The organism is Paraprevotella xylaniphila YIT 11841 (genome assembly GCF_000205165.1).
In the GTDB taxonomy this organism is placed as follows: Bacteria; Bacteroidota; Bacteroidia; order Bacteroidales; family Bacteroidaceae; genus Paraprevotella; species Paraprevotella xylaniphila.
The window spans coordinates 1-57,671 of sequence record NZ_GL883891.1; the positions used below are offsets into that span (position 1 = coordinate 1).

The 57,671-nt window shown below is 48.3% G+C and carries 28 protein-coding genes and 1 pseudogene; 18 read left to right on the top strand and 11 right to left on the bottom strand.

The features are described from left to right. Positions 1-334: 334 nt before the first annotated feature. The 3 genes and pseudogenes from HMPREF9442_RS16990 to HMPREF9442_RS15115 all read right to left on the bottom strand — a co-directional run. Positions 335-427 (bottom strand): annotated as a pseudogene (locus tag HMPREF9442_RS16990) (PD-(D/E)XK nuclease domain-containing protein); the annotation flags it as partial. Positions 428-493: 66 nt separating this feature from the next. Further along, the gene (locus HMPREF9442_RS15110; protein ID WP_008630318.1) at positions 494-1,024 is read right to left on the bottom strand and encodes a UpxY family transcription antiterminator; all 531 of its coding nucleotides are present in this window, start codon (positions 1,022-1,024) and stop codon (positions 494-496) included. Between the two features lie 813 nt (positions 1,025-1,837). Next, positions 1,838-3,502 carry a glycoside hydrolase family 43 protein gene (locus HMPREF9442_RS15115; protein ID WP_008630327.1) on the bottom strand — a complete coding sequence of 555 codons (1,665 nt, stop codon included), beginning with the start codon at positions 3,500-3,502 and terminating at the stop codon, positions 1,838-1,840. Positions 3,503-3,837: 335 nt separating this feature from the next. Here HMPREF9442_RS15115 and HMPREF9442_RS15120 point away from each other — a divergent pair, with 335 nt between their 5' ends. The 8 genes from HMPREF9442_RS15120 (at position 3,838) to HMPREF9442_RS15155 (ending at position 21,880) form a co-directional block, all read left to right on the top strand. After that, positions 3,838-5,367 (top strand): glycoside hydrolase family 43 protein, encoded by a 1,530-nt coding sequence (locus HMPREF9442_RS15120; RefSeq protein WP_008630331.1) that lies wholly within the window; start codon positions 3,838-3,840, stop codon positions 5,365-5,367. Positions 5,368-5,465: 98 nt separating this feature from the next. Further along, positions 5,466-8,015: a fasciclin domain-containing protein gene (locus HMPREF9442_RS15125; RefSeq protein ID WP_008630332.1), complete on the top strand. Its 2,550-nt coding sequence runs from the start codon at positions 5,466-5,468 to the stop codon at positions 8,013-8,015. Between the two features lie 21 nt (positions 8,016-8,036). After that, on the top strand, positions 8,037-11,381 hold the full coding sequence (locus HMPREF9442_RS15130) for a SusC/RagA family TonB-linked outer membrane protein (protein ID WP_008630333.1): 3,345 nt from the start codon (positions 8,037-8,039) through the stop codon (positions 11,379-11,381). Between the two features lie 24 nt (positions 11,382-11,405). Continuing rightward, on the top strand, positions 11,406-13,115 hold the full coding sequence (locus HMPREF9442_RS15135) for a RagB/SusD family nutrient uptake outer membrane protein (RefSeq protein WP_040603278.1): 1,710 nt from the start codon (positions 11,406-11,408) through the stop codon (positions 13,113-13,115). A 30-nt stretch (positions 13,116-13,145) separates the two neighbouring features. Then, positions 13,146-15,164 (top strand): fasciclin domain-containing protein, encoded by a 2,019-nt coding sequence (locus tag HMPREF9442_RS15140; RefSeq protein ID WP_253271128.1) that lies wholly within the window; start codon positions 13,146-13,148, stop codon positions 15,162-15,164. A gap of 19 nt (positions 15,165-15,183) precedes the next feature. Next, positions 15,184-16,830 carry a fasciclin domain-containing protein gene (locus tag HMPREF9442_RS15145; protein ID WP_040603280.1) on the top strand — a complete coding sequence of 549 codons (1,647 nt, stop codon included), beginning with the start codon at positions 15,184-15,186 and terminating at the stop codon, positions 16,828-16,830. A gap of 9 nt (positions 16,831-16,839) precedes the next feature. Then, positions 16,840-20,094, top strand: coding sequence for a SusC/RagA family TonB-linked outer membrane protein (locus tag HMPREF9442_RS15150; protein WP_008630338.1), 3,255 nt, complete (start codon positions 16,840-16,842; stop codon positions 20,092-20,094). Between the two features lie 19 nt (positions 20,095-20,113). Beyond that, positions 20,114-21,880: a RagB/SusD family nutrient uptake outer membrane protein gene (locus HMPREF9442_RS15155; RefSeq protein WP_253271130.1), complete on the top strand. Its 1,767-nt coding sequence runs from the start codon at positions 20,114-20,116 to the stop codon at positions 21,878-21,880. A 474-nt stretch (positions 21,881-22,354) separates the two neighbouring features. Here the strand turns inward: HMPREF9442_RS15155 and HMPREF9442_RS15160 are convergent, their stop codons facing one another. After that, the gene (locus tag HMPREF9442_RS15160) at positions 22,355-25,873 is read right to left on the bottom strand and encodes a hypothetical protein (protein ID WP_253271131.1); all 3,519 of its coding nucleotides are present in this window, start codon (positions 25,871-25,873) and stop codon (positions 22,355-22,357) included. A 332-nt stretch (positions 25,874-26,205) separates the two neighbouring features. On the opposite strand from HMPREF9442_RS15160, the gene HMPREF9442_RS15165 reads away from it, so the two are divergent. Both HMPREF9442_RS15165 and HMPREF9442_RS15170 read left to right on the top strand, forming a co-directional pair. Next, positions 26,206-30,189: a hybrid sensor histidine kinase/response regulator transcription factor gene (locus HMPREF9442_RS15165; RefSeq protein WP_008630347.1), complete on the top strand. Its 3,984-nt coding sequence runs from the start codon at positions 26,206-26,208 to the stop codon at positions 30,187-30,189. A 178-nt stretch (positions 30,190-30,367) separates the two neighbouring features. Then, positions 30,368-33,988 carry a family 43 glycosylhydrolase gene (locus HMPREF9442_RS15170; protein ID WP_040603283.1) on the top strand — a complete coding sequence of 1,207 codons (3,621 nt, stop codon included), beginning with the start codon at positions 30,368-30,370 and terminating at the stop codon, positions 33,986-33,988. A gap of 312 nt (positions 33,989-34,300) precedes the next feature. On the opposite strand, the gene HMPREF9442_RS15175 is transcribed toward HMPREF9442_RS15170, so the two are convergent. Next, on the bottom strand, positions 34,301-34,849 hold the full coding sequence (locus HMPREF9442_RS15175) for a 30S ribosomal protein S16 (RefSeq protein WP_008630351.1): 549 nt from the start codon (positions 34,847-34,849) through the stop codon (positions 34,301-34,303). 129 nt (positions 34,850-34,978) lie between these two features. Beyond that, positions 34,979-36,958 (bottom strand): OPT family oligopeptide transporter, encoded by a 1,980-nt coding sequence (locus HMPREF9442_RS15180; RefSeq protein ID WP_008630352.1) that lies wholly within the window; start codon positions 36,956-36,958, stop codon positions 34,979-34,981. A 160-nt stretch (positions 36,959-37,118) separates the two neighbouring features. Here HMPREF9442_RS15180 and HMPREF9442_RS15185 point away from each other — a divergent pair, with 160 nt between their 5' ends. The 8 genes from HMPREF9442_RS15185 to HMPREF9442_RS15220 all read left to right on the top strand — a co-directional run bounded on the left by HMPREF9442_RS15185 (position 37,119) and on the right by HMPREF9442_RS15220 (position 51,864). Further along, the gene (locus HMPREF9442_RS15185) at positions 37,119-39,689 is read left to right on the top strand and encodes a DUF5686 and carboxypeptidase-like regulatory domain-containing protein (RefSeq protein WP_008630354.1); all 2,571 of its coding nucleotides are present in this window, start codon (positions 37,119-37,121) and stop codon (positions 39,687-39,689) included. A 12-nt stretch (positions 39,690-39,701) separates the two neighbouring features. Further along, a complete protein-coding gene (locus HMPREF9442_RS15190) occupies positions 39,702-40,973 on the top strand; it encodes a replication-associated recombination protein A (RefSeq protein WP_008630356.1) in 1,272 nt (423 codons plus the stop codon). 105 nt (positions 40,974-41,078) lie between these two features. Beyond that, a complete protein-coding gene (locus HMPREF9442_RS15195; protein WP_008630359.1) occupies positions 41,079-42,746 on the top strand; it encodes a formate--tetrahydrofolate ligase in 1,668 nt (555 codons plus the stop codon). Positions 42,747-42,786: 40 nt separating this feature from the next. Further along, entirely contained in the window at positions 42,787-47,037 is a 4,251-nt protein-coding gene (locus HMPREF9442_RS15200) for a DUF5112 domain-containing protein (RefSeq protein WP_253271133.1), read from the top strand. 1 nt (position 47,038) lies between these two features. After that, positions 47,039-47,767 (top strand): DUF5932 domain-containing protein, encoded by a 729-nt coding sequence (locus HMPREF9442_RS15205; RefSeq protein ID WP_008630363.1) that lies wholly within the window; start codon positions 47,039-47,041, stop codon positions 47,765-47,767. Between the two features lie 4 nt (positions 47,768-47,771). Next, positions 47,772-48,398: an AbgT family transporter gene (locus HMPREF9442_RS15210; protein ID WP_253271134.1), complete on the top strand. Its 627-nt coding sequence runs from the start codon at positions 47,772-47,774 to the stop codon at positions 48,396-48,398. A 96-nt stretch (positions 48,399-48,494) separates the two neighbouring features. Beyond that, positions 48,495-50,954, top strand: coding sequence for an ATP-dependent helicase (locus tag HMPREF9442_RS15215; RefSeq protein WP_008630367.1), 2,460 nt, complete (start codon positions 48,495-48,497; stop codon positions 50,952-50,954). 91 nt (positions 50,955-51,045) lie between these two features. Continuing rightward, entirely contained in the window at positions 51,046-51,864 is an 819-nt protein-coding gene (locus tag HMPREF9442_RS15220; protein WP_008630369.1) for a carboxymuconolactone decarboxylase family protein, read from the top strand. Positions 51,865-51,935: 71 nt separating this feature from the next. Here the strand turns inward: HMPREF9442_RS15220 and HMPREF9442_RS15225 are convergent, their stop codons facing one another. Genes HMPREF9442_RS15225 through HMPREF9442_RS15245 form a run of 5 tightly spaced genes read right to left on the bottom strand, consistent with a single transcriptional unit; the run spans position 51,936 to position 57,286 of the window. Further along, entirely contained in the window at positions 51,936-52,280 is a 345-nt protein-coding gene (locus HMPREF9442_RS15225) for a translation initiation factor (RefSeq protein ID WP_008630370.1), read from the bottom strand. Between the two features lie 3 nt (positions 52,281-52,283). Further along, on the bottom strand, positions 52,284-53,981 hold the full coding sequence (gene ettA / locus HMPREF9442_RS15230) for an energy-dependent translational throttle protein EttA (RefSeq protein ID WP_008630372.1): 1,698 nt from the start codon (positions 53,979-53,981) through the stop codon (positions 52,284-52,286). A gap of 23 nt (positions 53,982-54,004) precedes the next feature. Then, a complete protein-coding gene (menA, locus tag HMPREF9442_RS15235; RefSeq protein ID WP_087944134.1) occupies positions 54,005-54,886 on the bottom strand; it encodes a 1,4-dihydroxy-2-naphthoate octaprenyltransferase in 882 nt (293 codons plus the stop codon). Positions 54,887-54,908: 22 nt separating this feature from the next. Beyond that, a complete protein-coding gene (locus HMPREF9442_RS15240) occupies positions 54,909-56,942 on the bottom strand; it encodes a YgiQ family radical SAM protein (RefSeq protein ID WP_008630376.1) in 2,034 nt (677 codons plus the stop codon). A 17-nt stretch (positions 56,943-56,959) separates the two neighbouring features. After that, on the bottom strand, positions 56,960-57,286 hold the full coding sequence (locus HMPREF9442_RS15245; RefSeq protein WP_008630378.1) for a DUF8442 family protein: 327 nt from the start codon (positions 57,284-57,286) through the stop codon (positions 56,960-56,962). Positions 57,287-57,671: the final 385 nt, after the last annotated feature.

Consider the following 57,671-nt stretch of genomic DNA (forward strand, 5'->3'; position numbering starts at 1 on the left):
GGCTACGGCTATTTTCATATCCTTTTTCATTTGATGAGTATAGATTTATTACCTTACTTTGCGAACGAGCAAAGTAAGGCTACAATGTTTCACTTATTCTTTGGATTCCGGACAAACATGCCTCTTTCTTCCTCTACAAGGAGTTTTGTCGGGAAAAGGGTTCGCATCCTTCATACTTTTTGTATATCAGCATATTAAGGTGAATTCTGTCATAAAAAATCCTTCACAATCCTTTCACTTTTGAAGCTTACGAAAATGTTACTATAATCTATCATTCAATAGGTTAAGGTGAAATCTTTTGCTCCCCATTCGGAAAGCACGTGTCATCGGCGGTTTATCCAATCACCCAATCTTTCAGCGTATGCCGTTCCATGTCAAAGTTGATTCCGATTTTCACCACGGACAGGCCGCACAAGGCGAAACGTTCGGATGTGCAATAGCAAAGGTACAAAAATGAAGTGTGGCGTAAAAACATTATTGCGGAAATCTTCGCTTACAGAAGCTGTATGAATTCCGGTTCTACCTCCACGGCGGCTGCCAACAACATAGGCAGTTCCACTAACAGGCGTTTCACGGTAGTGCCACGTACTGTGACGAGGCTGCCTTCGTAGCCGTGGAGCGGACCGCCGATGATGCGTATTCTGCGGTTGCGCATGGCCGGGGTGATTTCTTCGGGACGGTAGTATTTGGAAGAGATGGAGGAGGACACGGCACGGATGAAACAGTCCATGTCGGCTTCGCGTACGGTCATGGGTTCCTTGAAGCCACCATGCACGTAACGGTATTGCAATCTGAGGCCGGGTGCCATGAACGGGTCGAGCACGTCGTGTGTGCTGTGGGCGAAAAGCAAGTCACGCATGTAGGGCACATCTTTCCATTCTTGTTTTCCACCCTGCGTCACAACTTTTCTGACTAACGGTGTGAAACATTTTATTCCTTTTCCCGTCAATTTATCAAAAGCCGATAGCTTGGAGTTGGGACGGCTTAGGTCGCGCAAGACATACCATTGAGGCGTTTCGTCCATCTTTCTCAAAGGGGTACTTTTATTACTCCAACTTGTCTTTGCATTTTCTTGTTAGACAAGTTGTTATGTGGATGTTTCCAAAATATATGGGATTTTGAATCGCAATCCATTACGTTTTTCAACCGTATGTTTGTCATTCCGTTTTCCCTCGGCACTTGCATGCTGTTCATGTGGTCTATCTCTTCACAAGAGATGAACCACGTCGCAAAGATATACAAAAAAAGTCAATAAAGTGCTAAGTAACAACGAAAAAAAATGCATTTGTTTTCCGTTCATTGTTTTGCAAAATCGTGTTTGCTCAACGAAAAACAAATAAAGGCTGATTCTGATAAACCAACTAATCAAATGGAATACAGCATCTTACGCATCAAAAGCTCTAATTAGTTCATCTCTTGTGAAGAGATAGGCCCATTCCCCCAATCTTTTTTTCATCCCCTTACACAGGGAGTTTCCAAAAACATGTTTCATCTTTCAGGATTCACCGTAACTATTTGGTATAAAGCGTATTGGCAGGCTGAACGATAAAAAGGCCATCTTTCAGCCTCTTGTCATGTAGAAGAACGGAAATCAATCTGCGCCAAACGAAAAATCATTCGGCTGAGAATGATTTTTCGTTTGGCGCAGAAAAAAAGTGTGTCATGACGAGATCGGTTTCCACCTCTCTGCAAGGCACGGCTGAAATATGGGCTGAAAGATAGCCGGATGAAAGTTCAGCTTATAAGTGATTTGTTATAAGTGTGTTATAATGTAACCTGAAAGATGAAACATGTTTTTGGAAATTCTCTCTGTAGAGGCTTTTACGGAAAAATATCTTTATCTTGAAGGATTGTCCGATGTGGCGTATAAGCCTATGCAGGCACCGATAAAACCGCCGGAACGGTTCGTACTCAGGTTGACGGCATCCACGCCTCGGGCCATCAGCATCCAATGGCTGCCGGTGGAGTAGTAGAAATCATAATAACGGCCTTTGCCACAGATTTTCAGTTTGACGGGAGCGGCGGTTTCTTTTTCGTCCAAGAACACTGTGCTTATGCGTACCGTTTCCTTTTCCGACCGGGTCAGCGTGAGGGCAGGTTTGCCGCCTACCAACGTCTTTCCGAACACGAAATTGTATTCCTCGTTTTGCAACAGGGTGAAACCGGCCAATTCCTTGGCAGAACGGGGTGTGAATGTCACCTCCGTTTCGGCAGTGAACGTGTGGTGCTGCTGCCGTGCGAATAGGGCTGAGGGGGATTCCTTTTGCGAAATATTCACTGGTTTGGCATGGAGGGCCAATCCCTTTCCGTCGAGGGTGTAAAAGTCCGACGGGTTGCGCAAGAACATCCAACGGATGTCCAACGTGTCCGAGGCGAAGCGGTCGCAATATCCGAAGTTTCCCGTCAGGTGGTTTTCCTTGGGTTGCAACCCTTCCTTTTCGTTGACCGTGGGGATGGCCTTGTCCTTTTCCAAGATGGTCGGCCATCCGTTCTCCCAACTTACCGGCAAGAGGTAAGTGTCCCGCCCCGTATTGTAGAAGTCTTCCTCATACGGGCGGCAAGCCAGGAACACGGCATACCAGTCACCGTCCGGCGTGGACACGAGGTCGGCGTGTCCGGCACTGGTCACGATGTCCGGCCGCTGTGGGTCCAATCCCGTGCGTTGTGTCAGGATGGGGTTGCCATCGGTGAACTCTTCCCAAGGGCCTTCCGGTTTCTTCGAACGGAAGATGACTTCGGAGTGCCATGCGCCCGTACCTCCTTCGGCGCACATCAGGTAATAATATTTGCCGATGCGGTACAAGTGTGGGCCCTCTATCCAGATAGGATTCTCCTGCACATGGCTGCCCGAACGTACGATTTCGATTGGGTCGCCCACCACGCTGTCGCCTTCCACGTCGAAATAGTGGAGCATGATGCTGCGTTCGCCTTCGTATACATGTCCGCCTACCGGTTCGTCGTTATTTACGATATATCCGCGTCCGTCCTTGTCGAAAAAGAAAGAGGGGTCGATGCCTCCCACTTTGGGCAGGTAAATGGGTTCGCTCCACCCTTTGGCCGGGTCTTTCGTCTTTACGAAGAAATTTCCGGCTCCCACGTTGGTCGTGATCATGTAGAAGGTCTTGTTCTTTTCGTTGTAAGTGATGGCCGGCGCGAAGATGCCTCCCGACACGTTTTGGCGGTCAAGCGGGAGCTGCGACTTGCGGTCGAGCACATGTCCCAGTTGTGTCCAGTTCACGAGGTCCTTGCTCGTGAAGATGGGCACGCCGGGGAAAAACGAGAAAGAAGAGTTGACCAAATAATAGGTGTCCCCCTTGCGGCAGATGGAAGGGTCGGGATAGAACCCGGCCAGAATCGGATTGAAGTACTGGTTGTGCGGATTGATTTCCTTGTTGAAACGGCTGTCGTCCCCATTGTATGAGAAATAGTTGAAATGTGCCGTTTGTGCTGTGGCAACCATATTGGCCATCATCAGGATAGAGAGAGATAATACATGTTTCATTGTTTATACTATATACTTTTTTATTTGTTGACTTCAAGTGTTTGCGTTTTTCCCCTCTTCAATACCTATGTGGGGTAATTTCGGCAAATGTTGCAAATATAGGAAAGACATCGTTTCGTGTTTTTATTTGATGTCGCAGATGTTTTATGTCATGTATCAATGCGGTGTGCTTTCGTTTTTTTACCGGTGTGCTTCCTTTATTTTAAATGGTTGGAAGTATCCGTTTGTGGTAGGATTGGACATGGAGCAAATCTTCTGTTACATAGAAAGAAAAGCGTTGCCGGAATAATGATTAAGTTTGCCATCGTTCATTTATATGTTTAAAACCAAAGAGAATGAAAAAGAATCTTTTTGCATGGGCTGTCGCCTACATGTTGGCTGCCGGAGAGGCCGGGGCGCAGAATCCTATCATACAGACACGTTACACGGCCGACCCGGCAGCTTGCGTTTATGGGGATACCCTCTATCTTTATACCAGTGTGGACAACGAGGAGGGGGAAGGCTACCAGAAAACCATTTGGCAACTGTACACAACCACGGACATGGTGAACTGGACCGACTGCGGCACGGTGGCGTCGTTGGCTGATTTCAGTTGGGCCGGTGACAACGGGGCGTGGGCGCCCCATGTGGTTCCGCGTGACGGGAAATGGTACATGTATGCCCCGATCCACATGCGGGGTATCGGTGTGTTGGTGGGGCAGTCTCCTTGCGGGCCTTGGCGGGATCCGTTGCAACGCGCCCTTATCAACCATGACATACGCGACATCGACCCGACCGTTTTTATTGATGACGACGGGCAGGCTTACTTGTATTGGGGAAATAACGGGCTGTGGTATGTGAAGCTGACCCGGAGCATGGTAGACTACAATGGCGAAATCATGGAAATTCCTTTGACGGAAGAGACGGTGGGCGGATATGAAGAGAAATACAAGGACGAGAACGGTGAGGAGCAAACCCGTCTGGTGGGCGTTGACAAGTATGAGGAAGGGCCTTGGGCGTATAAACGTGGAGAAAAATACTATCTGGTTTATGCCGCAGGCGGGATTCCCGAACATTTGTCTTATTCAATGAGCGATTCGCCTACTGGCCCATGGAAATATCAAGGACGCATCATGGACTCTCCCGACGGGAGTTTTACGACCCACCCATCCGTGGTGGATTTCAAGGGACGTAGCTACATTTTCTATCATAATGGCAAACTTAAGGGAGGAAGCGGTTTCCGGCGTTCGGTCTGCGTGGAGCAATTCGAGTATAATGCGGATGGTACGATTCCCCATATCCCGATGACCAAGAAAGGGGTATCTGAGCCGGTGGCCCATGTGTCGCCCTACGCCCGGCAGGAGGCCGAGATGATAGCTTTGTCGGTAGGGGTACGTACGGCACAGGATGAAAGCCGGGGTGTCTATTTGGATTCGCTCGACATGGGGGATTATGTGAAGGTGAAAGCCGTGGATTTCGGCGAGGAAGGGGCGCGGAGCGTACGGCTGTGCGTACGGCAGCGGGAGAATGACGGGTTCATACAGGTGTGTATCGATAGCCAGTCGAATGTGGTGGCCACGGTAGACGTGTCCGGTGTGCAGGATTGGGTGGAACTGGCCGCTGACCTGAACGAGGTGGTCACTGGGGTGCACGACATATATTTCCGTTTCCGTGCCACGGATACTGAGAAGCGGAATGAACTCATGCAATTCGACTATTGGTACTTTTTGCCACAGACGGTGTCGGGTGTGGAATCCCGTGAAGCCGTAACCGGTAGCCGGGACGGGGTGTCCGGACCGTACGACTTGTCCGGGCGGCGTATTGCGCAGCCGGGAAGAGGCATATATATAAAAGGTGGAAAAAAATACGTGGGACAGCCTTTTTGATTCATGCCGCAAACAACGTGCGACATAAAATAAAGTGCTAATGGCTATTTCAGCCTACCTTTACGCTTGGAAATAGAATTTAACCAATAAAAACAAAAATGAAAAATAGTCTTTGTCATCGATTTAAAGTAAAGACCTTTGCGGCGGCTGCCTTGTTGGCGGCGTTTGGAATGCAATCGTGTCAGGACGAAAACCTGGTCGGGCAACCCACGTGGCTGAATAATTCCATTTATGGCTGGTTGCAGGAACAAGGTAATTATGAATACACGCTTCGTCTCATCAACGATTTGAACATGGCAAGCGTTTTGAACCAAACAGGAAGCAAGACCTTGTTTGCTGCTGACGATGCGGCTTTTGAAGCTTTTTTCAAAGAGAACGGTTGGAACGTGAAGAACTATGGGCAGTTGTCCGTGGCCCAGAAAAAGATGTTGCTCAACAGTTCCATGGTGAACAATGCTTACCTGATAGAGCTGCTGTCGAACGTCCCGGGCAATCCTCCGCAAGAGGGGATGTGCATGCGCCGCGAGGTGGCGTTGAGCGTCTACGATTCCGTGGCACGGATCATGCCGGAGGACATGCCCCAAACCAAATATTGGAATAAGGTGCGCGGACGTAAAGACGGGGTTCTCCTGATGCGGGACAACAGCAGTGCGCCCATGATACACTTGTTGCCAAGGTTCATGAAGACCAACAACATCACGGATGGCGACTTGGCCAAGTTGACGAATGGCAAATCCTTGTCTGCGGCAGAGTCGTGGGTGAACGGCATAAAGGTGTTGGCTCCCACGGACATCACGTGCAAGAACGGCTACGTGCAAAAGGTGGAGGAAGTAATCACGCCGGCAGACAACATGGCGGAAATCATCCATAAGCATCCCGTCATGAGCGAGTGGGCCAAACTGTTGGATTTGTACAGTGCCCCTATTTATGACGCTGCTGCCACACGGGAATACAACCGGCTGTATAATACGTCGGATTCTGTCTATGTGTTGCGTTATTTCGCGAAGCAAGCCAATGGCGGGTCGAATTTGCAGGATCCCGATAACATACAGAACCAAGTGCCCGGTTATTTGGAATTCGACCCGGAGTGGAACCAGTATATGTACACTAACACCTATAACAAGACGCTGAACTATGATTGCGGTGCCATGTTGGTGCCGACCAATGCGGCTTTGGAAAAGTGGTGGGACGGAGAAGGCAAGGCGCTCCAGGATGTGTATGACTCTTTGGTCAACGTGGACATCAATGTGTTGAACAAATTAATCAATGTCAACATGATTACTTCATTCGTCGACCATGTGCCGTCCAAGTTCGAGAGTATCACCAACGATGCCAAAGTGAGCATGGGAGTAAAGGAAGAGGATGTGGACAGTTGTTTTATGGGGTGTAACGGGGTGGTTTACCTGACGAATAAGGTCTTTGCCCCGGCTGCCTATCGTTCCGTTTCTTTTCCGGCCTTGGTGCGTCGCAACACCACCATGGGCGTGGTGTACTGGGCCATCGAGCAATTAGGGTTGGATGCCTACCTGAATTCAATGGATACGCGTTACAGCCTGATACTTCCTACGAATGAAGCTTTTTTGAAGTATGTGGATCCCTGCACCTATGGCAAAGGGACATCTACGCTTTATGAGTTCTTTTGGGATACTGACAGGCAGAACGTGGGAGCTTACAAATACCAGTATGATATGGCCACGGGGACGATTTTGGATCCCGATAATAAAGAAACCGTTTATGCCAACAGTTCTTCCGGCAAGGACAATGACGCGGTCATGAACCGCCTGAGCGACATCATGGAAAATGTAATTGTCGTGGGTGACATTGAGGACGGGCATACTTATTACAAGACGAAAGGCGGAGGGACTATCAAGGTAGAAGGGCACGGAACTGATATCAAAATCAGCGGCGGCTTGCAGATTGAGCAAAATGCTCCTCTCAGTGTTTCTACGATTTATGACCAGACGGAAAACGGTAACGGAAAAGCCTACGTGATTGATGATGAGATCTTGATGACAAGCCGTAAGTCTGTTTACCAGACATTGACAGAACATGAGGAGTATTCCCGCTTCCTGGAACTGTTGAGCGGCGGCGACCCGGATTCGACGGATTATAACTTGCTGACATCCCAAATAGATGACAAGTATTCCTGTGTAGACCAGAACATACGCCTGTTCGAGACATACAATTACACGGTCTATGTGCCGACCAACAAGGCCATAGAGGAATTGCACGAGAAAGGTGTCCTTCCGTATTGGGAAGACTTTGATAATGCGACCGACCCCGATGCCCGTTACAGGATTAAAAACAGGATTGTGAATTTCTTGCGTTACCATATACAGGATAATTCCGTGTACATTGGTGACGGGAGCGAAAGCGGGGTCAAATATGAAACGGCCAAGCTGAATCCGGCCAACCGGCGTTTTTACAGTGTGACAGTGGACAAGGAGGGCAATGACGGCATGACGGTGACCGACAACCTTGGACGGACACGGCGCGTGGTGACCACCGAAGGGCTTTACAACAACATGTGCCGTGAATATGCTTTCGATACGGGGAAGAACACCATATACACCTCGTCATACGCCGTGGTGCATTTGATTGACGGGGCATTGATGTATGACGAAGAGCAAATGGAGAAATATGAATAACAGGTAATGTCGAATTGATAAATGAACATTATGAATAATAGAATATTGATGACCGTCCTATGGCTCGGGCTTATGGTCGGTTCGGTTCATGCCCAGATAACGTCCGTGAGCGGTACGGTACGGGATGAGATGGAAACATTGATAGGGGCGACGGTGTGTGAGGTGGATGCCACGGGGCGTAACATCAACGCTACGATTACGGATTTCAACGGCCATTTTGCCATGAAGGTGAAGAGCACGAAGAATAAGCTGAAAGTCAGTTTTATGGGATATAAGACGCAAACGCTCCCCATAAACCGTACGGTGTACAACATTACGTTGGAATCTGCACAACGTGTAATGAAAGAGGTGTCTGTCGTATCCAAGAAACGTTTGAACAGCGGGGGGCTTGCTATTCCGGAAAGGGAAGTCAGCTTTGCTACCCAAACCATATCCACAAAAGAATTCGAGGGGTTGGGCATTACGACTGTCGATGAAGCTTTGCAAGGACGTATCGCCGGGCTTGACATCATTTCCAATTCCGGTAATTTGGGAAGCGGGACCACGATGCGTTTGCGCGGAACGTCCTCCATCAGTACGCTGACCAACCAAAACCCCCTTATTGTCGTGAACGGTAACACGTGGAACGTGGACATGAGCACGTTCGACATCAACAGTGCCAACGATGAAACCTTTGCCCAGTTGTTGAACGTCAATCCCGAAGACATAGAGGAAATCAGTGTGTTGAAGGATGCTGCTGCCACGGCTATTTACGGCTCGCAAGGTGCCAACGGGGTCATCGAAATCAAGACCAAACGCGGTAAAAGGGGAGCACCTGCCGTAAGTTATTCCTTGCGTCTTACGGGGACTTACCAACCGGAAGGCTATAAGATGCTGACGGGCGATGAGTACACGATGTTGCTGAAAGAAAGTTATTTCAATCCGGAGCAAAGCTCTACGGCTTCCAACATCCCGGAATTGAACTACGACCCTACCTTTTCGGAGTATGAACAGTACAATAATAATACCGATTGGCAGGATGAAGTGACCCAATGGGGATTGAGGCAGAACCATTACGTTTCTGTAACCGGAGGAGGCGAGAAGGCTACTTTCCGGATATCGGGAGGGTATGACCATGAGACTGGTTCCGTCATCCAACAGAAATTGGACCGCCTGTCCACTCGTCTGGCTTTGGACTATTACGTGAGCGACCGTATCAAGATTTCGACGAACTTTGCCATGACTTACACGGACAACCAGAAGAATTACGATGACTTGTTGGCCATTGCTTATAAAAAGATGCCCAACATGTCCGTTTACGAGCAAGATCCCCGCACGGGACTTTCCACCGGAAGATATTATGAGATGCTCCAGTCTGCCTCTTCCGTATTCAACGGGAATCAGAAAGACCTGGTAAATCCTGTGGCCAGTGCGCACTTGGCAAAGTTCGGTGACAAGACTTACGACATTACCCCGGAACTGGAAATCCAATACAACCTGTTGGGAACCACAGAAGATGAATGGCAGCTAAGATGGAACGGACGGGTGAACATGAATGTTTTCAATGAGTATATCGACAAGTTCTATCCGCAAGAACTGAAAACCATCAGTTGGAACGGGGATGTCAACATGGGATATACCGGAAGCTCGAAGAATGTGGCCATTGATACCAAACAGACGTTGACGCTCATTCCGGCTTTCAAGAATAAAGACCATTCCATGATGGCCATGGCGCGCTTCAACCTCATATCCGGCAACAACAACCAACAGTACACGGAATCTCGCGGGCTTCCTTCCGGAGGAATAGAAAGTCCTGACGCGGGCGGCATGATTAAGGGTATGTCTACCAGTTATAAACAATGGCGTTCCATTTACTACACGTTTTCCATGCACTATTCGTACAAGAGCCGTTATTCGTTGGATTTCTCCGTGCGAGCCGACGGAAGTACGAAATTCGGTCCGGATCAACGTTGGGGTGTTTTCCCTGCCGTTTCCGCACGTTGGAACATCATTGACGAATCTTGGATGGAGTGGAGCCGTAAATGGCTGTCCATGCTTTCCATACGTCCCAGTTGGGGCAGGGTGGGCAACCAACCTACGGAGGATTATCTTTATGAAAGCAAGTTCGGCACCGGTTCGGCTTATATCGACATGAATGCCATGAACCAGTCGAACATGCGTCTTACGGATCTTCGTTGGGAGACCAAATCCACGTATGATGTGGGTATGGATTTGGGATTTTTGGACGACCGTTTGAAACTGACTTTGGAATGGTATCATTCGACCACGAACGACATGTTGATGAGGGATGTCTCCATACCTTCGAGTACGGGATTCTCCAAATTGGCTTATAGGAATGTTGGTAAAATGCGGAATTTGGGTTGGGAATTCAATATAACGACGAACAGGATTATCAAGGCCGGTAAGTTTTCTGCCGATTTCAATGTGGCATTCGGAAACAACAAGAATGAGATTCTTGAAATGGACGCTACCGTGCTGAATATGTTGAACACCAAGTTTACACAAGAAAACCGTAACGTGTTGCAGCGCGTGCAATTGAACAATCCTTTCGGGGCAATTTACGGTTTCCGTTATAAAGGTGTATATCAATATCATTATGAGACTTTTGCGGACATGGGGGTGGCCGAACAAGAACAGTTCCTGGCAGACGGAAAGACGGCTCCGGTCGTTTTGAATGCCAACGGGGAAATCATCCGCGACAGCAAAGGGGAACCCAAACGGGTGAAATACTGTTTCTCGAATGCTGAAAACGAATCGAAGGATTATGATTTCAAGGGCGGTGATGCCATTTACGAAGACATCAACCATGACGGGAACATCAATGAATTGGATATCGTCTACCTCGGCTCTTCATTACCCAAGCTCACGGGAGGATTCGGCTTTACGTTGAATTACGACCGTTGGAGGCTGAATGCCCAGTTCAATTACCGTGTAGGCAATAAGATTCTGAACCTGGCCCGTCTGGATGCCGAATCCATGATTACGAACAACAACCAAAGCCAGGCCGTGAATTACCGTTGGCGCAAGGAGGGCGATGTGACTCCGATTCCGCGAGCCATGTACGGGACATTGAGCAACGGTGCCGTATCCAATTACAACACGTTGGTCAGCGACAGGTTTGTGGAAGACGGTTCGTTCCTGCGGCTCAATTATTTGCAACTGTCTTATTCGTTCAGTAGCAAGGTGGCAAGGGCGTTGCGGCTTAAAGGCTTGCGCTGTTACGTGAGCGCGAACAACCTGTTCGTATTGACGAAATACAAGGGTGTGGATCCTGAAATCAATTATGGAAGTTACGGTGTGGCACAAGACAGTGGGCAGACACCGCGTGCGAAGTCGTTTACCTTGGGCGTTACCGTCGATTTCTAAATAATAATCAAAAGCGAAGAAAAAATGAAATCATATTCAATCTTAATGTCGGCAGCGTTAGCCGCATGTTCATTTACCGGTTGTGGGGATTTTTTGGACATCAAGCCTTTGAATGATATCGTGCTGGAGAATTTCTGGGACGAGAAAAGCGATGTGGACAATATGATAAGCGGCTGTTACTCTACGATGCAAAGTGGCGACTTCGTGTACCGTCTTATGGTTTGGGGCGAAGTGCGTTCGGACAATATCATGGCGGGCAACAACGTGAATACGAATGTCGATTTGTCCAATATCTTTGAGGAAAACTTGCGGGCGAACAATTCCTACACGAAATGGGAGAAGTTTTATAGCGTAATCAACAGTTGTAACTTGATTATAAAATATGCTCCCCAGGTGGCAGAAAAGTCCCCGGATTATACCCCGAGTGCCTTGAAGGCCACGGTAGCGGAAGCTTCGGCGTTGCGTGACTTGTGCTATTTCTACCTGATTCGCGCTTTCAGGGATGTTCCCTATACGACGGAAGCATACGTGGACGACAACCAACAGTTGGCTTTGCCGGCCAGCAAGTTCGACGATATTCTGGACGCGTTGATAAAAGACCTCGAGTCGGTTCAAAATGACGCAGTGAAGGTCTATCCGGAAACAAGTCCTTTATACCAGACAGGAAGAATCACGCAGGATGCCATCCACGCCATGCTTTGTGAGATGTATTTATGGAAGCAGGATTATGAAAAGTGCATTTGGTATGCCGATACGGTCATCAATGCCAAGTTGCAAGAGTATAATGAAAAGTACCGGGAGTATGGCGGCCTTGTGACCGGTGTGGTAGACAAATTGGTGGAAGGGTATCCTTTGATTAGTGATGCGAACAGTACCAATACCATGTATGGCAGTGCTTATACCCAATTGTTTGTGGACGGCAACAGCAGTGAGAGCATTTTCGAATTGACTTACATGGACAATGACAATATGCTTTCCAACGAGGCGGTGAGCCATGGTTATGGCAATGAAGAAACCTTTCCCGGCTTTTTCCGTCCTGCCGATTTCATCGCAACGGATATTCCGGACCGTTCTTACCAGATTTATAATAACATGTATGATACACGTTATTATGAAAGCTTACAGCGTTCCACTTCTACGGATTTCAAGATTAACAAGTATGTTACAAACAGTGCCACGATTGACTTGTCTGCTTCCACGTCCGATGAATTGTCCGTGTCCTACGGTACGGCTTATAGGGCGAGTTATTGTTCGGCCAACTGGATCGTTTACCGCCTGACGGACATCATGCTGATGAAAGCCGAAGCGTTGGTACAACTTGCCGTAGACAGGGAAAACGGGAAAGACCCGAAGCTTTCCGAGGCTTTCAAGTTGGTCAATGCAGTAAACCTTCGTTCCAATTGCGACAAGAACAAGGTGGCAGTTCTGGACAGCACATTATATACGACGAAAAGTACGATGAATAACCTCGTGATGGCCGAACGCCAACGGGAACTCATGTTCGAGGGGAAAAGGTGGTTCGACTTGGTGCGTCGTGCACGTCGTGAGGGCAATACGGACTATTTGGTGGAACAGGTGAAGCGCAAGTATACGACGAACGGCTCTGCCGTGCAAAGTAAACTTTCGAGGATGGAGGCCATTTATTGGCCTTATAACGAGGACGAACTGAAAGTCAATCTATATTTAGAACAGAATCCTGCTTTTGCAAGCGGGGAAAGTAGTTCGTACGAATAAAGACAGTATAAACACAAAAAAATGATGATTATGAAAAGGTCAGTATTTAAATATTGGGGAGGCTTGGCTGCCTTGTTGGCCCTGTTCGGTTTCATAGGATGTTCCGATGAACCGGATGAGATGAATTACTATACCTTTAAAGGGCAGATGATGAGCGACTACCTGCTAAAGACCGAACAGTTCAGCGATTTTGCCACATTGGTCAACCGTGCCGGGATGATGGACATGCTTTCTTCCTACGGTTCTTATACGTGTTTCGCTCCGACCAATGCAGCCTTGCAAGATTACATCAAAGGAAAAGGGTTGAGGTCGCTCGACGATTTGACGGACGCGGATTGCGATACGATTGTCCGTACGCATTTGGTGGAAAACATGTATTCCACTTCTGAGATGAACGACGGGGTGTTGCCGACGACCAACATGAACCGCCGTTATTTAGAGATAGGGCATGGCAATGATGAAAACGGGAACGCCGTGGTTATGGTCAACAAGACTGCCCATGTCATTTTCGAACTTCAAGACGACTCGGTAGAGAACGGAATCATGCAACCCGTAACGGAAGTGTTGGAAAACTCCAACCGGATGTTGCCGAAGGTGTTGGAGCAAAACGATAAGATTACGACGTTCTATGCAGCTTTGAAGGCCACGGGATTATTAGATTCCCTCAACGCCTATCGTGACGATTCGTGGAATCCGGATTTGTATGAACGTTATTACTACACTTCCCATATTAACCAAGAGACGGCTACCGTTCCTGATGAGAAACGTTACGGGTTTACGTTGTTCATCGTTCCGGACTCGGTATTGTCGAGGAAATACGGAATCGTGCCCGGTGACATCAAGGGGCTTTACGATAAGGCGTGTGAGATATATGATGCGGTTTATCCGGAAGATAAAAATGCCGAATACCATAGCTTTGAGCGGTTGGAACACCGCAAAAACCCGTTGAACCGTTTTATGGCTTACCATATCCTCGACCGTGACGTGAAAGGGTGGAATTACCTGACTCCATTGAACGACATCGGCATAGAGACCACTTTGATGAATCCGGAAGACTGGTATGAGACGATGCAGCCCCGTACGATGATGAAGGTGGAGAAGCTTACGGTATGGAAATATACGAACATGTCGGGCGACCAACGTTTGGAAATCTACCTGAACCGGCGTTATGACGACAATTACAGCATCCACGGTTCCATGGTCAGCCGCACGATAGAACCGGAATATGAGCAAGAGGGACTGAACGGGCGGTATTTCTATGTCAACGACATCGTGGCCTTTAGTACCGACACCCGTGACATCGTGCAAAACTGCCGTATCCGGATGGATTTCTCTACGATTTTTCCAGAGTTGATGACGAATGATATCCGGCAGAACGGCGACCCGAGATACAACGATCCTCCTTTTGACGAGACAGCCAAGTACGGGCGTAATTACTATTTCCCCAACGGGTATTTGAAGAATGTGAAGAGTGCGGGATATTTTATTTACCGCCGTCCGCGTTTAGGGTATTACTGCTATGAGGGAGACGAAATGAACTTGTTCGGTGACTATGATTTCACGTTTAAGACACCACCAGTCCCGTTCGAGGGTGATTGGCAAGTACGTTTGGGGTTCACTTGCGAGCCGACGCGTGGCATTGGCCAAATCTATTTCGACGATGTGCCGCAAGGCATACCTTTGGATATGACCAAAAACCTTGCCGACCCTACCATTTTGGGTACGGCGTTCCGCAGCGATTACACATCTGCCATGTCTTCTTCCGAAAAACAGGAAGAACGGAAAGCGTTGAAAAACAAAGGGTATTACCGAGGTGCTGCCGGAGGGTATCATTTATTGGGAGACCGTCATGACATATTCGCAAATTGTGCGGATACTTATCGCATTGTGCTTTGTACGGTGCATATCAATCCTGACAAGGACCATTTCTTGCGTATCCGCAACGTTTCGGACAACGGCAGCACGGAGTTCATGCTCGATTATCTGGAACTGGTGCCCAAGAGCGTATATGGCGTGACGGATGACGGAGAGCAAGAGGATGATTTGTAAGATGAATAAACGACGAATTATGAAAAAGACAATTATAAAATATGCTTGGGCGGCATTGCTGCCGTTCGTGGCTTCGTGCAGTGACGAATGGGATGAACATTACGGACAGGGTAACCCTATGGCCAGTGAAGAGTCCTTGTGGCAGGCGTTACAAGAACGCCCAGAGCTGTCCAATTTTGCACGTTTGGTGGAAAATGTGGGATATGAATATTATTTCGGCGGTGACCGGATGTTTACCCTTTTCGCTCCCACTAACGACTATCTCACGGAGGCAGCTGTGGACAGCCTGACAGAGGTTTACAATACCCAAAAGAACAACCGGATAAAGAATAACGACAACACTGTCATTAAACAATTCTTGCAAAACCACATGGCGATGTATAATTATGCTGCCATCCCGTCAGGAGATTCAGTGCAGATGATGATGTTGAACGGCAAATACAGTTATTTGGCGGATGGCACAGTGAATGGGGTGAAGTGCCTGACTTCCAACGAACTTTATCGCAATGGTGTGTTGTTTACCGTAGATGGCCGGCTCCCATATTTTGCCAACGTGTCCGAATACTTCAGCACGGATGCCGAGTTGGACAGTATCGCGTCTTTCTTCAGCCGGTATAACGTGTATGAGTTCGACCCCTCCCGTAGCGTCCCGGGGGAGATTGTAGACGGGAAGACGGTCTATCTGGATTCCGTGATGAACCTGAAGAACGTCATGTTCGACGAATTGGGATACATCAACCGTGAAGACAGTGCCTATTGGATGGTAGTGCCTACGGACCGGCAATGGAAGAGCCTTTATGAGGAATACAAGGCTTATTTCAACTACGACAATACTACCGCAAAGCGTGACTCCATGGAAAACTTGATGACGCACAAGGCTATCATACAAGGTACGATATTCAATATGAACATCCAACCTTCGCTGAACGATTCTGTCGTATCGACCAACTGGAATGAGGCCAATTACAGATACTATAAATGCTTGCGTCCTTTCGACCAAGGCGGGGTCTTCGCTGAGGCCCGTGATGTCACGTGCAGCAACGGGAAGGTATTCATAGCGGACAATTGGGCGATAGACAAACGTACGACATTTTTTCAGGAAATAAAGATTGAAGCGGAGAATGCTTATTACCGGGACAGTGTGGCCAAATGTAAGGAACCGGTCACTACTTGTGTAGTTCCGGCAGGAAATCCGTTGTACGGACAAGTGTCAGGCAATGCTTTTGTGCAGGTGGAACCGCGCAATACCGCTGTGACGCCGTTGATACGATATACGATACCCAATGTGCTGTCTAACATCGGTTATGACATTTATGCCGTTTTTGCCCCCGCGATAGCTGCCGACACGTTGGCTACGGACACGCTGCCGCTGAAAGTCAAGTTTTCGTTGAAATACAACGACCAGGATGGCAGGCAAGTGAACGATATCAAAATGAAAAATCCGATTAGCGGTACCTATTCGTATGAGACGGTTCCCAATGTCGTGGATACCGTCCTGGTTGCCAGCGATTACAAAATTCCTACATGCAGTTACGGGCTGAGCGAACCTCAAGTCCGCTTCACAGTGGAAAGTGACCGTTCGACTTCCAAATACACGCGTGTCCTGCGTTTGGACTGTATCGTGTTCAAACCGCACGAAGATGAAAACAACGATTCTAATGAATAACATAAGACCATGATGGACATGAAGTATAAAGTATATTGCGTTTCGGCCATGATGTTGTGTTGCATGGCCTCGGAAGCACAGGAAAAAGACACTGTCGGGGTTGGTGACAGTGTGAAGAATGAAAGTGTCAGCCGTGTACGGAAAAAGGTAAAGACACGTACCATACGGGGAAAAGTGTTGAGCGGTACGGATAAGAAGCCCAAAGGCGGAGCCATGGTCCGCACACACGGCATGGACGGCTACAGTACGTTGACGGAAGAAGACGGGACTTTTAAGCTCGAACTCCCCGTTTTTGCGTCCTCCATCGATGTCTCTTCTCCGGACGACCATTTGGTGGAAGTGGGACTGCGTTCCACGGAAGAGCAGCCGCTCATCTTTTTGTACCCTCAGAGCGTGGTACCGTTGTACGGCAAGAAAACCGATATCCTGAACATGCGTGTGGCTGACGGGGCTAACTATTCCCCGGCCCTGTCGGTGGAAGAAGACATACAGCGTGAGTTGGGGGCGAGCGTGCGCACGGTGATGCGCAACGGCACGCCCGGTATCGGGGGCGTGATGATGATGAGCGGCCTGAATTCCATCAATGCTAATGCACAGCCGCTTATCGTGATAGACGGAGTGCCTTTGGACCAACAATATGGTAGGGAAATGCTTCACGACGGGTTCTACAATAACATCTTGACCAACATCAATCCGGCAGACATCGACCACGTGACGGTGTTGCGTAATGGGACGGCCCTTTACGGGGCCAAAGGTGCCAACGGGGTCATCCTTATAGATACCCGGCGGAGTAAAAGCATGGCTACCCGTATTACCGCCACATTGTCGGCTGGTGTCACTTTGGAACCCCGTTATTATGACATGATGAATGCGTCCCAATACCGGACGTATGCCAGCGAGCTGCTCAAGACCACCAACACGGCCATTCGCGATTTTAATTTTTTGGATGATTCCCCGAACAATTATTATGCGGAGAAATATAACAAGAACACCGATTGGAAAGACAAGGTCTACCGCACGGCTTTCTTGCAGAATTACGGCATCAATGTGGAAGGCGGAGATGAAGTGGCACAATACAACCTGTCATTGGGGTATACGGGAGCACAATCCACATTGGAACAGAATGACATGGACCGGCTGAACATCCGGTTCAATTCCGATATTGCGTTAGGTAATAAGCTAGACGTACGCTTCGATGCGGCATTTACCAACATCACCCGTGATTTGCGTGACGATGCCGCGCCCTCGAGTTATGAGGAAGGGACGCCCACGTCGCCGTCTTTCCTGGCGTATGCCAAGGCTCCGATGTTGAGCCCTTATACGTTTTCCAGAGGGGAAATCTATGAGAACCATTTGGACGTGACGGATGAAACTTATTTGGACGAGGCGTTGGCCGGATATAGCAATTATAACTGGAAGTTAGGTAACCCGTTGGCTATCCTTGAATATGGCGAGGCGCAGAACAAAAACCATTTCGAGAACTCCATGCTGAGCCTTTCCATCAAGCCTAAATTCAAGTTTAACGACCATCTTTCGCTCAGCGAGCATTTCAGCTATGTGCTGACGAACACGAACGAGAAGTATTATATCCCCTTGAACGGTGTACCCGACTACTATGTGTCGAGTCTCGGGGCTTTCAGGCAGAACGAGGCACGTTCGTTGTTCTCCAAGCAGAATGCCATCATGAGCGACACCCGTCTGGAGTGGAACCAACGGTATGCCGCGCATGCCATTGCCTTGCGCGGAGGCTTCCGCATGCAATGGGACAGCTACCAGTTGAATACCCAAGTGGGTTACAATACGGGAAACGACAAGACTCCGTTCATCTCTTCTTCTTTGCAGGATGCTGCAACCGGGGGGGCGAAGGACCAATGGAACTCTTTGGCCTACTATGCCCAGGCCGATTATGACTTTAAGGGCCGTTATTACTTGCAGGCCACGGTGGCAGCCGAAAGTTCTTCCCGTTTCGGACGCGACACGGACCAGGGAGTGAAGATGTGCGGGGTGAAGTGGGGGATCTTCCCGGGTTTCCAAGCTTCTTGGGTTGTCACCAACGAGCCTTGGATGGCCGGATCAGGTTTCCTCAACTACCTTCGCCTATCGGCCGGAGTGGACGTGAGCGGCAATGACGATTTGCCTTACTACGACACACGTTCGTATTTTGCCAGTTCGGACTATATGGGACAGGCTTCCGGGTTGGCGATTGCCGGTATCGGAAACGAGAAGATCCAGTGGGAGCGGACTCGCCGGGTCAATGTCGGTGTGGATGCCAACCTGTTGGATAATAGGTTGGGCGTGCGTTTCAATTATTTCCGCAGTGCCACAGACCATTTGCTGATGTGGCAGGAGATGTCCTTCCTGAGCGGCCTGGATAAGACTTGGGGCAACGGTGGCAAGTTGGAGAACCGTGGTTTCGACGTGGAAGCCACGGGAGTGGTATGGGCTTCACCGTCATGGCAATGGCAGGTCGGTGCCAGTGTGGGGCATTACAAGAACGAGGTCACCGCTTTGCCAGACGGCCAACAGTATATGGATACGGAAATACTCGGGGCCACGGTACGTACGGAGATAGGCCGCCCGGCCAATCTGTTCTATGGCTATAAGACAAAGGGCGTGTTTGCCACGAGCGCGGAAGCCCAGGCCGCAGGCTTGTACGTCCGTGATGCCAACGGGGTGGACCGGACGGCTTTCGAGGCAGGTGACGTGCACTTTGTGGACTTGGACGGTGACCATTTCGTCACGGAGGCCGACCGCACGGTGATAGGCGACCCCAATCCGGACATTTACGGTAACATCTTCACTACCGTGCAATACCGGCGTTTTCGTTTGGACGTGCGTTTCAACTATTCTCTAGGGAACGACATCTATAACTATATGCGCCAACAGCTCGAGTCAGGAAGCCGTTTCATGAACCAGACCACGGCGTTGGCACGGCGTTGGCAGGTGGAGGGGCAGCAGACAGACATACCCCGGCTCTCTTTCCAGGGTCCGATGGGCAATAGCCGTTTCAGCGACCGTTGGATTGAAGACGGGAGTTATTTGCGGCTGAAGACCGTGACGTTGAGTTATGACCTGCCTATCTCTTCCACGTTCTTGCAGGGATTGCAGTTCTGGGTACAGGCCAACAACGTGTTTACCTTGAGCCGTTATTTGGGGGCTGACCCCGAGGGTGCGGCTTTGTCTGCTGTCCTGGGGCAGGGCATAGATGCCGGAAGCGTGCCTCAGAGCCGCAATTTCATGGTGGGTATCAAAATCAGTCTCTAATCTTAAAAGTATCATGACGATGAAAACAAATATATACAGGTTAATGGGTTGCGGCGTGATGGCCGCAGCCGTATCGTCCGTTTCCCTTACGGGATGCCAGGACTTCTTTGAGCAGGATTCAGACCGCATTATCTTTGCCGACGGCGGCCACCTGAACAACCCGACGGATACGGTGTATTCCATGGTGGGAATCTTGCAGAAGATGCAGGCCCTTGCCGACCGTTCGGTCTTGTTGGGCGAGGTGCGTGGCGACTTGGTGGATGTCAACGAATACACTTCGGCGGACCTTCGCGATATCGCCTTGTTCGAGTTGGACGACAGTGCCAACGTGTACAACCAACCCCGCGACTATTACGCGGTCATCAATAACTGCAACTATTACATCGCACGTGCCGACACGGCCTTGAAAGACAACCGGAACGAAAAAGTCTTCATGCGTGAATACGCCGCAGCCAAGACCTTCCGTGCATGGACTTATTTGCAGTTGGTGTTGGCTTACGGCAAAGTGCCTTTCGTTACCGAACCCATCTTGCTGTCGGGCGATTTGGAGCGCGACTATCCGAAATTGGAAGTGAAGGACATCTGCGAATGGCTGATTTCCGACCTTGTCCCGGTGGCCGACGAGGACATCCCTTTGTTCAACGGGTTGAGCGTGGACAGCCGTTTGGCATACGTCCCGACCAAAATCATGTTGGGCGACTTGTGTTTGTGGGCTGGACGTTACCGTGAAGCCGCACAATGGTATTACCGTTATATCTCGATGCGCAACGGTGAGCAGTCTGCATACGCTTTGGGCACGAATGGTTCGTCTTGGAACCGGGATGAAAAGGATTATAAAAGTTGGAGCGACAGTTATAGTGGCATGCTTACGTCTGAAGGGTATGCCGCAGATGCGGAACTCATTTCGCTGATTGCTTGTCCAACGGGTATGGCGGAATTGAACTATAGCCAGTTGAGGAATATCTTCAATTCCACGAATGAGAATGCCTATCGGCCTGAACTGTCGCCCTCTGGGGCTTTGACCGATTTGTCGGAGTCGCAGGTTTATTGCAACTACTCCACGGCCAACGAGGTGACCTATGCTCCGGAGGAACTTCCGGACGGTCGTGGCGACCTGCGGTTGCCAAGCATCGTGCAGGAAGGTTCGGTAAACTATGACAATGCTTGGCGGCCCTCACAGACCGTTTTAAAATATTCATCGGCCAACGTGCGCATTTATCGCCGTGCCATGGTATACCTGAGGATGGCCGAAGCCTTGAACCGTGCCGGTTATCCTCGTTTCGCATACGAGATTTTGGCTGATGGCGTGAATGATTCCATCGTGCGTGCCCGTATACTCCCTTATTGTCCCACGTTGGAAGACAGCGCTTTCGTGCAAGGTTTCAGTTTTCCCGAAAACCGCTATGTCGTAAGATGCTTGGACACCAAAGCTACGGACATCAATACCATGGGACTGCACTCGCGCGGTTCCGGTTGGACGGAGTTCAACGAGCATTACGCCTTCCCCGTGGCGCCCGAGGGGGTGGCCGACACGCTCCAGTACCAGATGGAAAAGGTAGAGGACATGTTGGTGGACGAAGGGGCTTTGGAATTGGCCTTCGAAGGGCAACGTTTCTACGACCTGATGCGGGTGGCCCTGCGGCGCAATGATCCCGCTTATCTGGCAGAAAAGATATATGCCCGCCGGGGAGAAGACCGGAGAGGGGAGATGCGTTCGCTCATCAAAGCGCAACTGGCCGACAAGCATTCATGGTATTTGAGTTGGAGGGGACAAATCGGATACTAAGATTGTCAAAGAGTAACCTGCAAGGCGGAAAAGGACTGTGTTGCCTTTTCCGCTTCGTTTTTGCCTTTAATGCGATTTTGTTTTGATTTTTCTTTCCGAAAAGTACTCTCGGGCAGCTCATTCAAGAGGTTGTGTCTCCAATCTCAGGAGAACGGAAAATCAATCTCCTGAGATTGATTTTTCAATCGGCTGCAAGTGATTTTTCAGTCTGCGGAGAAAAATACTATATCTCTATCGCCTTTATAATTTGCTGATATGAAGTTGATTGTGTGTGTGCTTGTGATGGAGGTGTTTTGTTTCCAATGTTTCAGGTGGATTCTCTTTTGATGTACATGTTTTTGATATGGGATATCTTTATGTCGTATGTTGTTTTCATTGGCTCACAAAAGTGGGATAGGGGATGCAAGCAAACGAAAAAAGGAGCAGAACGTCATGTTCTGCTCCTCCTGTCATTTATAAGAGTTCATCGTTGGGTCATTTCACGATGGTTTTCTTTGTCGCGGTCGTACCGTCTTCCATCGTCTGGCGCAGGATGTTCACGCCCTTCTGCAAGCGCGGTAACTTGATGCCGTCCACGCTGTAGATTTCTTCTGACTTCACTTTGCCCGTGGCGAGGGTTTCGTCGATAGATTCTCCGTTGTCGAGCGACACGCAGGTCAGGCGCACGTTGTCGAACTTACACCAACCGCAGTTGTTCCAACCTTCTGGAGCGACCGTCCTCTTGTAGGTGTATTCCCAGTGTCCGTCGGTGCGTACGCCCAATTTCAAAGGTTCGTTGGCAGCGAGGTGCACTACGACTTCAAGGGTGTTAAGCGGACCTTTGTCCCCCATGTCGCCATTGTTCTTGCAATCTACTTCATCATATCCGCCGAACGTGCGTTCCACTTCGTAGGGATGCCCTTCCTCAAGCAAGTCGAGGTCGTATTCATCTTCCCAACCGTAATACATGGCTGCGTTGTTCACAAACAGGCGCTGTCCGGCCAGGCGGTAGTCGTCATTGTCGTTAGGTACGACCATGTCTACTGTTACTTTGTAGTAACCGGCAGGCAGGCCTTCTACGGTCTGGTACATATATACGTCGGGGAAGTCGCCGGACTGGAGGCAGAATCCATATTCTCCGTCCGTGCAATCCACATTCTTGTCGGGGCTTGTGAAATTGTTCAGCCCGGCAGCGTTCATGTCCTCAGCCTTCGTGCAGACGATGCTGTCTATCATGAAAGTCCAACCGAATGGCGCATTGTATACGGAGTTCACGCCTTCGCCCAATCCATATTGGTCTTCAAAGCTCGGGTTGACAAGGACATGCGTGAGGTCGTCGTTTGCCTTGATGCCCTTCTCTATTTTGGCGTTCCGGGCCAGTTCGAGGTATCGGGCGGCGATTTCGTCGATTTTCTCAGGGGTGAGTTCGTCGGATTCGTTCTGGTATCCGGCACTGTACGTGTCATAGAGGGCTTGAAGCTGTTGCCCTGATTCCGTGGCGGCTACACCTTCGTAGGCCAAGTCCTTGGCGGCCACTTCGTTGGCGTGTGCAAGGAGTTTGAACGATTCGATGCTTTCGTCTACGTTGCCGATAGCTTCGGTCAGAGTGGCGATTACGTCAATGCATTCGTCGAAGTCGGCTTCGGGGTCGTTTACGAGTTCTGTGCCACGGTTGTACGCCTCTGTCATTTGCTTTTTGATGGCTCCGTTCATCTTCTCGCCCAAATAAGGTTCTACCTTTTCCAACCATTGTTCGAGCAATGCGATGACTTTTTCCAAGTCCTTGCCCACGTAAGTCAGCGTGAAGTTGTCATAGCATCCCCACCTCGCGAATTGGTCACCATAATTTCGTATGCCGAATGTCAGTTTACCGTCGATGACAAAAGCTTGTACGGTGTTCTTGAAATAGCCCTTGTCGAAGTATTGCCGGGCACCGCTTTCGGTATTCGGCATCATGACACCGGATTTCGTTCCCTGACGGATATCCCAGGACGCAGTGAATTCATCACCAGTGAAGGCATCTTGGAACGAATGTTTTATTTTGTGTTCGCCGTCATTCAGGAAGATGTATGAAGACACGGTGCTAATCAGGCTGTCTCCTTTGCCGATGGACCATAAGGAGTCCATTTTCTCGAAGTTCCAATCCGCACGTTGGAAAGCTTGCACGCTCAATTCGTATACACCGTTCGGCATGCCCAACAGCGTTTGGTTGATTTCACCCGTCTGCCCGTCTCCTATGGTAAGCAAGTCGTTGCTGAGGCCGAGTTTTTCGGCATCGAAGTCGGTGATAGTCCATCCGTTCACGCCGTCCGTAAACGATGGGTTGGTGATGAATTCCGTCACGTTGGTTCCTTCACCGATGAGCGAGTGTTGGGCTGATTGGGTCAGTAAGTCCATTTTGGAGATAATCTCTCCCAACTCCTCTGTGGTGTAAGGATATTCAATCAGTATGGTTTCGATGTCGATTTCGGCCATGTAGTCACTCAAGGCCATGATGTCGTCATTCACTTCACCTTCCAAGGTGTTCAATATGCTGTCGGCTACTTCGTAGGTACGTTGCAACGTGCCGTATGCCATACCGTTTTCTTCGGCTGCTTTGATGGCTTCGTTCAATTCTTCGGCCTTGTTGGTCATGTCTGCCACGTTGCCACCGTTGGCGATATAATTTTCAGCTTCGGCTATTACTTTGTCCAAACGGTCCCGATAGGTCTGGTTCATGCCGTTATTTACGGCTTTGGCCTTATCTACAATGACCTGTAGCTCGTCCTTGATGGCATCTTTGCCATAATAGGAAAGTTTGAGGTTGCCTAACACGAACCAGTTGGCAGTGGAGTTCTGCATTTCCACGCCGGTTTCCAGCTTTCCGTCTGTGACGAAGAATGTGATGGAGGTCGATGCGGATCCCCAACGGCTTCCGGAGGAGAGGTTTACAGAACTGGTGCCCAAAGAAGTAATGGCATACAGGGTATTGCCGGTCACGGAATAGTCTTCGGGGTCTTTCCCGTCGGATTCGGGATTAGACGGATTCTGGTCTATGCAGATGTAATCCACCTTCAATTCATACTTGCCGTTCGGCACATCAACCAGGCTTTGGTAAATCTTGGCATCCGTGAAGCCGGTATCGTCAAAGGCCCAACGCCCCAAGTTTGTGTTAGTGTTGTTCAAATTGTCGGCACCGTAGGTGAATGAATTTGCCGGTTCCTGTGTCCAACCCGGAATATCGCTGCTGCCGACTTCGAAGTTATCCTCGAATTTGTAGTTTTCAAGCAGGTCAGACAAGTCCACGGGCTTGTCGTAAGTGGCATGTTCGATTTCGTATTCGCGGATTTTGGTTTTCAGGTCTGTGGTGGCAGCTTCCAAATCTTCATTGGTGCTAGCAGCGTTATTATAGACATTCAGGGCTGACGTGATGTCAAGGCCATAATCCTGTGCCTTGGCCATGGCATCGCTGAGGGACTTTAGGTTGTAGAAATGAAGGTACTCCGTTTCGCCGACGAATTTCCATGCTAGCCCGTACGTGTCTTCGTACGCGTCGATTAAGGGATAAATGACATCAGTCCCGTCGTTTTTCCATCCCATCCACATGTCGGGGAAATAATCTTCGCCGTAGTTCTCGTCCGCTTTGTCTGGCCGGATGTAGTAAGTACCATCACCTTGTGGCTCGATGTTCCAATTCAGATGGGTACGGCCTGCTTCCCCTCCTGCTTTGGAAGTCTGGTTGTCCTCATAGTAGATGTAGGTGTAGGTTACTCCTTCATCAGCTGTTGTACCTAACAGATAGGTGTTGTTTGTACTGGAGGTGATGTACAAAGGCAACCCTGCATCCGTGACAACGGTTGTTTGGGTAGAGTTGGCATTAAGGAAACCGTTGGCCTTGACATTGTAGGCATACTGTGTTTCCCCTGTTTTCAGCTCTTGGCCGGTTATGGTCGGCGGAGTCCATGACGCGGCTGCCGCACCTATCGGGCTGAGCAGCGTAGCAAACAGCAACGTAACGTAATGCTTGTTTTTCATGTCGTTGAATAATTTAATATGTGAAACAATAAAAACTATGCCGTGATTGATTCTCAATCCGGACAAGGCAAAAGTATAAGTTTTGAATGCAAAAGCCTTCAATTTATGTCGCATGAATTTTGCTTGATGTCGCAAGGTTTGTCATAGAGGAGACAGATGCCGTTTTTTCTATCTTACTATATAATACAAAATACAATTGTATTTCCAATAAGACGAGTAGTGTTTTAGAAAGTTTTATGTAATTTCGTACCGATTTTAAATATCATGAACACATGCGAGCAAGAAAAACATGGCACGTTTCGTTTGCCTTCTACTTTATTTTGTTGTGCTACATGGTTGTCGCTTCCGAGATAAAGGGACAAGAAGGGCGTTTGTTTACTTCTGATACACAGTTGTCAAGTAGTTTGGTGAACCAAGTATACCAAGATAAGAATGGTTTTATTTGGATAGCTACCCGGAATGGCTTTGACCGTTACGACGGCTCCCAGTTTCAAACCTTTCATAAGACGCGGAAGCCGGGTTCGATGCTTTCCGAGCATGTAACCTGCGTGTTGGAAGACGCAGCCGGACATTTGTTGGTTGGTATGGACAAAGGGTTACAGGCTTACGATGAGGACACCGGACGGTTTCGGACTATACCTTTTATAAATAAGGAAGACACCTTAAAGGCATGCCATGTCATGTCTATATTACAAGTACGCAATGGGGATGTATGGGTAAGCACTTCGGGATTCGGCATGTATGTGATTCCATCGGGTAAGGATGAGGCGCATTACACTTTGATGTTTGAAGGAGACAATAATGTGGAGGATATGGTGGAAGCGTCCGATGGCTCCGTTTGGTTGGCCGTGACGAATTACGGGATCTACTGCCGGAAAGATGGAAAAGTCAGCCGTTATCTTTGCGAGAAGGCATCTGTCTTGGGGCGTTGTTGCTTGGCTTTCGACAGTGAAGGACATCTTTTCATGGGATCGGCTTCCGAAGGATTATTTGTTTTCGACAATTCATCTGACGCTTTCTCGCCCGTAGCCGGAACAGGCCATTTGAATGTCTCTGTCCTTTGTCCGTTGTCGGACGGGAGGGTTATGTTGGGTACGGACGGAGAAGGGGCTATGGTTTATCGGTTTGGAGAACGTTCGCCGCAACCCTGTGATTACTTTCACGCACAAGTGGATTTGGAACACGCCAAGATAAGCAGTATATTGGAAGACCGCGACGGTAACATTTGGTTGGGGCTATTTCAGAAAGGGGTTTTCATGCAACCACATCAGGATAGCGGCTTCAGCTATGTGGGCTATAAGTCCGGGCGATATGATATCATAGGCTCAGCCTGTGTGATGTCCGTTTATGCTGGAAAGGATTGTACGTTATGGGTCGGTACGGATAACGATGGCCTTTACGCTTTGGACATGAAATCATATGCGGTTAGCCATTATTCCTCTGACACCGGAGGTCTGCCCGCCACAATCACCAGTATCGTGGAAGATAAGGATGGCAAGTTGTGGTTAGGCTCTTATTGGGGGGGAGCCGGATGGTTAGATAGACAAACGGGACAATTCAACCGTCTTCCGTTTACTTGTAGGGGAATGGCCGTGCATGTGTTCCGCCTGTTGGCTGATGCGGAAGATAATTTATGGATTGCCACTTTAGGTGACGGGCTGAAGAAATATAATTTGAAGACACATGAACTGACAGAGTACAAAGTACAGCCGGAGGCGTTTGAGCCGAAAGGCAATTCTTTGACGAACATGTGGGTCAACGATTTGTGCCTGTCTGAAGACGGACGGCGGCTTTATATTTGCATGAGCAGTGGGTTGGCTTGCTTGGACTTGAAGCATGATGACTTTGTTTCCACGTTCGGACGTAATTGTATCCTGACGGAGCAGCCTGTGCATACGGTAGTTGAGGATTCGAAAGGCCAACTATGGGTGGGCACGCATGACGGGATTTTTGTATTGGACAGCCATGGGCGCATGAAACGGCACTACACTACCGATGACGGCTTGCCGGACAATTATATAGCTTCCATGCGGTTCGATATCCAAAATAATATATGGATAAGTACCTTCCATGGTTTGTCCATGTTGGATTTGAAGCGGGGTAGTTTTACCAATTATTATGCGAGTCACGGATTACAAGGAAATGAGTTTAGCGAACGGGCATCCTGCGGATGGGACAGCCTGATGGTTTTCGGTGGAAACTGCGGACTGACATTCTTCTCGCCCGAAACCGTGTGCCGTGCCGGTAAGCGTCCTTGCCTGCAGATAGTAGAAATGCGCATAGGAGATGAGGAAGTGAAGACAGATACAAAATCGGGATTCTTCAAGGTGACGAGTCGCCCCGTAATGGAATCCAACTTGTTTGAAGTGTGCCATGAGGACAATACTTTTTCCATACGTTTTTCAACGATGTCGTATAACATGCCGGATGGAGTGCAATATTTGTATTCCATAGACAACGAACCTTACGTGGCTATGGTTGGTTCGTCAGGTATACTGACTTTGAACCATTTGCCATCCGGGACTTATAAAATCCGAGTAAAGGCAATCGTTAATGGCCTGGAGTCTGATGTCAAAGCTTTTACCGTAATTGTCCGTTCTCCGTGGTACGCTAGCTTGCCGGCGTTTATCCTTTACTTTTTAATAGTGATTTTCCTTGTCATGAGATTCATTCACGGTCGTCGTTTACGGGAACAGGCTCGCTTGCGTTTGCAAGAACATATACATGCAGAGCAGTTGAACGAAATGAAGTTGCAATTCTTTATGAACCTCAATCATGAAATTCGTACTCCTATGACTCTGATTGTAGGGCCTTTGCAACATCTTATTAATACAGACTTCGATGAAATAAGGCAAAGGTCTTACCGTATGATGAACCGCAATGCAGAACGTATCTTAGCTCTTGTCAATCAAATTTTGGATTTGCGTAAAATAGATAAAGGACAGATGATGATGAAGATGCAACCTGTGAATCTGGTAGATTTTACACGAGATGTTTATGAACTCTTCGACAGTAAAGCACGCGAAAAAGAAATCCACTTTCATTTTGAATACGATGCAGATAACATAGAAGTATGGTTGGATAAAAAGAACTTTGATAAGGTAATCATGAATCTTTTGTCCAACGCATTTAAATTCACGCCTTCCAAAGGGAATATCGGTATCCGGTTGAAGCAAGGTGGACGTGAGGTGTCGATGGAAGTTTGGGACGATGGCTTGACGATAGAACCCGACAAGATGGATAAGGTTTTCCAACGCTTCTATCAGGCTGACAATACGGCCAATTACAATATTCCAGGAAGCGGGATAGGGTTGAACCTCACGAAGCAACTTGTCACTCTGCATCATGGTGAGATTTCGGTGTACAACAATGCGGACGGGAAAGGATGTACGTTTAAAGTCGCATTGCCTGTCGGCAGTGCCCATCTCAAACCCGAAGAGCTTTTGCAGACGCCCATAGAAGAAACGACGGAAGAATCAATTCTGAAAATAGAAGAAGCTTCTGCCGTAACCGAAGGAAATAAGGAGGAGAACAAAAACAAGCATCGCAAACGTATTGTTATCGCGGAAGATGATGATGAAATACGAAGTTATCTGGTGGAGGAGCTGAGAAAACATTATTACGTCGTGCCTTGTCACAATGGGAAGGAAGCATTGAGTGAAGTTTTACGGACTCCTCCGAGTTTGGTCTTGAGCGATGTGATGATGCCGGAAATGGATGGTTATACGCTTTGTGCCAAAATAAAGACCAACATTAATGTGAATTTTATACCAGTGGTATTGCTTACGGCCAAATCCCATGAAAAAGACAAAATAGAGGGATTGAGTACCGGTGCTGATTCTTATATTGAAAAGCCTTTTAATATCAAGGTGTTGGAATATACCATACGTAACTTGATAGCTTCGTATGATATTCTTCGTAACAAAGTAGAGGGTAAAGAAATGCCGGAAGAAAACATAGATGTGGTCGTATCCAAATCAGCCGATGACAAGCTCTTGGAGCGCGTATTGCAGATTATCAATGGGAATATCAGTAATCCTTACCTGAGTGTGGAACTTATTGCGCGGGAGGTGGGCATCAGCCGTGCGCACTTGCACCGTAAAATGAAAGAATTGACCAATCAAGGGCCACGAGACCTTGTGCGTAACATACGCCTTAAGAAAGCTGCAGGCCTATTGGCTTCGGGGCATCGTAATATTACTGAAGTTATGTATGCCTGTGGGTTTGAGAACGCCGCATCTTTCTCCATCAAATTCAAAGCTTTGTATGGGATGTCTCCTATGGTTTACATGAAGGAACATTTAGCTAAGAAATGAGGAAATAGTCCTTTTTTTATATATTTTGATACATGGCGTAAAATATCGGTAACACAGCCGTATGGTTGTGTCACCGATATTTTTCATCTTTGCAAAAGAGCACAATAGATTTTTTGTAAATGTGTAAATTGAAAAAGGAATGTGATTTAGAAATGAAAATCCTTAAATTAGATTAGTTATGCGAAGAATGAAAAACTTTATGTTTTCCGGACTGCTGTTGGCGGCAGTTTCGGTGAGCGCAGAAGTTCCTCCGTCCATTCATGTAGACGGGAAGAATTTGACAGACACCCATGGCAACAAAGTGGTGTTGCACGGCGTGATGGATACGCCAAGCCCTTATTTTAATAATTACCGTTGGGGGAATGCTGCCAACGATGCTACCAAAAAAGACTGCATCGAGTATTTCGACAAGCTCTTCACGGCTATTACGGATTCCACGCAGGGAGCCTATTGCAATGTGTTCCGGCTTCATTTGGATCCTTGTTGGACGAATGATCCTAACCTTCCCGTTACGGGAGAAGAAACCGGCGAGGCCAATATCTCGCAATTCAGTGAGAAACGGCTTCGCACGTATCTGTCCACGCTCTATTGGAAAATCATAGAAAAGGCATTGGACCATGGGCTTTATGTAGTCGTGCGTCCTCCCGGCGTATGCCCCGGTGGCATCAAAGTAGACGGGTACTATCAGGACTACCTGCTGAAGGTGTGGGACATCGTTTCGAGCAATACCAACATCAAGAAACATAGCGGGCAGGTGTCCATTGAATTGGCCAACGAACCGGTGAACATTTACGATGCCGACAGTTTGGAAAGCGCACGCGCCCCGTATGATTTCTTCCAACCCATCGTGGACAAGATACGTGCCAACGGTTTCGACGGTATCATTTGGGTGCCCGGGACGGGATGGCAGAGCAATTACACTTGTTATAAGAGCAATCCCATCGAAGGCTATAATATAGGCTACGCTGTGCATGCCTACGTGGGATGGTATAATAACAGCGACGAGAATGCCAATGGGGAAACGTTCATCCAAGAGTTCGGAAAGGCGGTGCCGGTAGTAAATACGAACCCCGTCATTATCACCGAAGTCGATTGGAGTCCGGAGAAAGAAGGAGAAGGGCACTATGACGAGCACGGTAACTGGGTTCCAGCCAACTGGGGAACATGGGCCACTGGGTCTACTTCCAAATGGGGCAACGCTTATAAGGCCGTACTCGACCATTACGGGAACGTCAGCATGACACTTTCCGGAACGGCGTGCTACATCGACATCGATAAATATCTGGCAGATGGTACGGTGGCCCCGGCCTTTGAAGGTAACCCCGAAGCTTGCGGAAAGGCCACTTTCGACTGGTACGCCGATTATGCCAAGGTGGATTTCGCGCGTCCGGACTTTACAAACGTGTCTACCAACCAGACTACGGACGGCAAGAAGTTCATCAATCCCGTATTGGCTTCGGATTTCCCGGATCCGGACGTGGCACGCTTGGGCGACACCTATTATATGGTATCGACCACCATGCATCTCTTCCCCGGTGCCACGATTCTGAAATCATATGATTTGGTCAATTGGGAGTATTGCGCACAACCGTTGGAACAGCTTTCCACCGCAGACAAGTACAGCCTTATCGGCGGAAAGGACTCATACGCCCAAGGGATGTGGGCCGCAGCACTGACAGCCCACGAAGGCAAGCTTTATTTGCTTATCAATGGCAATGACGCAGGAGGTTACATGCTTTCTACCGACGACCCGGAAGGAGCATGGCAAATGCAGAAATTGGAACGGAGTTATTATGACCCGGGGTTGCTTTTTGAAGGTGATAAGGTGTATGTGGCCTGCGGCATCGGTAACATCGACATCTGTGAATTGGACAAGAATCTGAAATTCAAGAAGTCGACCACAGTGCTGAGGGACAAGCCCGGATTGGAAGGCAGCCACCTTTATAAAATAGGGGATTATTATTACATCTATGCCACGTATGGCGGATGGCCGTCTGGGCAAGCCATATTCCGCTCCAAGGACATCACCGGACCGTATGAGGAGAAGATGCTCATAGAGAAGACCATCAACGGGCAGCCCAATACCGTACATCAAGGAGCGTTGGTAGAGACACCGACTGGAGAATGGTGGACGATGCTGATGGAGGACAAAGGTGCCATCGGGCGCTTGCCGAGCCTGCATCCTGTGGCATGGGCCGACGGTTGGCCTACGGTGGCCAAGGACGGGGTTCCCCAACTGGCTTATACCAAGCCAGATGTCGGGACGACTTATCAGGAAAAGATACTCCCTACCAATGACAATTTCCGGCAATATTCCCTTGGCATGCAGTGGCAGTGGAACCATAATCCCGACGATGGCAAGTGGAGCCTGTTCGAGCGTCCGGGATTCCTTCGCCTGTACACCGCGTCGGTGACCGACGACCTGATGCAGGCACGCAATACCCTGACGCAACGCATCTTCGCCTTCCACAACACGAAAAGCCCATATGGGTTGGATACGTCGCGTCCTTCCATTGGTACGGTCGCGCTGAACTTAAAGCACATGCAAGAAGGTGACATGGCCGGTCTGACCATACAACAAGACCCGTACGCTTATATCGCAGTCCACGTGAAAGACGGCAAGAAACAACTCATCTGGGGACAGGATACGTTGAGAACGGTAGACGGTTTCGAGCCGGCTGCGGTCACGGAAACCTCCGTGTCCATCGACACAGTGGTTTATCTGCGCGCGCAATTCGATTGCGGCACCGGCAAGGCACGGTTCTTCTATAGCACAGATAACAAGGAGTATGTGCAGTTGGGCAGTGAGACGACATTCCGATTTAACCTTTCCGTATTCGTCGGTGCCCGTTTCGGCATATTCAATTATGCCACGCAAGCGTTGGGCGGTTATGTGGACGTAGACTGGTTTACCACGGAAGAGCAGTTTGAGGAAAATACTTATTTCGACCCGGATTTTGAGGGCTATAGTGAAGATATGCTCACCATGCAGTCACTTTCCGTAAGGCCGGAAATGGAAGTAATGATTGGCCAAAGCGAGGTATTAGAGTTGATGGCTACCTTTAAGGACGGTCATACAGAAAATGTGGCGGCCAAAGCCAAGTATGAGGTTTCCGACCCGGAAGTGCTGTCGCTTTCGAGCGGTATGGTCGTGGGGAAGAAAGATGGACGGGTAGCGGTGAAAGCCACTTACACAGACCCGATGGGGAATACGCTGACGGCTTCGTTTACGGCCTCTTCCACGTTCTTCCCTTGGGCGGATGAATATATCAATAAGACGCTTTTCGGAGAGGGTACATACTTGGAGCAGACTCATGCCTTCTTTCCTGGTGTGAACGGACAAATGGGTTGGGTATACGAGAATGGTGCTGATATGAGCGGTTATAAGTATTTGGTATTCAAGTTGGACAAAGTACAGAAAGTCAATGCAGCCATTAACATTTATCCGCAGAACAGCATTTGGGGAAACTGTTATAGCAAACCTATCGGGGATGCCACGATGGTGGTCATACCGCTTCAGGAGATAGAATATACCAGTGGGGATGCCATCGGTGAACCCGTCAACACGGCCAATATCATGATTGTGGCTTTGTATGCGGGAAACGGTGGAGTCATAGATGTGTCTGATGCTTATCTGACCAACAATGACGATTATTCCCCCGAGGGCGTTTCAGTTGGTTCCATCCATATAAGGCCGACGGAAACGGATGGTCCGGTTTATAACCTGCAAGGCATGCGTGTGGACCGGATGACGAAAGGTGTATATATCCAAAACGGCAAGAAGATATTGGTGAAGTGATTGTTCCTGTCCAAGCGGGCAAAGGACGGCTTTCCTCGTGGAGGCCGTCCTTTTGATTGCATGAACGAAATAAAGTGTAAATATATATTAATCTTATAACAGCCTATCAATGAATCGGTTGTTAATATTTAGACTACGTGAAATCGTTTGGCGCAGATTGAAAAATCGTTTGCAGCCAGATGAAAAATCATTTGGCGTAGAATGAAAATCCGTTTGGCGCAGTATGGAAAAACGAATATAAAAGGAATAAGGCGAACCCGCAGGTTCGCCTTATTCGTTGTTTGTTTGAAAGAAGTATTTAATAGAAGTTGTTTATGCTTCGGCAGGAGTTTCTGTGGTTCCTTCTGCGGGAGCATCAGCAGGAGCTTGTGCAGCTTCAGCTTCAGCCTTTGCGGCAGCCTCGGCAGCTTTCTTCTCTGCTACTTTCTTAGCGATCTCTTCATTGACTTTCTTCTCGGCTTGCAGGCGTGCTTCAGCGGCAGCCTTCTTTTCAGCGGCTTTCTTGGCCTCGAAAGCTTCTAAGCCCTTCTGCTTGTCGTTTTTCCAAGCTTCGAATTTTGCTTGTGCGGCAGCTTCATCAAAAGCACCCTTCTTCACACCGCCACGGAGGTGTTTCATCATGTATACACCTTCTTTTGACAGGATGTTGCGAACCGTGTCGGTAGGCTGTGCACCTACTTCCACCCAATAAAGAGCGCGATCGAATTTCAAATCTACAGTGGCGGGATTGGTGTTCGGGTTGTACGTACCAATCTTTTCTGTAAACTTACCATCACGTGGTGCTCTTACGTCTGCAATAACGATGCTGTAGAAGGCGTAGCCCTTACGTCCGTTACGCTGCAATCTAATTTTTGTTGCCATAATTAATGTTTTGTTTTTAATATAGGTTTGAAATATGCCGTTAACTCGTAACGGCGGCGCAAAGTTACACTTTTTCTCCGACTTGCCAAAGGTTACCCCTTGTTTTTTAGGCGTTTTTTCTCTTCTCCGTTATTTCTTGATGCGCATGCTCGCCTTTATCATATATATAATAAGGAGAACATACATCAGCAGGGAGAGCCATTCGCTGGCCGGATTGGCCCACCAAGCGGAATAGTCGAACGAGATTCCTCCGAAACGCAGGGCTGCGCTGACTACGCCCATCAAGGCTCCTCCGGCAATGAATCCGGAAGCGATGAGCGTGCCTTTCTCGCCCCGTTCCTTGTTGGTTTGCTCTTTGTTGCTCCGTGTGGTGACATACCAGTTGATGAGGCCGCCGACCAACAACGGCAAGTTCAGTTCGAGCGGAATGAACATGCCCAAAGCGAAGGCAAGGGCCGAAACATTGAAAAGTGTGAGCAGGATGGCGATAGCCGCACCGATGCCGTAAAGCAGCCAGGGGGCACCCGCACCGCTCATCAGCGGTTCGATGACGGCAGCCATGGCATTGGCTTGAGGTGCGGCAAGTTGTCCGCTTGTGAATCCGTAAGTGTCGTTCAATATCATGATGACTCCGGCCACTGTGGCGGCAGACACAAGGGTACCTAAGAACTTGAACGTCTCTTGTTTCTTGGGTGTGCTACCCAACCAGTAGCCTATTTTCAAGTCGGTGATAAAGCTTCCGGCCGTAGAGAGCGCGGTGCAGACCACGCCGCCCATAATCAGTGCAGCCACCATGCCTGCCGGGCCTTTCAGGCCGACGCCCACCATGATGACAGAAGCCAGGATGAGGGTCATCAGCGTCATGCCGGACACGGGGTTGCTGCCGACAATCGCAATGGCGTTGGCCGCGACCGTAGTGAAGAGGAAGGCAATGACGGCTACGAGAATCACACCGGTGAGCGTGAAGAGCAGGTTGCCTTCCATGACCCCGAAATAGAAAAATAAAAGGATGGCTATCAAAGTCAGGAGGGAGCCGATGGCTATGATTTTCATAGGCAAATCCTTTTGTGTCCGGGGAACGGCCGTGTCGCTCTTCCCCTTGCCCTTCATTTCTTGTGCAGCCAGACCCACAGCCCCCATGATGATTTTGCGGCTTTTGAAAATGCCGATGATACCGGCCATGGCGATACCGCCGATACCGATGCTTTTGGCATATTGGAAGATTTGTTCGGCACTGGCTTGGGAGGCTGTGACGGAAGAACTGCCGGCACTCACGACGAGGTCGGGGAACAACCATGAAATGGCCGGAACGATGACCCACCATACGGCCACGGAACCGCAACAAATGATGAGGGCGTATTTCAAGCCCACGATGTATCCCATGCCTAGCACGGCCGCCCCCGTATTGATTTTAAAAACGAGTTTGGTCTTGTCCGCCAACACTTGCCCCCATTCCAGACAACGTGACGTGACGCTCTCGTTCCACCAACCTACGGTGGCGATGATGAAATCGTAAATGCCGCCTACGACTCCGGCCACGAGGAGCGGTAAAGCCTGGTTGCCACCTTTTTCCCCGGAAACCAATACCTGCGTGGAGGCCGTGGCTTCGGGAAAAGGATATTTGCCGTGCATGTCTTTCACGAAATACTTGCGGAAAGGGATGAGGAAAAGGATGCCCAAGACTCCTCCCAACACGGAGGCGACGAACACTTCCATGAAGTTCACCGTCATTTCCGGATATTTGTCTTGCAGGATATAGAGGGCGGGCAAGGTGAATATGGCTCCGGCCACAATCATGCCGGAACATGCCCCGATGCTCTGGATGATGACGTTCTCTCCCAACGCCCCTTTCCGGTGGGTGGCTCCCGTCACGCCTATCGCGATAATCGTGATGGGGATGGCCGCTTCGAACACTTGTCCTACTTTCAGTCCTAAATAGGCTGATGCCGCCGAAAAGATTACGGCCATGAGCATGCCCCACAATACCGACCATACCGTCACTTCCTTATACGTGTGGTCTGGTGACATCAGAGGTGCGTACTGTTCGCCTTTTTTGAGTTCCCGGAAGGCGTTTTCCGGCATTCCCGTCTGTTGCTTTGCGTTTTCCATTCAATCGTTGTTTTTATGAAATTTTATAATTGGAAGCAAAGATATATATTTCATGGCAGAATGCACTTTCTTCTTTTGTAGAAATTCTTTAAATAGTTTAATTTATAATGTGAATCCCTCGCTATTCACTAATTTTGCAATTCAATTTAAAAGAAATCGCATGCTGCTGAAGCTTTATCATAGATACGTATCGTTGTTTTTAGTCTTGATGTGCTTTGTCCCGCATTCCTTGAATGCACAGGTTCGGGGACGGGTGACGGATGCCGACACGGGAGAACCTATCCCGGCGGTCAATGTGTACTACGGAAAACAAAAGACCGTGGGAACCACAACCAATGACAAAGGCAGGTATACATTGCAAGCACCGGATAAAGGGGACACCCTTGTGTTTTCTTATGTCGGCTACCAGACGTATAAGATATATATAAAGGCCGGAGAGAAAAAAACACTGAATGTCAAGCTTCAGGGGTTGGACAGGGAGTTGTCGGAATTATTGGTGAAACCGAAAAAAAGACGGTATAGCCGAAAAGACAATCCGGCGGTGGAGTTAATGCGGAAAGTGATAGCGGCCAAAGAAAAAAGTGATTTGAAACAGAACGACTATTACCGTTATGACAAGTATCAGCGTATCACATTCGGCTTCAACAATATCACGCAACATTTCATCGACAGCAGCTTTTTGCGCAAATTCCCCTTGTTGGTCAAACAGGTGGAATACTGTCCGCAGACCCAAACCAACATACTTCCCCTGACCTATAACGAGACTTCGTCGGAACATATATACAGGAAACAGCCGGAGGCGGAACGGAATTTTATCCGGGGAACAAATTCGGAGGGGGTGAACGAGCTGTTCGCTACGGGGGACATCGTGAACGTAGTCCTTCAGCGTTTCTTCGCCGACGTGAACATTTATGATAATTCGATCAATCTTTTGGAACGTTACTTCACCAGTCCCTTATCTTCTACCAATGCCATATCTTTCTATCAGTATTACATCATGGATACTCTGGACGTGGAAGGAGACAAGTGTATCGAATTGAGCTTCATTCCCCAAAATCCGCAGGACTTCGGTTTCTCGGGACGGTTATGGGTTTTGGACGACGGGACTTATCAGGTGAAACGTTGTCTGGTCAACCTGCCGCTCCGTTCAAGTGTGAACTTTATCAGCAATTTAGTGATAGAACAGGATTTCTCCACGCTCCCGAACGGCCAACGGGTATTGGTGAAGGACAATATGATTGCAGAACTGGGCGCATTGAAGAAATACCATAATATGATGGTCAAACGTACCACGGCTTATACAGGGTTCGACTTTGCCCCCATTTCCAGTGAGAGGTTCGACCAACGCGAACAGCCAAGGGAAGGTACACCGGTCATCAAAGACGAAAACTTCTGGGCACAGCACCGGACGGACACACTGACCCGTTCGGAAGCCGGCATGTCCACCATGGTACAGGATATGACCCGAAAAAAAGGCTTCGGTTGGATTATCTGGATTGTACGTGCCTTCGTGGAAAACTACGTGGAGACTTCGCCTCCGGGAAAAAAGAATTATGTGGATTTCGGACCAGTCAACACGGTCGTCTCGTCCAATTTCATAGACAAGGTGCGTTTCCGGGCCAGTGCGCAGACCACGGCCAATCTGAGTCCTCATCTCTTCCTGAAGGGATATGCTGCATACGGCGTACGGGACAAGAAATGGAAATATGAGGGAGAAGTGGAATATTCGTTCTTAAAAAAACAATATTCGCCGGAAGAGTTCCCGCGAAACTCGATAGCTGTCTCTACCCGTTATGACGTAATGGCTCCCTCCGATGCCATGTTACCTACGGACAAAGATAACGTGTTCACGTCGCTCAAGACGCAGACTATTGACCAAATGTCTTATTTCCGCCAATACAACATACGTTACGTGTATGAGTTCGACAATCATTTCGGGATTACGGCACAGTTGCGCCATATCACTCAAAACCCGACAGGCACGCTGTTCTATCGTACGGTAAGCGGGCAAACGGTGCCGGAACTGACGCAAAGCGAGGCGACGCTGAGTTTGCGTTACGCGCCGGGCGAAAAGGTGGTGGTCACGAAACAGAGGCGTCATCCGGTCAACCATAATTATCCTATTTACACGTTGATGCATACGACCGGGTTCAAAGATGTTTTGGGAGGGGACTATGCTTCCAACTACACGGAACTGTCGGTGACAAAGCGTTTTTGGCTGAACTCATGCGGGCGCATTGATATTTACGGCCGTGCGGGAGCGCAATGGAACAGGGTGCCGTTCCCGTTGTTGATTACGCCTGCGGCGAATAATTCGTATATCATACAGCGTGGCATGTTCAATATGATCAACAACATGGAGTTCATGAACGACCGTTTCGTTTCGTTGGACGTGCAATGGGATTTGAGCGGCAAGCTGTTCAACCGGATTCCCTTGCTCAAGCATCTGAAATGGCGTGAGGTGATAGGTTTCAAGACGCTTTACGGCACGTTGACGGACAAGAACAATCCGTTTAAACAAGGGAACCAAAGCGATTTGTTCGAGTTCCCGTCACGAAACGGACAACCGACCAGTTTCGTAATGGGGGATACTCCCTACATGGAACTGAATGTGGGCATTCACAATATCTTCAAGATACTTCGTGTAGACTACGTGCGCCGGTTGAATTATCTGAACGCACCCAATGCCAAGAAGAACGGCGTGAGATTTGTATTGCAGTTTGACTTTTAAGGAGGATTTGACATGGCAGCACCTTTGGCAGAAAGATTACGTCCGCAAACGTTGGACGATTACATCGGGCAAAAACATCTGGTCGGTCCGGATGCCGTTTTACGTAAGATGATAGATTCCGGACGGATTTCCTCATTTATTTTGTGGGGACCTCCGGGTGTGGGCAAAACGACCTTGGCGCAAATCATTGCCCATAAGCTCGAAACGCCGTTTTACACGCTGAGCGCGGTAACAAGCGGTGTGAAGGATGTCCGGGAAGTGATAGAAAAGGCACGGAACAATCGTTTTTTCACCCAGGCTAGTCCGATTCTTTTCATTGATGAAATCCATCGTTTTAGTAAATCCCAACAGGATTCCCTTCTGGGAGCTGTGGAGCAGGGGACAGTCACGTTGATTGGGGCCACGACGGAAAATCCGTCTTTCGAGGTCATACGCCCGCTTTTGTCCCGTTGCCAGTTATATGTCTTGAAAAGCCTTACGAAAGATGACCTGATGGAGTTGCTGCACAAGGCGGTGGAAAGAGATATCATACTGAAAACGAAACATATCGAATTTCGCGAAACGGATGCCATGCTCCGGTATAGCGGAGGAGACGCCCGCAAGCTGCTGAATATCCTTGAACTGGTGGTAGAGGCTGACGGAACGGACCAAGTGGTTATCACGGATGCTGTCGTAGCCGAAAGGCTTCAGCAAAACCCATTGGCATACGATAAGGGGGGAGAATTGCACTATGACATCATATCGGCTTTCATCAAAAGTATTCGGGGAAGCGACCCTGATGCCGCTCTGTATTGGTTGGCACGAATGATAGAAGGTGGGGAAGACCCCTCGTTTATCGCGCGGCGACTGGTCATTTCCGCTAGTGAAGACATAGGTTTGGCCAATCCGAATGCACTGCTTTTAGCCAATGCCGCTTTTGAAGCAGTCATGAAGATAGGATGGCCGGAAGGGCGTATCCCTTTGGCCGAGGCTACGGTCTATCTGGCAACCAGTCCGAAAAGCAACTCGGCTTATAAGGGTATCAATGATGCCTTGCAGCTCGTACGGCAAACCGGGAATTTGCCGGTGCCGTTGCACTTGCGCAATGCGCCTACCCGGCTTATGGAAGAGTTGGGATATGGTAAAGACTATAAGTATGCGCATGACTATCAGGGGCATTTCGTGGAACAGCAATTTTTACCCGACGACATTCGTGACAAAAGGATTTGGCATGCCCAAGGGAATGCGGCGGAAACCAAATTGCAGGAACGGATGCTGCATTTATGGAAAGACCGCTATAAATGATTTTTTGATGGAAGAATATCCTGCACAAATGCCGGTTTTGCATTAATTTTGCTAACTTTGTCTTTTCATTCTTAAATTGTTAAATAGAAAACGCTACAAATACAGATGAAAAGCGATATAGAAATTGCCCGCGAGTGCCGATTGAAGCCGATTGAAGACATTGCCCGCCAAGTACAGGTTCCTGTGGATGAATTGGAACATTATGGGAAATACATTGCCAAAGTACCGGAATCGCTGATTGACGAGAAAAAAGTAGAAAACAGTAATTTGATTTTGGTTACGGCCATTACTCCCACGAAGGCCGGTATAGGCAAGACTACCGTTTCGGTCGGTTTGGCTTTAGGACTTAGCTACATTGGGAAAAAGAACATCGTGGCTTTGAGGGAACCTTCTCTCGGCCCGTGTTTCGGTTTGAAAGGCGGTGCGGCAGGAGGTGGTTACGCCCAGATATTGCCGATGGACAAAATCAACTTGCATTTCACCGGGGATTTCCATGCCGTTACTTCGGCCCATAATATGATTGCCGCTTTGTTGGACAACTATATCTATCAGCATCGGGATGAAGGCTTTGCCATGAAAGAAATTTTATGGAAACGCGTGTTGGACATTAACGACCGGAACTTGCGTTATGTCGTAACCGGACTGGGAGCCAAGACGAACGGGGTCACGATGGAAAGCGGTTTCGATATTACTCCGGCATCCGAAATCATGGCGATTCTTTGCTTGTCGAAAGACGAACATGACCTGCGCCGCAGAATCGAGAACATATTATTGGGTACTACAATCGAGGGAAAACCGTTCCGTGTAAAAGACATGGGAGTGGCCGGAGCAATATGCGTGCTTTTAAAAGACGCCTTACATCCCAATTTGGTGCAAACCACGGAAAACACACCGGCTATCGTGCACGGAGGCCCTTTTGCCAACATCGCACACGGATGCAACTCCATATTGGCCACCAAACTGGCTATGACGTACGCAGATTATGTGGTGACGGAGGCCGGTTTCGGGGCTGATTTGGGAGCGGAAAAGTTTTTCAACATCAAATGCCGGAAATCTGGGCTAAATCCCAAGCTCACCATAATAGTCGCTACAACCCAAGGTCTGAAAATGCACGGCGGGGTAGCGTTGGAAGATATTAAAAAGCCTCATTCGGAAGGGTTGAAGAAAGGATTTGAGAATCTGGACAAGCATATCAGGAACATGCAGGCCTTCGGGCAGACCGTAGTGGTTTGTTTCAACCGTTATGCGACGGATGTGGATTCGGAAATAGACTTATGCCGCAAGCATTGTGAGGATATGGGAGTAGGCTTTGCCGTGAATAATGCTTTCTCGGAAGGTGGAAAGGGAGCTGTGGAGTTGGCCGAGCTTGTGGTTGAAACTATTGCCTGTCACCCATCCCGTCCGGTCGTGTTCTCCTATGCCGACTGTGATAATATCGAGACTAAAGCGGAAAATGTAGTTCGTCAAGTGTATGGAGCCGACGGGGTCGTTTTCTCGGCCGCAGCCCGTAAAATGTTGGAAAGAGTACGTCAGTTAGGTATAGAAAATTATCCAGTTTGCATAGCCAAGACGCAATATTCATTTTCCGCAGATGCCCATGCATACGGAGTGCCGCACGGATTTAAAGTGCAAATACGGGATATTGTAGTCAATTGCGGAGCCGAAATGATCGTACTGATAGCCGGAGATATATTGAGAATGCCCGGATTGCCGAAATCTCCCCAGGCGGAACGCATTGATTTAATCGACGGAAGAATAGAAGGGCTTTCTTGACATATTTAGGTGAACACCACGGGCCTGGTTTATAGGGTATATGAGAAAGCCTACGTTTGGTATAACAGGAAGAAAGAATCTTTCGGCTATATGCGTGTCTGTCATATTAGGATTATGTATAGGAGCCGGATGTCATTGGTATGCCTCTTCCCGTCCGGACATGACAAGAGTAGGGAAAGTAGATTCCCTGAATACTAAAGCTTGTTTGGTGCGCTACGTCCATCCGGACAGTGCGTTACTGTTTGCCCGGAAGGCAGCCCGTATGGCACGGAATTACGCAGACGGACGAAGTGAGGCCTTAAACCATCAAATGTTCATTTGCTTTTTGCGAATGGACTTTGGTGGGTGTATGGAGCTATACAATCGGATTCAGCAGTCCACCAGTAACCAGATAGAATTGTTGGTGAGCGAAGTGAATATGATGATAATATGCCAACGGGCTGCACAAAACCGTTTGTTCTTCGATTATTATAACCGTGCGCTTGAAAGAATCCAACGCATCAGGGAAGAGTATGATGAAGTGAAAGGCCGTAATAAAGAACGGTTGGACTACGCCATGACAGAATTCAGTTTGACCACGGCTACCAACTACATCAATCTGATGCAAGAGCAAAAGGCTGAGAAGGAACTTTCGGCAATTGATACGGATGGCTATATACGTCGGAATAAGGCTTTACTTATTTACTTTTATTACCTGAACGGTTTGATTTACCAAAATCGTTTGGATCTGGGAAAAGAGCGTGTAGTGGATGCTTTCGATTATTTTTATCTGGCTTACTCATATTCCGAACGTATGGGTAACATTTATTTTTCCTCCATGTTGGAACAAGTCTTATCGGAGATGTTTGCCCAACCGAAAAACTATGATATCATCAAGACCTACCGTAAAGTAGAATTGGATTATTTGTACAATTCGTTAGTTACGGAGGAACTTGGAGAGGGTGGATTCCCGGTATCCCTGCGCCTTTCTACGGCATTAGCCCAAAAGGCATTGTCCAATGCCGGACAATGTGGAAATCTGTTGCTTAAGATTAACGGATTCCGCGTGTTGGGAAATACCATGTTTGCCAAGGGTGAATATTATAGGGCTTTGAATTGCTTCGAGACGGCTTTGTCCTATTTGAATCTTCATCACCAAATTTATTATCCGGAAGACAAAGAACGATTGTTGACGTCTTTTGAAAGCCGAAAAGACTCGGCAGTAGACATGTTATGGTCGAAAGACAATGAAATACAAACCGTTCCGGGCTATTTGACCTACATCCGGGAACGTTTAAGTGCGACCTACAGTGCGTTGGGGGACAGACAGAAATCAGATTACAACCGAAATCTGTATTTGGACTTGATGGATTTTACTCGTCAAGACAAATCTATAGAAAGTCGCGTAGACATGATAGCGCATGACAACAAGATATTGAATGCCCTTTTGGGGATTATTATTCTGCTGTCTCTCGTTTTTGGCTTTTTCCTCTTTTTATATGCACGCAAATGGAAACTGCGGAATGCGAAACAGTATTCTTTATTGAAAGATATGTCCGCATGGTTCATGGAGGTGGCTTTCACCAAATCTGAAGAAAGTCTGGAAGAAGCATTCAATGTCTATCCTTGGATAAAAAAGGAAAAGCGAATCCTACATGAAATCCTCCGTCCCTATATCAAATGGACGGAAAAGAACCGTATCTTGTCCGACCAAATGGACAAGGAACGGATGCAGTTTCGTGAAGAATATCTGCAAAACGAAAGACAAATAGCCATCGACAAAAGGAAAAACATATCCAAACGGGCAAAAGTTTCTTTGGTACACTCCATCATGCCTTTCATCGACCGTATTTTGTATGTGGTACGCAGGATGGAAAGTAAAAATCAATATGACCAGAGAGCTTTAACCTATCTAAGTGAACTTGCAGACGAAATCAACAGCTATAATGACGTACTCACCGAATGGATTCGTATGAACCGGGGCGAGTTGGAACTGGCAATAGAAAGTTTCCCACTACAGGACTTATTCAAGTTACTGGATAGAGGCCAGTATAATTTCAAACGGAAGGGTGTTGGCTTTTTTGTGGAACCAACGGAAGCATGGGTAAAAGCAGACCGTGCCCTTACCTTTTTCATGCTCAACACTCTGACAGACAATGCACGTAAATTCACACCTTCGGGAGGGCAAGTCACAGTATGCGCAACAGAATTGGCAGACGCTGTGGATATTAAGGTCTCAGATACAGGATGTGGACTTACGGAGTCTGAAATAGCACTGATTCTATCTTCAAAAATCTATGATGCCCAACAGATTGGTGTCAATTCTTCGACTGTACGTCCTGAAAAAGGAAGCGGTTTCGGCTTGTTGAATTGCAAAGGTATTATCGAAAAGTACAAGAAGTCGGGAGACATTTTCAAGGTATGCCGTTTCCATATTGAAAGCGAGGAAAATAAAGGCAGTTGCTTTTCTTTTCGCTTACCTAAAGGAATAAGGCGAAAGGGCATGATGGTGCTGGCGTTTATTTTTTATTTACTCACTTGCGGTCAGTATATGTATGCTGTTCGGCCCGACATTGGCAATGTTCCTCCTCACGAGGAGGCAGACATGAATTACGGAGAGCTTAAATGGGCAGTATTTTATGCCGATTCGGTCTATTTTGCCAATGTTCATGGCGATTACGACCGCAGTATGCAGTATGCCGATTCCACCTTTAAATATATCAACCGTTATTATGAAGACATCTTGCCGGAAGAATGCGTAAGCCGACAACTGACTGCTACGGGAAACGGTATGGAAGAACTTGAATGGTTATCTTTAGGAGTGAAGGCCGATTACTTTCTGATTATGGGATTTCGAAATGAAATGGCCATTGCGACATTGGCGTTACATGATTGGGAAAAATATGAGTTCAACAACAGGCAGTTCACACATTTATATAAACTGTTGACCAAAGACGATTCTTTGGAGGAGTTTTACATCCGGCAGCGTGACACACAGAAAAACTTGTCGGTCAGTCTGGTTTTATTGGTCTTCATGCTCTTTATTTTTTCCGTCCTGATATACATTGTTTATTTTCGTCGGCGAATTCTGTTCCGTTTCAGCGTGATGCAGGTTCTTGAAACCAATCATGCCATGCTGAATGTCATTGAAATGTGTACACGTCCGGGACGTACGGACGATTTGGTATCTCAACTCCTGTCAGTCGTGTTGTCCAAGCTTAAAGAATTACATGAAATAAATAGCGTACGGTTGTTGCTATATCGGGGAAAAGGGGAAAAAGTCGGAACGTTTTTACAAGGGGAGGAAGACTATGGAGTATTGGCAGATTCTCTGCTTAGTCAGGCTTATGAAACGGAAAATGTCGTTTTTGATGAAATATCCAACACACAGATTTACCCCTTGCTTCTTCGCCTGAAGGAGAATGAACGTCTCTGCATCGGGTCTGTAGCAGTCAACTATGGGACTTACCGGATGCAAAAAGAAGATTTCATTTTTGAGAATTATATCGTAAACTATCTGGCTATTTTACTGTATGAAGCGGTCATACAGCGGGGGCAAGACCTGGAAAATGTGGAAACTGCAGAGAACGAGAAACAACGTTCTTTGTACGAAAGAACACGTATCAAAGTACAGAATCAGATTCTGGATAACTGCCTTTCCACCATTAAACACGAATCGATGTATTATCCCAGTCGCATGAAACAAATCATATGGAAACTGGAAGAACATGAGGAACATCATGATTTGAAGACGTCCATTCACTCATTAAGGGAGCTTGCCGAATATTACAAAGAAATATATACTCTGCTGTGCGCACAGGCTGATCGGCAGATTGACTCCGAATACTTTAAATGCGAGAAACTTTCTCCGCACATCATCGGAAAAGAGTGGATGAAGGCAATGGAAGCTTGGAGGAAGAGAAAGGCTTATGGCCTTCACCTGTCTTTTGTCGATGATTTGCAGGAAAATATTTTTATGAACGTGGATGCTACATTGGTGCGCTTCATGTTAGATACCTTGACGAAGGAATGGGCAAACCGGTTGGCTGAACGGGAGAAAGAAGGGAGTTTGACGCTTCGTGTATCGGAAGACGATGATTTTGTCCGTTTTACGTTGCTGTCTTCAGTTCGGATTTATGAAGCGGAAGAAGCCATAAGGATATTCCAACCGGATGTCAAGCATTATCCCTACCTGTTGTGCAAGGAAATCGTTCGAGAACATGATAAACTAAATAATTTTTGCGGTTGCCGTATCAATATCGAGACAGATTCCGGATGCAGTATATGGTTTACCGTACCTAAATATAGATGAAATGGGAATGGATTCTTTTAAAATCATTATTGTTGAAGACGTTAAACTGGAGTTAAAGGGAACAGAAGAAATCATTCGTACGGAACTCCCGGAAGCCAAAATCATCGGAACAGCAATGAATGAAAGCGAATTTTGGTGCTTGATTAAGAAAGGAGTACCGGATTTGCTGTTATTAGACTTGGGACTGGGCGGCTCCACGACTATCGGAGTGGACATTTGCAGGCAAGTCCGGTTGGCCTATCCGGAATTACGTATCCTGATTTTCACGGGAGAAATACTGAACGAACGGCTGTGGGCCGACGTATTGAAAGCCGGAGCAAACGGCATTATCCTGAAAACAGGTGAACTGCTCACGCGTAACGATGTGCGACAAGTAATGGATGGCCGCAATTTTGTTTTCAACGAACCAATTCTGGAAAAGATTGTCAGCCGCTTTATGAAATCTGTGGAATCGGAACGTTTACATAAAGATGCACTCATCCATTATGAAATCGATGAATATGACGAACGTTTCCTTCGCCATCTGGCATTAGGTTATACAAAAGAAATGATAACCAACTTACGCGGAATGCCTTTCGGCGTGAAGAGTTTGGAAAAAAGACAAAACGATTTGATTTCACGCCTATTCGATACTGGCGAAAGAGGGGGTATCAATGCCACCCGTTTGGTTGTGAAAGCATTACAATTACATATCATAGACTTAGAACATTTGGAGCCGGATGAGGAATAGGTTCATGATACATCGGAAAGGACACAGTGTGGCTTCCGCACTGTTGTTCATTTTGCTGATTGCCCATCTGCTTCTGCCTCCATTGGCATGGTTGGGAAGTGCCGCAGGGTTTCCTTTGGGCAACCTGTTTTCTAGCGAGGGAGTACGGTGGTATTATCTTCATATTCAAGATTGTTACCGTTCTCCGTTCATGGCCGTAGTCTTTCCTGTGGTTTTGGTGCTTGGAGCGATAGAGCGTTCCGGCTTGTTTGGAATCATTAAGGATTCTATCAGCAAAGGCGTGCCGTTTCTCACTTACCGGCAACGTAAGGCTTGCCTTATGGCCGGTACATTCTTATTATTGTATCTGGCCGGAATGCTGCTTCTGTTGCTCGGTCCGCATGCCATATTGCTCAGTGTGACGGGGCATCTCTATCCGTCTCCTTTTGTTTCCGGTATTTTGCAAACCATGTCTTTAGGTTTTGTCCTGACTTCGTTGTTATACGCTGTCCTAAGCTTTCATTTGCGAGGTTGGGAGGAATGCCTGTCTGTACTGTATTGGGGGATCCAACGTTATGATGTATGGATTCTCATTTCCATGTTGGCCGTGCAGCTTTACAATGCTTTATGCTATGTATGGAACGGTGCTTAAAATGGATGGAATGGATAGTTTTCAAGGCTCAAAGAAGCGTTATTCTTGGGCATTCAGGTGAAAATATCTACTTTTGTGTAAGTATTAGAAAAAAGCATGATAAAAGATTTTTTGGAAAAGATAGAGGAAGAACTCAACGAAGAACAGCGCCGGGCCGTTTGTTACGACAAAGGTCCTTCATTAGTAATAGCAGGTGCCGGTTCGGGCAAGACACGCGTGTTGACCTACAAGATAGCTTATTTGTTGGAACAAGGATATAAACCATGGAATATCCTGGCATTGACGTTCACCAATAAGGCTGCAAGGGAAATGAAGGAACGTATTGCCCGGTTGGTAGGCCATGAGCTTGCAGCCGGATTATGGATGGGAACGTTCCACTCCGTCTTTTCCCGTATCTTACGGAAGGAAGCCGATGAAATCGGGTTTTCTTCCCATTTTACCATCTACGACCAAGCCGATTCGCGAAATCTGATAAAGACCGTTATACGTGAAATGGGGCTTGATGACAAGACCTATAAACCGGCAACCATAGCAGCCCATATTTCCAATGCCAAAAACCGTTTAATATTGCCGGAAGCCTATTTGTCTGACAATGCTGTGCGAATGGCAGACCAGGCGGCCAAAATTCCGATGACGGGAGAAATCTACCTTCGCTACATGTCCCGTCTCCGACAAGCCGACGTAATGGACTTCGATGATTTGTTGCTCTATACTTATATTTTGCTAAAAGAGCATCCTGAGGTTTGCGGGAGATATGCAGACAAATTCGATTTCGTTTTGGTGGATGAGTATCAGGACACGAATTATGCCCAACACTGTATCGTATGGGAGTTGACTCAGAAGAAACAACAAGTGTGCGTGGTGGGCGACGATGCGCAAAGCATTTATAGTTTTCGTGGAGCAAATATTGATAACATTCTTAATTTCACGCAGAAATATAACAATGCGAAGTTGTTTAAGTTGGAGCAGAACTACCGTTCTACAAAGACTATCGTTTCGGCTGCCAACAGTTTGATAAGCCATAACGACCGACAGATACCAAAAGACGTTTTCAGCGACAAGGAGAAAGGTTCGCCCCTTCATGTGTATTCCGCTTACAGTGATATAGAGGAGGCTGAAATCGTGGTAAACCAAATCGCAGCATTGCGGAGAAAAGAAAAAATGGAATATGATGGTTTTGCCATTCTTTACCGTACCAACGCGCAGAGCCGTACTTTTGAAGAGGCTTTGCGCAAACGGGGTATGCCTTATCGGATTTACGGAGGACTTTCGTTTTACCAACGAAAGGAAATAAAAGATGTGATAGCCTATTGCCGTTTGGCCGTAAATCCCCATGACGAGGAGGCTTTCAAACGGGTCATCAATTATCCGGCACGAGGGATTGGCCAGACCACGGTGGATAAGATTGTATCCGTAGCTTCCACAGACGGGGTCAGCTTGTGGGAAGTGGTGTCTCGTCCCGAGGAGCATTCCTTACCCGTAAATAAGGGCACGATGGGTAAATTGAAATCATTCACGGATATTATCTCCGGTTTCATCGAGGAAACAGAGCAGATGGATGCCGTCTTCCTCACACAGGAAATCATCCGTGAGAGCGGTATAATGAGAGAGATTTTTCAAGATATGAGTCCGGAAGGAATGAGCCGTCAGGAAAATGTGCAGGAACTGTTGAATGGCGTACAGGAATTCGTCTCCAGACGTTTAGAGGAAGGGCAAAGTACCGGACTCAGCGATTTTCTACAGGAAGTATCATTATTGAGCGATTTGGACGAAGACGAAAGTGACGAACAACACAAAGTGACATTGATGACGATTCACTCGGCCAAAGGGTTGGAGTTCCCTGTGGTATTTATCGTTGGAATGGAAGAAAATCTATTCCCAAGTCCGATGGCGGGAAACAGCCAACGTGCATTGGAAGAAGAACGTCGTCTTTTTTATGTGGCTATTACCCGTGCCGAACGTTATTGTTATCTAAGTTTTGCCCGCAGCCGTTATCGTTTCGGTAAAACGGAATTCAGTAACCCGAGTCGTTTTCTGCATGACATAGACCCACGATATGTGGAAATGGATGCTCAAGACGGGTTTTCGTTCGGACAGACAAGGAGAAGGAAATTTGCGAGTGAGCGAGCGCAGACCGAACTCCGATCGAGTCTGCCGAGCGTGAGCAAATTATGCAAGTATGAAGACGAAGATGATTACGGTACATCTTATCGGGAACGGCATCACCGCGCTTACGGAGAAGGTGTCGGGGCAAGTTCTCCTATAGTAGCAAAAGTTTCCGGTTTGAAACCTTTGGGAAGCGTAAACCGACAAGCTCTTATGCGAGATGCAAAATGCGGCGGCGCAGGGCTTACCGTTGTTCCGTCGCCATCCGCATCAGCTAAGGATAACAGTGAGCTACGGGCAGGCATGCGGATTGAACACGAACGTTTCGGTTTGGGGGTGGTAAAAGCTGTTGAAGGCAGCGGAGAAAACACCAAAGCTACCGTGGAGTTTCAAAATACGGGCACCAAGCAATTACTGTTGAGATTTGCTCGTTTTAAAGTGGTGGAGTAGTGCTTTCCGTAAATCGGGTATTTTTGTCTGTAAATCGGGTATGGGGAGTCTGAGTGGGATGCCGTAACTTTACCCTCAAAAAAGACAAGACATGATCACAAAAGTATTTGCATTTTTAGTATGCAGTATCTTAACCACAAATGTTATGGCACAAAAGAAAATCGTACAGACAGCCGGGCGTGACCAGCTTGGTGAGTTCGCTCCTGAATTTGCACGTCTTAATGACGATGTGCTCTTTGGGGAGGTGTGGAGTAGAAATGACTTATTGAGTTTGCGTGACCGTAGTTTGGTTACGATTACTTCGTTAGTCAGTCAGGGTATGACAGATTCTTCGCTCACTTATCATTTGCAAACGGCAAAAGCAAATGGAATTACTCGTACTGAAATATCCGAGATTATCACCCATATTGCATTTTATGCCGGATGGCCGAAAGCATGGGCGGCTTTCCGTCAGGCTAAAGATGTGTGGGCAGAAGATGAAACGGCTGTCGATGCACGGGCGGCATTTCAGAAAGAGATGATTTTTCCTATCGGAGAGCCTAATACGGCGTATGCACCGTATTTCACGGGACGCAGTTACATCGCCCGTATTTCAGATTCACAGATTCCCTTTTCTAATGTCACTTTTGAACCCCGGTGCCGCAATAACTGGCATATCCATAGGGCTACAAAAGGAGGAGGACAGATGCTCGTGGGGGTCGCCGGACGAGGATGGTATCAAGAAGAAGGCAAATCTGCTCAGGAGATACTTCCGGGCACGGTCATCCACATTCCGGCTAATGTGAAACATTGGCATGGTGCTGCAGCCGACAGTTGGTTTGCTCACCTTGCTTTCGAAATACTTGGCGAAAATACATCGAATGAGTGGCTTGAGCCGGTAACAGACAAGGAATACAATCAATTGAGATAAAACAAAAACACTCCGTAAACCTGAAGCTTACGGGGTGTTCTCCTATTTGTGCCGGTGAGCGGGGAAGCAAGTTACTTGGTATCCGTATAACCGTCTGATTTCAGCAGTTCCACTATACGCTGCTTCCATTCCCCTTGGATGATGATTTCACCGTCCTTCACGGCACCGCCTACGCCGCACTTCGTCTTCAGCATCCGCCCCAGTTCTTTCAAGTCGGCCTCTGCACCGACGAAGCCTTTCACCACGGTGACCACTTTTCCACCGCGATTCTTGCGTTCGATACCCACTCTCAGTTTCTGTCGGTTTTTGGGAGGCGTGTCAGCTTCCTCTTCCTCGCTGCTATCGAATGCGAAATCAGGGTTGGTGGAATACACCATCCCCAATCTCGATTTCCAGTCGTTGTCCTTTGCCGGCATGTTTTAATCCTCCATCAGTTTCCGGTAACGGATGCGTTTCGGCTCTTCCAGTCCGAGACGTTTCATCTTGTTGCTTTCGTATTCCGAGTAACTGCCCTCGAAGAAAAACACATTGCCGTCGCCTTCGAAAGCAAGAATGTGCGTACAGATACGGTCGAGGAACCAACGGTCGTGGCTGATGACCACGGCGCAACCGGCAAATTCCTCCAGACCTTCCTCTAAAGCCCGTAGCGTATTCACGTCGATGTCGTTCGTCGGCTCATCGAGTAGCAATACGTTGCCCTCTTCTTTCAGCGCCATGGCCAAATGCAAACGGTTACGCTCACCTCCGGAAAGTACGCCGCATTTCTTTTCTTGGTCTGCTCCGGAGAAATTGAACCGGCTCAGGTAGGCACGGACATTGATGTCGCGGTTTCCCATACGTATCAGTTCGTTACCGCCGCTCATGACTTCATACACGCTCTTTTCCGGAGAAATATCCTTGTGCGTCTGGTCTACGTAAGCTAATTTGACGGTTTCACCGACTTCGAACGTACCGCCATCCGCATGTTCCAACCCCATAATCAAACGGAAAAGCGTAGTCTTACCCGCACCGTTGGGGCCGATGACCCCCACGATACCGTTGGGCGGAAGCATGAAATTCAGGTCGTTGAATAATACTTTGTCGCCAAAAGCTTTCTGCACGTGCTGTGCTTCGATAACCTTGTTACCCAAGCGCGGACCGTTCGGAATGAAGATTTCCAACTTTTCCTCTTTCTCTTTCTGGTCCTCGTTAAGCAATTTGTCGTATGAGTTCAGGCGGGCCTTACCCTTGGCCTGCCGTGCCTTCGGTGCCATACGCACCCATTCCAATTCGCGTTCCAGAGTCTTCCGACGTTTGCTGGCTGTCTTTTCCTCTTGTTCCATGCGTTTGGTTTTCTGTTCCAACCAAGAGGAATAGTTGCCCTTCCAAGGAATACCTTCACTGCGGTCAAGCTCCAGAATCCATCCGGCCACGTCATCCAAGAAATAACGGTCGTGCGTCACGGCAATAACCGTGCCTTCGTACTGGTTCAAATGCTGCTCCAACCAGTCGATGCTTTCAGCATCCAAATGGTTGGTCGGTTCGTCGAGCAGCAATACGTCCGGCTTCTGCAGCAAGAGGCGGCAAAGTGCCACGCGTCGACGTTCTCCTCCCGAAAGGTTTTCCACCGGTTGGTCGGCAGGCGGACAGCGCAAGGCATCCATGGCACGTTCCAGTTTGCTGTCTAAGTTCCAGGCATCCGTGGCGTCGATGATGTCCTGCAGTTCCCCCTGGCGGGCAAACAAGGCATTCATCTTATCTTCATCCTCATAATATTCCGGAAGACCGAATTTCTGGTTGATTTCTTCATATTCCGTCAGGGCATCCACGATAGGCTGTACACCCTCCATGACCACTTCCTTCACGGTTTTGGATGGATCCAACTGCGGTTCCTGAGGCAGATACCCCACGCTGTACCCCGGCGAGAATACCACTTCGCCTTGGAAATCCTTGTCCAGTCCTGCGATAATTTTCATCAAGGTGGATTTTCCGGAACCGTTTAAACCGATGATGCCGATTTTAGCCCCATAGAAGAAACTCAGGTAGATGTTCTTCAATACTTGTTTGTTGGTCTGGCGGATGGTCTTACTCACGCCGACCATGGAGAAAATGATTTTCTTGTCGTCTACTGTTGCCATAAGTTGTTTTTGTTTTTATGGAGTTAAATGAATAATCCGATGGAAAGCAATGCCCCGAACAGGAAGATGTTGCGTGCCGTTTCGCCTAACACCCCGTTCAGTTCCCGGCCTCGCTTAAGCCCCGTCATACGTCTCCAAGTGACGGTATGCGGTATGAGATAACACACCGGAAGGAGGGCTGCCACAGGTTTCCCTGCTAACCACATCGTCTGGCAAAGCCCCACAGCCGCAATGCCGAGCCAAAGATAAAGATTTTCTGAGGCTTTTTCGCCTATTCGTACGACTAAAGTGATTTTTCCGCCAACTTTGTCGTTGTCGCGGTCACGATAGTTGTTCACCACGAGCAAACAGTCTATCGCCAGACCGCAGGCCAAAGACAACGTCCATACCTCGGGCACGACCGTACCGCTCTGCAGATAGTACGTGGCACCTACCGGGATGAGACCGAAAAACACCAGTACGAGCAGGTCGCCCAACCCGAGGCGGGCCATACAGGTGGTATAAAGAAAACAGAACACCACGCAGCACACACCGACGAGCACCATCGTCCATCCGCCGTACCACACCAACGGCAAGCCGGTGAGGCAGGAGAGGAGCGTGGTGCAAATGATTCCCCGGCGCATGGCAGGCAATGTAATCCAACCTTCGGCACAGGCGCGTTTCGGACCAAGACGCTTCTCGTCGTCCAACCCTTTCTGGAAATCGTAATAATCATTGATGAAATTGGCATCGATTTGCATGAGGAATGCAAAAAGGAAGCACAATAAGGCCGGAACCGGACGGAAGAATCCGTCGTTCCAAGCAGCCGAAACCCCAATCATGACCGGCACGGCCGCTCCCGTCAAGGTCTTGGGACGTGCGGCCAACATCCATGCATGCGGTGAGTTCGTAGAGATATGAGACATATTTGCCATGGGTTAAGAATCACTATGATTTTTCTCTTCGGGGATTTCTCCTTTTGGGAACCGTTCGATGGTTGCTGTGGCCGGACCGGCCTTCGGACCGTCGTCTGCCCTCCAAGTCATAACATGCATTTTCTTTTTTGTTCCATTCCACCGGACGTGTACGGTCGAAAAGCTTGTCAGCCAAGTCCTTTCTTCCGATGCGACGCAGTTCCGCTTTTATTTTTGGCTGTTCTTCCGGCTTGTACCAGAAGAAGAACATCCGTTGTGCCAGTTTCTCGCGAGGCGATTTCGCGCTATATACCGGTTCGAACGTATAAGGATGGTAGCCTGTGGCCCAAGCCTCAGTGCTCACGGTCATGGGAGTGGGCGTAAAGTCTTGCACCTGTTCCAGTTGGAAGTCCATCCTTTTCGTCAGCACGGCCAACTCCGCCATGTCTTCTTCCGTGCAACCCGGATGGCTGCTGATGAAGTAAGGGATGATTTGTTGGCGCAGCCCGGCTTCCCGGTTAATTCGATCGAATATGTTCTTAAACTCCCCAAATAGCCGGAAAGAGGGTTTACGCATCAGCTCAAGCACACGCTCCGACGTGTGTTCCGGAGCAACCTTCAGCCGGCCGCTTACATGACGCGTAATCAGTTCACGGGTGTATTCGGCATTCACTTGGTTGATACGTGCGTCTTTTGCATCATGTAAAAGCAAGTCGTAACGCACCCCGCTGCCGATATAGCTCCGCTTAATGCCCGGCAAAGCGTCTACGGCATGGTAAATGTCCAACAAAGCCGTGTGGTCGGTATTCAGGTTCGGGCATATTTCCGGATGGATGCACGACGGGCGCTTGCACCTCTCGCACGCCTTCAGGTTTTTCCCCTTCATGCCGTACATGTTGGCCGAAGGGCCGCCCAAATCTGAAAGGTTGCCTTTGAAATCGGGCATCTCCGTGATTTGCCTTACTTCTTTGAGGATGCTTTCCTTGCTGCGGTTGACGATGAACTTGCCTTGATGGGCAGAAATCGTGCAGAACGCACATCCTCCGAAACATCCCCGGTGCAGGTTCACCGAAAACTTGATCATCTCGTACGCCGGGATGCGCTTTCCCTTGTATTTGGGATGGGGCAGGCGGGTGTAGGGCAAATCGAACGAATGGTCTATTTCATCCTGCGTCATCGGCGGATAGGGTGGATTGACCACTACATACCGTCTGCCGGTGGGTTGGATGATGCGCTGCGCGTGGTATTTGTTGCTTTCTTCCTCAATATGCCGGAAATTTTCGGCCTGCGCCTTCATGTCTTTCAGACAGGTCTCGTGGGCGTGTAGGATGAGGTCGTTGGGAACGATTCCGCCGGGAATATCCTCCTTATTATATATAGATACCGTTTGGGGAATGCAATGCCCATGCGTAATCACGTCGCGGAAAGTCTTCATGCCGACGCGGGCCGTACCGTCCTCCGCGTAATCCAGATGGGCATTTCCGTCTTCTATGGCCATCTGCAGATGGTTTGAAATTTCCACCACCGCCTTTTCTCCCATACCATATATAATCATGTCGGCTCCGCTGTCGCATAAGATGGACGGGCGGAACCGTTCCTGCCAATAATCATAATGCGTCAGGCGGCGTAGAGAGGCTTCTATCCCCCCCAGTATGACCGGCACATCGGGATAAAGCTGTTTCAGGATCTGGCTATACACTATCGTGGGGTATTCCGGACGAAGGTCGTGCCGCCCGTCCGGCGAATATGCGTCCTCGCTCCGCAGGCGGCGGTTGGCCGTGTATTTGTTCACCATCGAATCCATGCAACCTGGAGCCACACCGAACCACAGGCGCGGCCGTCCCAGTTTCTTGAAATCGCGGAAATCACCGTGCCAGTCCGGTTGGGGAACAATCGCCACCCGGTAGCCTTCGGCCTCCAAAATGCGCCCGATGACAGCTGCACCGAACGATGGATGATCCACGTAAGCGTCTCCGGAAAACAAGATAACGTCCACATCATCCCATCCCCGCAACTCCATTTCTTTTTTGGTCGTGGGGAGCCAGTCAGTCAAACGGAAATCTTTCATCAAGGTCTCCTTTTCCTTTATTCTTCCAATATGTTTGCTTGTTCTATCTCTTGATGCGTTTTCAACCAGTTTACGTATAATTTGACTAACTGGTTCAATCCGAACGCCTTCATGTTGTCATGGAAAAGCACGCCTTGGCACAAATCGACAAGGTCTGCCTTGTCCGGTTCAGCCTCTATCAGGGCACGGACGTTCAGGCGCAGTTTCTCCAACACCATCTCGTCAATGATGCCGCTACTGTCCACCAACTGTTGGAAAAGCCCGTATCTTTCAATCGTTTTGAGATTCTCGTCGGTGACGAACATCTGACGTGAACCTTTGGCATTGGTCTGTATCTCGTACATATTCTTCTATTTTTAGACATTACGGTACAAAGATAGTGAAAGGCGAGCGCAGTTCCAAGCCAAAAGCTTGCTTTTGAACGAAAGACTGCCGAGCCGCATCCTATCTTCGTGAAACAAAGGTAGTGAAAGGCGAGCGCAGAGGCAAATGAAAATGTTTTTTTCTGATTGGGCTTAGATTGATTTTCGCATCTCCTTAGTGTGATTTTCGGGCAAGGGACGGTTGCTCTCTTAGGAAGAGATAAACCGGAAGCGGAACAAGGCAGTTAGTAAATGAGTTATGGCATTCGAGTGTTCGCGTTTGAAAACGTTTCTGAAGAATTTGTATTACGGAAACACAGCCCCATGATACCTAAAAAACTCATCTGGAATGAGAAAAATATTTTAA

Excerpts from the sequence above, each read along its gene's own strand:
- HMPREF9442_RS15110 (WP_008630318.1), bottom strand. The coding sequence starts at position 1,024 with ATGGACGAAACGCCTCAATGGTATGTCTTGCGCGACCTAAGCCGTCCC.
- HMPREF9442_RS15115 (WP_008630327.1), bottom strand. The coding sequence starts at position 3,502 with ATGAAACATGTATTATCTCTCTCTATCCTGATGATGGCCAATATGGTT.
- HMPREF9442_RS15120 (WP_008630331.1), top strand. The coding sequence starts at position 3,838 with ATGAAAAAGAATCTTTTTGCATGGGCTGTCGCCTACATGTTGGCTGCC.
- HMPREF9442_RS15125 (WP_008630332.1), top strand. The coding sequence starts at position 5,466 with ATGAAAAATAGTCTTTGTCATCGATTTAAAGTAAAGACCTTTGCGGCG.
- HMPREF9442_RS15130 (WP_008630333.1), top strand. The coding sequence starts at position 8,037 with ATGAACATTATGAATAATAGAATATTGATGACCGTCCTATGGCTCGGG.
- HMPREF9442_RS15135 (WP_040603278.1), top strand. The coding sequence starts at position 11,406 with ATGAAATCATATTCAATCTTAATGTCGGCAGCGTTAGCCGCATGTTCA.
- HMPREF9442_RS15140 (WP_253271128.1), top strand. The coding sequence starts at position 13,146 with ATGAAAAGGTCAGTATTTAAATATTGGGGAGGCTTGGCTGCCTTGTTG.
- HMPREF9442_RS15145 (WP_040603280.1), top strand. The coding sequence starts at position 15,184 with ATGAAAAAGACAATTATAAAATATGCTTGGGCGGCATTGCTGCCGTTC.
- HMPREF9442_RS15150 (WP_008630338.1), top strand. The coding sequence starts at position 16,840 with ATGATGGACATGAAGTATAAAGTATATTGCGTTTCGGCCATGATGTTG.
- HMPREF9442_RS15155 (WP_253271130.1), top strand. The coding sequence starts at position 20,114 with ATGAAAACAAATATATACAGGTTAATGGGTTGCGGCGTGATGGCCGCA.
- HMPREF9442_RS15160 (WP_253271131.1), bottom strand. The coding sequence starts at position 25,873 with ATGAAAAACAAGCATTACGTTACGTTGCTGTTTGCTACGCTGCTCAGC.
- HMPREF9442_RS15165 (WP_008630347.1), top strand. The coding sequence starts at position 26,206 with ATGGTTGTCGCTTCCGAGATAAAGGGACAAGAAGGGCGTTTGTTTACT.
- HMPREF9442_RS15170 (WP_040603283.1), top strand. The coding sequence starts at position 30,368 with ATGCGAAGAATGAAAAACTTTATGTTTTCCGGACTGCTGTTGGCGGCA.
- HMPREF9442_RS15175 (WP_008630351.1), bottom strand. The coding sequence starts at position 34,849 with ATGGCAACAAAAATTAGATTGCAGCGTAACGGACGTAAGGGCTACGCC.
- HMPREF9442_RS15180 (WP_008630352.1), bottom strand. The coding sequence starts at position 36,958 with ATGGAAAACGCAAAGCAACAGACGGGAATGCCGGAAAACGCCTTCCGG.
- HMPREF9442_RS15185 (WP_008630354.1), top strand. The coding sequence starts at position 37,119 with ATGCTGCTGAAGCTTTATCATAGATACGTATCGTTGTTTTTAGTCTTG.
- HMPREF9442_RS15190 (WP_008630356.1), top strand. The coding sequence starts at position 39,702 with ATGGCAGCACCTTTGGCAGAAAGATTACGTCCGCAAACGTTGGACGAT.
- HMPREF9442_RS15195 (WP_008630359.1), top strand. The coding sequence starts at position 41,079 with ATGAAAAGCGATATAGAAATTGCCCGCGAGTGCCGATTGAAGCCGATT.
- HMPREF9442_RS15200 (WP_253271133.1), top strand. The coding sequence starts at position 42,787 with ATGAGAAAGCCTACGTTTGGTATAACAGGAAGAAAGAATCTTTCGGCT.
- HMPREF9442_RS15205 (WP_008630363.1), top strand. The coding sequence starts at position 47,039 with ATGGGAATGGATTCTTTTAAAATCATTATTGTTGAAGACGTTAAACTG.
- HMPREF9442_RS15210 (WP_253271134.1), top strand. The coding sequence starts at position 47,772 with ATGATACATCGGAAAGGACACAGTGTGGCTTCCGCACTGTTGTTCATT.
- HMPREF9442_RS15215 (WP_008630367.1), top strand. The coding sequence starts at position 48,495 with ATGATAAAAGATTTTTTGGAAAAGATAGAGGAAGAACTCAACGAAGAA.
- HMPREF9442_RS15220 (WP_008630369.1), top strand. The coding sequence starts at position 51,046 with ATGATCACAAAAGTATTTGCATTTTTAGTATGCAGTATCTTAACCACA.
- HMPREF9442_RS15225 (WP_008630370.1), bottom strand. The coding sequence starts at position 52,280 with ATGCCGGCAAAGGACAACGACTGGAAATCGAGATTGGGGATGGTGTAT.
- ettA (WP_008630372.1), bottom strand. The coding sequence starts at position 53,981 with ATGGCAACAGTAGACGACAAGAAAATCATTTTCTCCATGGTCGGCGTG.
- menA (WP_087944134.1), bottom strand. The coding sequence starts at position 54,886 with ATGTCTCATATCTCTACGAACTCACCGCATGCATGGATGTTGGCCGCA.
- HMPREF9442_RS15240 (WP_008630376.1), bottom strand. The coding sequence starts at position 56,942 with ATGAAAGATTTCCGTTTGACTGACTGGCTCCCCACGACCAAAAAAGAA.
- HMPREF9442_RS15245 (WP_008630378.1), bottom strand. The coding sequence starts at position 57,286 with ATGTACGAGATACAGACCAATGCCAAAGGTTCACGTCAGATGTTCGTC.